This is a genomic window from Verrucomicrobiales bacterium (genome assembly GCA_016793885.1).
Classification (GTDB): Bacteria; Verrucomicrobiota; Verrucomicrobiia; order Limisphaerales; family UBA11320; genus UBA11320.
In genome coordinates this window covers 1-46,370 of the sequence record JAEUHE010000226.1, presented here as the reverse complement: position 1 = coordinate 46,370, position 46,370 = coordinate 1, and the positions used below count along the sequence as shown (strand labels likewise).

At 59.8% G+C, this 46,370-nt stretch carries 34 protein-coding genes; 22 read left to right on the top strand and 12 right to left on the bottom strand.

The genetic code is table 11. The features are described 5' to 3' along the window. The first annotated feature begins 325 nt into the window (after positions 1 to 325). The 5 genes from JNN07_24780 to JNN07_24760 all read left to right on the top strand — a co-directional run bounded on the left by JNN07_24780 (position 326) and on the right by JNN07_24760 (position 5,077). Positions 326 to 1,495 (top strand): LptF/LptG family permease, encoded by a 1,170-nt coding sequence (locus JNN07_24780; GenBank protein ID MBL9170971.1) that lies wholly within the window; start codon positions 326 to 328, stop codon positions 1,493 to 1,495. A 363-nt stretch (positions 1,496 to 1,858) separates the two neighbouring features. Further along, positions 1,859 to 2,197, top strand: coding sequence for a hypothetical protein (locus tag JNN07_24775; protein MBL9170970.1), 339 nt, complete (start codon positions 1,859 to 1,861; stop codon positions 2,195 to 2,197). Between the two features lie 265 nt (positions 2,198 to 2,462). After that, positions 2,463 to 3,263, top strand: a complete 801-nt coding sequence (locus JNN07_24770) for an ABC transporter ATP-binding protein (GenBank protein MBL9170969.1) — start codon at positions 2,463 to 2,465, stop codon at positions 3,261 to 3,263. After that, complete coding sequence (locus tag JNN07_24765; GenBank protein ID MBL9170968.1) at positions 3,230 to 4,006, top strand: ABC transporter permease subunit; 777 nt, start codon at positions 3,230 to 3,232, stop codon at positions 4,004 to 4,006. The genes JNN07_24770 and JNN07_24765 overlap by 34 nt, the downstream gene beginning before the upstream one ends. A gap of 18 nt (positions 4,007 to 4,024) precedes the next feature. Continuing rightward, entirely contained in the window at positions 4,025 to 5,077 is a 1,053-nt protein-coding gene (locus JNN07_24760) for a tetratricopeptide repeat protein (protein ID MBL9170967.1), read from the top strand. Between the two features lie 129 nt (positions 5,078 to 5,206). Here the strand turns inward: JNN07_24760 and JNN07_24755 are convergent, their stop codons facing one another. The 8 genes from JNN07_24755 to JNN07_24720 form a co-directional block, all read right to left on the bottom strand. After that, entirely contained in the window at positions 5,207 to 11,776 is a 6,570-nt protein-coding gene (locus JNN07_24755) for a choice-of-anchor M domain-containing protein (protein MBL9170966.1), read from the bottom strand. Positions 11,777 to 11,827: 51 nt separating this feature from the next. Next, the gene (locus JNN07_24750) at positions 11,828 to 12,574 is read right to left on the bottom strand and encodes a hypothetical protein (protein ID MBL9170965.1); all 747 of its coding nucleotides are present in this window, start codon (positions 12,572 to 12,574) and stop codon (positions 11,828 to 11,830) included. Beyond that, the gene (locus JNN07_24745) at positions 12,571 to 13,410 is read right to left on the bottom strand and encodes a hypothetical protein (GenBank protein ID MBL9170964.1); all 840 of its coding nucleotides are present in this window, start codon (positions 13,408 to 13,410) and stop codon (positions 12,571 to 12,573) included. The genes JNN07_24750 and JNN07_24745 overlap by 4 nt, the downstream gene beginning before the upstream one ends. 7 nt (positions 13,411 to 13,417) lie before the next feature. Beyond that, the gene (locus JNN07_24740; GenBank protein MBL9170963.1) at positions 13,418 to 14,266 is read right to left on the bottom strand and encodes a choice-of-anchor M domain-containing protein; all 849 of its coding nucleotides are present in this window, start codon (positions 14,264 to 14,266) and stop codon (positions 13,418 to 13,420) included. A 38-nt stretch (positions 14,267 to 14,304) separates the two neighbouring features. Continuing rightward, positions 14,305 to 15,357, bottom strand: a complete 1,053-nt coding sequence (locus JNN07_24735) for a hypothetical protein (protein MBL9170962.1) — start codon at positions 15,355 to 15,357, stop codon at positions 14,305 to 14,307. Positions 15,358 to 15,385: 28 nt separating this feature from the next. Beyond that, positions 15,386 to 16,639 carry a GTP-binding protein gene (locus tag JNN07_24730; protein MBL9170961.1) on the bottom strand — a complete coding sequence of 418 codons (1,254 nt, stop codon included), beginning with the start codon at positions 16,637 to 16,639 and terminating at the stop codon, positions 15,386 to 15,388. A 213-nt stretch (positions 16,640 to 16,852) separates the two neighbouring features. After that, positions 16,853 to 17,338 (bottom strand): hypothetical protein, encoded by a 486-nt coding sequence (locus JNN07_24725; GenBank protein ID MBL9170960.1) that lies wholly within the window; start codon positions 17,336 to 17,338, stop codon positions 16,853 to 16,855. A 71-nt stretch (positions 17,339 to 17,409) separates the two neighbouring features. Beyond that, positions 17,410 to 18,792 (bottom strand): hypothetical protein, encoded by a 1,383-nt coding sequence (locus JNN07_24720; GenBank protein ID MBL9170959.1) that lies wholly within the window; start codon positions 18,790 to 18,792, stop codon positions 17,410 to 17,412. 212 nt (positions 18,793 to 19,004) lie between these two features. Here JNN07_24720 and JNN07_24715 point away from each other — a divergent pair, with 212 nt between their 5' ends. From JNN07_24715 to JNN07_24660, 12 genes are all read left to right on the top strand, one after another. Then, positions 19,005 to 19,361 (top strand): hypothetical protein, encoded by a 357-nt coding sequence (locus JNN07_24715; protein ID MBL9170958.1) that lies wholly within the window; start codon positions 19,005 to 19,007, stop codon positions 19,359 to 19,361. A 342-nt stretch (positions 19,362 to 19,703) separates the two neighbouring features. Further along, on the top strand, positions 19,704 to 21,053 hold the full coding sequence (locus JNN07_24710; GenBank protein MBL9170957.1) for a GTP-binding protein: 1,350 nt from the start codon (positions 19,704 to 19,706) through the stop codon (positions 21,051 to 21,053). 29 nt (positions 21,054 to 21,082) lie between these two features. Next, complete coding sequence (locus tag JNN07_24705; GenBank protein ID MBL9170956.1) at positions 21,083 to 22,051, top strand: hypothetical protein; 969 nt, start codon at positions 21,083 to 21,085, stop codon at positions 22,049 to 22,051. Position 22,052: 1 nt separating this feature from the next. After that, positions 22,053 to 23,939, top strand: a complete 1,887-nt coding sequence (locus JNN07_24700) for a protease modulator HflK (GenBank protein ID MBL9170955.1) — start codon at positions 22,053 to 22,055, stop codon at positions 23,937 to 23,939. A 24-nt stretch (positions 23,940 to 23,963) separates the two neighbouring features. Beyond that, a complete protein-coding gene (locus tag JNN07_24695) occupies positions 23,964 to 24,902 on the top strand; it encodes a protease modulator HflC (protein ID MBL9170954.1) in 939 nt (312 codons plus the stop codon). Further along, complete coding sequence (locus JNN07_24690; protein ID MBL9170953.1) at positions 24,899 to 26,011, top strand: protease modulator HflK; 1,113 nt, start codon at positions 24,899 to 24,901, stop codon at positions 26,009 to 26,011. Before JNN07_24695 ends, JNN07_24690 begins: the two co-directional genes overlap by 4 nt. 25 nt (positions 26,012 to 26,036) lie before the next feature. Continuing rightward, entirely contained in the window at positions 26,037 to 28,028 is a 1,992-nt protein-coding gene (locus tag JNN07_24685) for a cation-translocating P-type ATPase (GenBank protein ID MBL9170952.1), read from the top strand. Between the two features lie 3 nt (positions 28,029 to 28,031). Next, complete coding sequence (locus tag JNN07_24680; protein MBL9170951.1) at positions 28,032 to 29,282, top strand: ATP-binding cassette domain-containing protein; 1,251 nt, start codon at positions 28,032 to 28,034, stop codon at positions 29,280 to 29,282. 2 nt (positions 29,283 to 29,284) lie between these two features. Further along, positions 29,285 to 30,661 (top strand): ABC transporter permease, encoded by a 1,377-nt coding sequence (locus JNN07_24675; protein ID MBL9170950.1) that lies wholly within the window; start codon positions 29,285 to 29,287, stop codon positions 30,659 to 30,661. Continuing rightward, positions 30,658 to 32,085: a hypothetical protein gene (locus JNN07_24670; protein MBL9170949.1), complete on the top strand. Its 1,428-nt coding sequence runs from the start codon at positions 30,658 to 30,660 to the stop codon at positions 32,083 to 32,085. Before JNN07_24675 ends, JNN07_24670 begins: the two co-directional genes overlap by 4 nt. 100 nt (positions 32,086 to 32,185) lie before the next feature. Next, complete coding sequence (locus JNN07_24665; protein ID MBL9170948.1) at positions 32,186 to 32,587, top strand: transcriptional repressor; 402 nt, start codon at positions 32,186 to 32,188, stop codon at positions 32,585 to 32,587. Beyond that, the gene (locus tag JNN07_24660) at positions 32,584 to 32,991 is read left to right on the top strand and encodes a hypothetical protein (protein MBL9170947.1); all 408 of its coding nucleotides are present in this window, start codon (positions 32,584 to 32,586) and stop codon (positions 32,989 to 32,991) included. The genes JNN07_24665 and JNN07_24660 overlap by 4 nt, the downstream gene beginning before the upstream one ends. A gap of 15 nt (positions 32,992 to 33,006) precedes the next feature. On the opposite strand, the gene JNN07_24655 is transcribed toward JNN07_24660, so the two are convergent. From JNN07_24655 to JNN07_24640, 4 genes are all read right to left on the bottom strand, one after another. After that, on the bottom strand, positions 33,007 to 33,702 hold the full coding sequence (locus tag JNN07_24655) for an LUD domain-containing protein (GenBank protein MBL9170946.1): 696 nt from the start codon (positions 33,700 to 33,702) through the stop codon (positions 33,007 to 33,009). After that, positions 33,699 to 35,093: an iron-sulfur cluster-binding protein gene (locus tag JNN07_24650; GenBank protein ID MBL9170945.1), complete on the bottom strand. Its 1,395-nt coding sequence runs from the start codon at positions 35,091 to 35,093 to the stop codon at positions 33,699 to 33,701. Before JNN07_24650 ends, JNN07_24655 begins: the two co-directional genes overlap by 4 nt. After that, positions 35,090 to 35,806: a (Fe-S)-binding protein gene (locus JNN07_24645; GenBank protein MBL9170944.1), complete on the bottom strand. Its 717-nt coding sequence runs from the start codon at positions 35,804 to 35,806 to the stop codon at positions 35,090 to 35,092. Before JNN07_24645 ends, JNN07_24650 begins: the two co-directional genes overlap by 4 nt. Before the next feature lie 449 nt (positions 35,807 to 36,255). Continuing rightward, positions 36,256 to 37,479, bottom strand: coding sequence for a hypothetical protein (locus tag JNN07_24640; GenBank protein MBL9170943.1), 1,224 nt, complete (start codon positions 37,477 to 37,479; stop codon positions 36,256 to 36,258). 151 nt (positions 37,480 to 37,630) lie between these two features. Here JNN07_24640 and JNN07_24635 point away from each other — a divergent pair, with 151 nt between their 5' ends. The 5 genes from JNN07_24635 (at position 37,631) to JNN07_24615 (ending at position 46,000) form a co-directional block, all read left to right on the top strand. Continuing rightward, the gene (locus JNN07_24635; GenBank protein MBL9170942.1) at positions 37,631 to 38,626 is read left to right on the top strand and encodes an aldo/keto reductase; all 996 of its coding nucleotides are present in this window, start codon (positions 37,631 to 37,633) and stop codon (positions 38,624 to 38,626) included. A 488-nt stretch (positions 38,627 to 39,114) separates the two neighbouring features. Next, entirely contained in the window at positions 39,115 to 42,243 is a 3,129-nt protein-coding gene (locus JNN07_24630; protein ID MBL9170941.1) for a PSD1 domain-containing protein, read from the top strand. A 56-nt stretch (positions 42,244 to 42,299) separates the two neighbouring features. Then, positions 42,300 to 43,760 carry a DUF1501 domain-containing protein gene (locus JNN07_24625; GenBank protein MBL9170940.1) on the top strand — a complete coding sequence of 487 codons (1,461 nt, stop codon included), beginning with the start codon at positions 42,300 to 42,302 and terminating at the stop codon, positions 43,758 to 43,760. Positions 43,761 to 44,155: 395 nt separating this feature from the next. Then, positions 44,156 to 45,046, top strand: coding sequence for a TIM barrel protein (locus JNN07_24620; GenBank protein ID MBL9170939.1), 891 nt, complete (start codon positions 44,156 to 44,158; stop codon positions 45,044 to 45,046). A 9-nt stretch (positions 45,047 to 45,055) separates the two neighbouring features. Beyond that, on the top strand, positions 45,056 to 46,000 hold the full coding sequence (locus tag JNN07_24615; protein MBL9170938.1) for a sugar phosphate isomerase/epimerase: 945 nt from the start codon (positions 45,056 to 45,058) through the stop codon (positions 45,998 to 46,000). Positions 46,001 to 46,370 lie beyond the last annotated feature (370 nt).

Below are 46,370 nucleotides of genomic sequence, written 5' to 3'. Positions count from 1 at the left end.
GAAAAACTCCAGGAATGAGCTGGCAAATTTGGCGAAAGATGGCGAAGTTCGCCTTGGCTGGCTTGTTTTGTGTTTTCATCTCTGCCGTGTGGCAGAGCTACAAAATAATGCCAGCCTTTCTTTTCCTGTGGGATGCTAGTGGATTACGATTACGATTACGAGAGGACGGGGACAGGCAAACGCTCACCCGCTCCCCACTCCCCACTCCCCACTCCCCACTCTCCACTCTCCACTCTCCACTCTCCACTCGCTAACCTCCCAACATCGAGCTTGCCTCGGTCGCATCCGATTCTGAGACTGCAGGGGTGAATTTGATCGAACATCCATGAAGACTCTGCACTGGTACCTGCTGCGCCAGGTTCTGGCGACCCTGGCCATGACGGTGCTGATCTTTACGTTCATTCTTCTCTTGGGAGAATCCCTGAAGGAGATGCTCGCGTTGCTGGTCAACGGCCAGGTCAGCATGTTCACGCTGCTGCACGCCATAGCGCTGCTGTTGCCCTTCGTGCTGGTGTTCGCGCTACCCATGGGCTTGCTCACCGCCATGCTCTTGGTCTTTGGAAGGTTTAGCGCCGATCAGGAACTCACCGCCGCGCGGGCCTGCGGGGTAAGCCTGGTGTCCCTCATCTTTCCTATACTGGGTCTGAGCGTCGTTTGCGCCGGGGTCTGCGCCGCGATCAACATGGAATTCGCCCCGCAGTGCCGCAATGCGTACAAGAGCCTGCTCCTGAAGATCGGCACCGACCAGGCCACGTCGTGGTTGTCCGAACGTACCTTCATTCGGGATTTCCCTGGATGTATCCTCTACGCGGGCAAGGTCGACGGCCTGAAGCTCGAAGATGTGCTGTTCTATCAACTGGATGCCGAGGGCAAAAAGAAGAACTACCTGCGTGCAAGCCAGGGCAACATCGAAATCGATCGCACCAACCGCACTGTCAGCCTGACGCTGTTCAACGGTTGGGAGCTGATCTCGGATAGTGGACCTGAGCCTGCCTGGCACTCGTTTGCTGAACTTCAGGTACCCACTATCAACATCCCCTCCGGCTTCTCCGATAAGCCCCGAATCAGCAACATGAGTTCCCGCCAGCTGTGGCAGGAACTTCGAGACCTAGAAAACCGCCTCCAGACCGTACCGGGCGTCGGAAAGCTTACCTCCCAGGAACTGCAGCAACAACTCAAGGCCTCCTCCACCGCGACCAACGCCCTTACGGAACCCATCAAGCTTCAGATTCATAAACAGGCTTCCTTCTCCTTCGCCTGCGTCGGATTCGCTCTCGTCGGGATCCCCCTGGGCATTCGGGCGCACCGACGGGAAACCAGCGTGGGATTCGCCCTATCGCTGCTTATCGTGCTCGCCTACTACAGCTTCTTCATCCTGGCCCAAACCCTCGAGACCCGGCCCGATCTCTATCCCCACCTCATCGTCTGGATCCCCAACTTCCTGTTTCAAGGCCTCGGAATCGTGCTGCTTCGCCGCGCCAATACCGGGGTGTAGCCTTCACCTTTACCTCCGAAAACGGGGGCCACAAGTTGGGCAATACCACATTTTCTCAACTGGGAATTAGGGGCCCGAACCCGCAGGGTTCATAGAAATAAGCCGGGGGTGCCACTGCGCTACAGGCCCCGGCTGATCTCTTTGAGCCCTGCGGGTTCTCGGCCGCGGATACAGACACTCCCCCTCAGGGTAATGAGGGTCTTCCTTCCAAGTCTTTGCGGATCCGCGTTGTCCGCGAAATCCGTGGTCAGTCCATTTCCTGGTTTAGGTTTACCCCCCTTCAGCCTGGCTCCGAATTTGCTTAGCTGACTGAAGAGAACTCCGCCTGCTGCGGAAGCAGCAGAAAGTGTCCCCTCTTAGGATATGAGTGCCTCAATCGACGACAGTCGGAATGAGCGAAAGGCGACGTGGAGGAGCTGCTTCGGAGCAGCTCTCGCCTTGATTCTTGTGCTCGCGTTGTCGTGTGCGGCAAGCCCACAGCTTCACCATTGGCTCCACGGTGACGAGGCCGCCGACTCAGACCACCACTGTCTGGTGCTCACGCTGCAGCTGGGCAAAATAGAAATGGCGGACACGGCAGCCGTCGAGGTCGTTCGTCCCGAAAGAAACCGTGTTGATTTCACGCCGAATGGCTTCTCAGCCATTTCCTGCGGTCGGATTCACCCCTTGCCGTCCGAACGTGGCCCTCCCTCCTCAACCTGACGGAACCGTCGCGCTGACTCAATAAACAGCGGAACTGTCGGCGGCTCAGCACCATTCGCCGAGTGGGAACCAGGGGCGTCCAGCCCGACTCAGGCAACACCGGTCAGGACATCCCGCACGATTGCCCAGTCAAGTATTGCTGATCCGGACCGATCTCTAGTCAGGCCGACTCGCACAGGCGCCCAGCCGGCAACCACGACAAATCAGGACCCCCACGACAGAAAGTTGATAAGACACAGTTCGAAAGATGTAGAGAGAAAGACCTATGACCCAGAATACTGAACCCATTCTTAGAACGGAGAAACTCCGCGTGGAGTTCACTTCACGCGAACTCAAAGAAGGGAAAAAAGTCGCGCTGGAAGGGTTGGACCTGGCGGTGTACGCCGGCGAGGTTTTTGGATTCCTCGGGCCTAACGGAGCTGGCAAGACGACCACGATGAATGTGCTGCTCGGTTTCACCAACGCCACCAGCGGATCGGCCTATCTCTTCGGCCAGGATGTCCGCACGCCGATCGCCCGCCAGCGTATCGGATATCTCCCCGAACTGACTTACTACTACAAGTTTTTAACCGCGGAGGAACTGCTGCGTTTCTACAGTCGCATCTTTAAGCTGAGCCGTTCCGAACGGGATAATCGCATAGACCAGGTCCTAAAGCTCGTTGAGTTGGATCAAGCGCGGAAGCGCCCCATCCGAACCTATTCCAAAGGGATGCAGCAACGCGTCGGGATTGCGCAGGCCCTGATCAACAACCCCGATCTGTTGATCCTCGATGAGCCGACGAGTGGCTTGGACCCCATCGGCCGCATGGAGGTCCGTCAGCTCATCCAACGCTTGAAGAGCGAAGGCAAGACGGTGTTTTTTTCGTCCCACGAACTCGGCGAGGTCGAAACGGTCTGCGACCGGGTCGCCATCCTCTCCAAAGGCCAACTCAAGGCCGCTGGAAATGTACAAAGCCTCATCGCGTCCAATGAAACCAGCTTGGAACAAGCCTTCCTAAGAATTATCGGAGCAAATCTCAACCCCTCTCTCACATGCACACCATCCTCGCAATTGCTGGCGTCGTAATTCTCGAGATGATCCGACGCAAGGACGTCTATGTCCTGCTGTTCCTGACCGGGCTGATCACTCTGTTGCTGGCTTCAGTGGACCTGTTTGGTGACCCGAAGATCGTGCGGTATCTTCGTGAGATATGTCTCACACTGATTTGGATCAGCTCCATCATTATCTCCATCACCACGGCGGCGCGTCAAATCCCGTCCGAAAAGGAGAGCCGCACCTTGTTCCCCCTGCTGGCCAAGCCCGTGACCCGGGGCCAGGTCATTCTGGGAAAGTTCTTCGGCTGCTGGGCGGCCTGCGGCATTTCACTCACGGCCTTCTACGCATTTTTCTGCCTGGTTAACGGAGCCAGGGACGGAACCTGGCCGTTGGCGAACTACTTCCAGGCTTACTGGCTTCACTGCGTCTTCTGTGGAATCGTGGTGGCACTCACCCTGTTCGGATCGGTGTTCTTCACCGCGGTTTCCTCGAATTCCACGATCATGTTCGTCGCCGTCACAACCGTGCTGATCTTGGGTCGGCACCTCCACAAAGTGGCGGTAAAGACCGGCGGCGTGGCTGGAAACGTTCTGGACTTCATGTACTTCGCGGTCCCCCACCTCGAATGGTACGATGTGAGGGATCTCATCGTGCACAGCTGGCCGGTCATCAACTGGGGAGTCATACTGACCGACACTCTCTACGGAGCGGCCTACGGAAGCCTGTTCCTGGTGCTGGCTTGGCTCAGGTTCCGTCGTATGCCCCTTAACTAAACTGAACTAGGGACGATTATGAAACCCTCCCAGCCGACAACAACTTCCGACCGTGACAGTTCCCGAGGCGTGGCCGGAGCCTCCATTCTCTTTTCGGGAGCAGTGTGCTTGGCGAGTCTGGTGCACCCACACCACGAGGAACTCCAGAAGATGAACCCTCATCGGGACGACCCGCTTACCGGCGTCCTGGGCGAAGGGAGAAAGCTCTTCGCCAATCACTTCTACATCAAGGCGGATGCCTACTTTCACAGCGGCTTCTACCCTACCATCTTTGACAATAGGCAGTCGCATCAAACACCGCATATTGCCGAAGATGCCGGGGTACAGGAAGGCAAGAACACCGGGGACGAAGAGGACTTCCTGGGCGAGGCCAGCGGCTGGATTGACAAGCACAGTCGGAAACATTTCCCCTCCGTCCACACCCACCTTGGAGAAGATAGCCCCGGCGCGGCTCAGAACCACCAAGCCCACAATCACGATCATGACCATGACCATGATCATGACCATCAACATGACCACCATGAAAAGGATTCCGAAGCCGACTCGAGCGGGACGGAAAGGGAAATTTTGCCCTGGCTCAAGCTCAGCTCCCGGCTGGATCCGAATCTCATCGAGACCTACACTGTGGGCGCGTATTGGCTGAGGCGGATCAACAAGCATCGAGAAGCGGAGATCTTTCTCCGCGAGGGCATGCAGGCGAATCCCGAGAGTGCGGAAATTCTGTTCGAACTGGGACGCTGCCGTTTCGATGCGAACGACCCAGCGCGGGCACGCAATATTTGGGAGCATAGCTGGAAGCTCTGGCAAAAGCAGGAAAGCGGCAAGGATCCGGAGGTGCAGAACCGGTTTCTCTCCTCTCAGATTTTGTTGAATCTCGCCCGGCTCGAATCGAAGGAGAACAACCGCGAACGAAGTTTGTACTGGCTGAACACCGCACTACCTTTGGCGATCAGCCCGGACCAGATCAAACAGCGCATCGCGGATGTCGAAGCAGGGCGCCCATTCGAGGCCGATAGACCTCACGCCTCGGCCGCCGAGCACCCGCCCGAGGCGACCTCACAGCTAAAATAGCGGCTCCACCAGAATCGTTGGTCCCAACAAGGTGTCAATGGCTCCGGAAAGGATGAGCATGGCCGCTGTGAGTGAGATTCTCCACAACCCGCCTGCGCGTTGGCAGCGCAGGCGGGTCTAATCGGAATCTCAGTCCCGGACCCCGGCGTTGACGCGGAAGAAAGCGCGCCCGCCACCGGCAGGCACGCTGATTTCTTTCAGACGTCCGGTGCCGAGGAAGGCGGCGCCTTCATCGGTCCACGGGCCAGTGACGGCTGGGGCAGACTCAAGGTGATAGGTCAGGCCGTCTTGCGTGACGAAGCTGATCGTGACGTTGCCGCCGCTCCGAGCGATGGCCAGCCGGCTCTCGATGCCGATGACCTCGAAGCAGTACTCGACCTCCCGGCTCTCGATCAACCGGCTGCCCGCCACCAGGGTGCCGCTCGCTTGGAATTTCACCCGATACAAGCCGGGCGCGGTGAAGGACCAGTTGAAGTCCTCGTGGCTGCGGGCGAGGATGGACTTCACGTCGGCGGCCGTAATGCCGTCTCCGCTGTTCATGTGGACCTGCGGGACACCGAAGCCGTCGATACTGTAGAGCGCGAAATGCCCAGGACCTTCGACCCCCTTCAGGGTGAAGCGCAGTTCGTCGTTCACGAAGAGGCCCTTCTCAATCTCCTCAGCCGCGAGGCCGAGGAAGAGCAGTTTGGGATTCTCGACGCCAGGCAGCACCCACACGGGCGTCCCCACCGGGCCGAGAAACGCAAACGCCGTGTTTGTTGGAACCACCCTCTGCGTCAGCGGCGGCAGGTTGAGCACGGCCGCGTCCGGTGAATACTCGGTGTCCGTGTCCTCCGCGTGGACCTCGAACGCAAACGCGCCGCCTTCAAAAACCAGCCCGATGTCGGTATGGCCCCTCTTCAGGCGCGTGGCGGGCTTGAGCAGAACGGAACGCGAGGAGCCATCGGACAGGCGTGTGGCGCCGCCGGCGATCCAGCCGGGTTCGTTTACTCCGTAGGCCACCGTCACTTCGAGGCCGGTTCCAAAGGGTATCAACGTGTTCAGATCACGCATCCCGGTGGCGGACGTCCACACCCAACCGTGCGTGGGGTCGCCGCCGGGGACAAGATTTCCCCAACCGGTCACGACATCGTTGGTACTGATGCCAAAGGCGTAGGTATTGTCGCCACCCAGCGAACCAAGGTCGATCATGCCCGCGCCCTGTTCCCAAAGAAAGGCGTGTTGAACTCCGCTCGTGGTCCGGGAACGGCCCACGACCTTGCCCGCCTCACTGACGGCGAAAGCGCGGCTGTTGTTGCCGCCGAGCGTACCGAGATCATCGGTCGCCACGTTCAACGGCCCGGTGCCGACATGACGGAACGCGCGCGTCTCCCCGTTGCTCAACTGCGCCCAGCCGACAATGACGCCGGAGTTATTGATGCCTTCCGCGCCGCTGGAACTTCCTCCGAAGGTGCCGAGGTCAATCGTTGGGGCGTTCGTGAAGGATAGGAACGCCCGCATGGAGGAGTCGGGCAGATCAAGCGTGCCAACCGTGGTTCCATTGTCGTCCACATCCTGGGCCGATCCGTTCTGGGCACCGAGAATCAGGGGGATGGGCTCGAAGAGGAGGTTAGTGCCGAGGCGATAGGGGACATAGGGTTCAAAATCGCCGGCTGGAGTCGTCGTGGTGCCCACTATCCAACCCGTTTCACTGATGGCATCGGCGCCGGCCGTCCGGCCACCGAACAAACCAAGGTTCTTAAGGTGTCCGTCCTCCCAGAGGAAAATGGGATGGTCAATGTTGTTCGACAGGCTGGAGCCTCCCACCACCACGCCAGCGTTGTTCACATCGATCGCCGTGTTGAATTCCGTGCCGCCAAACGTCCCGAGGTCGATCACCTTATAGACGAAGCTGTCATCCGGTTGCGGAGGCTGGGACAGGCGAGGCGCAGGCACAGTGAAGGTGTAGTACACCACGTCGCTCTGTACCTCCTGATTCCCAGCGACCAACCTCCCTCGCACCTGGAAACCGATGCGATACGTGCCAGGCGCACTGAAAGCCCAGTTCAGATCCGTGTGTCCGCCCGCAAAGACCTGGAAGAAATCCGCCGCCCGAATGCCGTCGGCACTGTTCATGTGCACAACTGGATTTCCGAATCCATCCACCGAATACACTGCAAAATCACCCGCGCCCTGGACGCTGACCAGTTCCATGCGCAGCATGTCGCCGACGAACACGCCAGCCTCGATCTCCTCCGCTGCGAAGCCGAGGAAGAGCAGTCTCTCGTCCTCCACCGCCGGCAGAACCCAGGTCGAGTACCCTGGCTGCCCGAGAAAACTAAAGGCCGCCGTATCCGGAATCGGCTGCTCCGCAGGTTCCCCCACACACAGCACCGCGCCGCCCGGCGCATATTCCGTGTCCGTCTCCTCGTCGTGAATGTGCAGGTCAAACGCACCCTCCTCGAAGGCGATGCCGATGTCCGTGTGTCCGCTCGACAACTTGACCGCCGGACGTGCGATGAAGCCAAGGCGACTGCCGCCCGCGTCCGCGTATTCTCCGACGACCTGGCCCAGATCATTCAGACCGAACACTTCGACCTCAACCGCCCCAGGCGGGCTGAAGACGACTGTATCGCCGTTGGCCCGCCGGAAGAAGCCAGCCGTGTTGGTGAACCCGTTGTTCACCGTACCGGCAATCTCGCCCAGGTTGTTGATATCGCCCGGCAATGTGTGTTCCCAGCCCGCTACCGTGAAGACATTCGTCATGTCGCCCGCAAAGATCACGCCTTGCAGTGTAAAGCTCTCGTTCCATTTCCAACCGGTCATGTCCCCGGCCTCATTCATGCCCCGCGTAACCGTGCCCACCGGCGAACCCACAAAAAGATTGGTCGTCAGTGTGCCATTGGTAGCTCGGCGAAACGACCGGATGAAGAACGGATCCTCGAACCAGTAGCCGTTGACCTGCCCCGCGTCGTTGATACGCCAGGCATAGGTGAACGTCTGGTCCGGACCGTCGATGGTGGTGATGGCGCCATTCGTCTCACGGATGAACCCGTGCTGGATCTCCGGATTCGTGGCGTTGCGGTAAAACCCGGCCACCCGGCCAAAGCTGTCGATTCCTCCGGGGAACGTGGCCGTCGTCCCGGTCACATTGAACACGGTTCGTTGGCTGCCCTCCTGAATGAACCCCTGACTGATGCCGCTGCTGTCCTTGTATCGTCCAACCAGCGTGCCGTCATTGCGAATGTCAGAGAGCAACGTCTCCGTGCCGCCATCGATGTCCACGGTCTCGAACGTGAATGCAGGCATCGGCCGACGCCCGCTCATACCTGGCGGAACAATGTAGGGCTGCATCCCCGATGGAAGATCGATCGCGAAGTAAATCGTTTCAACTCCGCTCTCAATGTAGGGATCCTTACCAGATTCGTAGACCCCGTTTCCATTCGCGTCGCGATAGCCGGATACGATGATATCAGCTTCGTAGATGCCGGGCTTCGTGAAGGCGAAGTTGAAATGTTGATGGCTCCCTTCGAGGATGGCGAGCGTGTCCTTCGAGGAAATTCCGTCAGAAGTGGCCCACCAGACCACGGGACTGCCCAAAGGCGAGACGGTATAAACCGAGAGATGGGCTCCTTCCGGGGCGCGCACTCCGGCAAGTCGCACATGGACCCATGGACCGCTGGCATTCACACGGGGATCGGAGTTGAAATAGGCCGCAGCAGTGCCGCCCGGAATGCCTTCGCCGCCGACGCCGAGCTCCGGGAGAGTGGGAATGGCACCATTGTCTGGCCACACGTAGAGGGGTTGCCCCGCTCCGACCCCAAGGAAATCGAATTGCGAACTGCTGCCTCGAGCGGATAACCCCTCTGCCCCCCCGTAAATCAAAACCTCCTGAGGGTCATGGACGCCGAAGTTGTCGCTGTCGATCACCACGTTCCACCTGTTCGACTCGTAACCAACCGCGATATCGCCGTGGCCCGATGGATAGAAAGTCGTGATGGTCCGCGCTGGCCCGCGCAGTAATGTGAAAACCTCGCCGCCTTCGAACCCGCTCCCGAGCGCTACGCCATTGGCGTCGGTCAGACTTGCCTCGGGAAGAAGGGTCAGTCCGATGGTGCCGCTTCCCGAACCGGTACGCACGCGGACCGAGTAGATGGCCCCGCTTCCGGACACTTCGCTTACCGTCGCTCCGGTGATGGCACTCGATGCCACAATGCCTAAATCTGCCGTGTCAAAACCGTCCACCGGCTCATTGAACGTGATGACGAAGGAGACTTCATCAGCATCGGTCGGCGTCGCTCCCGAACGCTGCAAGGACGCCACAAAGGGTGCAGAACCTGAGACCACCACCTTTCTCCAGGTCTCGGGGGTGAGGCTAAGATTCGCCGCACCTTCGTATGGATCGAGAATTGTTCCACCGTTCAGCCGAACGGCACTGGAAACCAGGGCCACGCCATCAGCGTCCGCATCGGATTCAGTGATCGTGTAGCGGAAGGTCAGTGAAGGTGTTCCGGAACCCGCGAGATAGTCGACCGTGATCAGCTGGGTCCCGACCTGAAGATCAATTTGGGGCGTGCCACTGACCACGACGGGAAAGCCGAAATACAACGTGGTATCCAGATACTGGCCGAGCAGATACTTGCCGTCCGCCGGAGGCACCACGACGTTGGCGCTAGAACCGCGCTGATTCTTGAACAGAAAAACCTGCCCACCAGAGAAACTCGCTGCGGCGATATCCTTGTCGCCGTCGCCATCGAAGTCCGCCGATGTCAACATACTGACCTGCCCAAGCGATTTCGAAATGAGCAACGGGGCGCCGAAGACGCCGTTCCGCTGATTGGCGCTCCAGTAGAAGTCTGGCGCATTGCTATAAGTGGCGACTGCCACGTCGAGATCACCATCCGCGTCATAGTCATCCACGGTGACCGCATATGGACCAGACACATTGAAGGGAAGAACCTGGCGCGGGCCGAAGGCGGCGCCGCCCTGATTTCGATACCACGACACCTCCTCGGCAACATACTCGAGCGAGACAATATCCAGAAGGCCGTCCCCATCCAAGTCGATGACGCGATCCACTCCTCCTCCGTCCCCAGCCGCCATTGTCTGTTTCGGTCCTAGCACGCCGCCGCCTTGGTTCAGATACCAAACTATCATGTCGTTGCGATAGTCACCTAGGATCAGGTCGCGAAGCCCATCGCCGTTGATGTCGCGGACGAACACGCCGCCAATCCCGCCAAAGCCGGAAACAAGAACGGTGCCGGCCGCGAACCCGTTGGTGAGTCCGCGATACAGGATCACGTCCGAGCCGCCGTCGGGTGCTGCGAGAACATCCACTCGTCCGTCATCATCGAGGTCGGCGATTTCCAACCACGGCCCAATATTGTTGGTGTCGAGCACGTGCTTGCTGAACGCTCCGGAACCGCTGTTCTCGTACCACGCGAGCGTACCCGAATACATGCCGCCCAAGGCATCCATGTCACCGTCGCCGTCCAGGTCTCCAGCCTTGCTGAACCAAACACTGTCCGCCGCACCGTCGATCACCTGTTCGTCGCCAAACGCACCGCCTCCGAGGTTGGAATACCAACTAATCCGATTGGCACCGTAGGCACCGGCCAGCACGTCCAGATCACCGTCCCCATCCAAGTCAGCCGGTGAAAGACTCGAGACGCCGCTGAGCGCGCCGCCAACAGCCAACGGCAGGGAGAATGGAACCAGGTAACCGGTAGCCGCGAACGGCGTTGCTACAAACGGGGTCGTCGTGTTGGAATTGGTAACATCGGCGTAGGAGCCAGAAATCTGACCGGCGTTGTTGATGACCCGACCGGTTCCAGGCAGCACCGGATACTCGAAGGAGAAGTCCGCCCGCATTACCCAAGTCCTGGAAACATTGGCTAGATCCCGATAGGTGCCGAGCACCAGGCCGTTGTCGCTGATGGAAAAGGCGATCCCCGAGGCGAGGCCGCCCGGAGGATTGAGCGGGACAATCTGCGAGTACACCCCATTGCGGAGCAAGTACGGCCGGTTGACCGCGTCCTCCAGCTGATAGTGCCCAACGATGTCCCCGGCGTCATTGATCCCGTAGGCACGGGTCAACACAGCGCCGGGAAAGTGGATCTCGGCGGAGACACCGTTGGTGTGAACGAAGCCTCGGATTAACCCGAAGGCGGTGAGGTCGCTGCGCGTTTCGCCGACGAGATGCCCGAGATTGTTAATTTCGGAAATCGACGTGCTGGCGACTCCTGGATAGTCAAAGGGCTCGATGGTGCCGTCAGCCCGCCGAATGAAGCCACGCGTCTGGTTGGCCGGAGCGCCATTGGTTCTATAACGTCCGACCAAGTCCCCCGCGTCATTCAGGCCCTGGGCAACCAGCCCGGGATTGCTCGTGGCGACATTGACATGGGTGATCTCCACGTAGTTCCCGAAAAAGTTGTCGGCAAAGAGATACGAACGAATTAGGCTGGTGGTGGCTACGCGACCCCGATTGTCCATCGCATTGGCAAACCCACCAGTTTGAGCCGGGTTACCCACTTTGACATAGGAATAATCCGTCGCGCGGGTCGACGGGACGAACGTGGCGCACAACAACAGCAGCAGGCACAGCCAGGGGCGGCGCGCGTTGACTAAGGTCCGAGTCAGGATGGACTGAGGAAACGAGGGATTCTCGGAGCCCATCCTAGGGAGTCCACGCTGGGAGGTTTGCTGATCTCGATACTTCATATCTGATTTGGGTGGTTGGGTTATGGATTCAGTTGAGTAAAATAGGGGTCGTCAGTTGTCGGGAAAGGAGCGGACACGGAAGTAGCGATGGCCGGAGGTCACGTCGACACTCAGCAGCGCTGGCGTTCCGCTGCCGGAAAGTGGGCTACCTTGGGCGGCCCACGGTCCGGTTGGGCTGGTGGCGCTTTGAAGCTCGTAAGCCAATCCTTCAAGGGTTTCAAACGAGACCATGCCGCCGTCGGTTGAGAGCCGTAACTCCAAACGGGTGGGCAGGACCGGGGCAAGGGTCACCGTGTATTCGGGTGACGAAAGAAGTCCAGCCGTGCCCGTGTCGACGAGTCGAAAGACGACCCTGCGCTTACCGATAAACCCCTCCCCCACCACCGTGCTGTCAATGAAGAGGATAGGATGGTTGTGGAGGTTTCCCGTGGCACCAACACGCAGTCGCTCCCCAGCATCGTCGGCAAACACAGCCGCCGGCGCGGTGAACGACCGCAACGACAGCCCGGCATCGATCGCCACCACCTCGAGAAACACATTGGCCCCGCTCGAGAGCGGTTGGAGAAGGGTTACCGGATCCGCTTCCACGACTCCGTCAAAGCCCAAGCCCGTGCTGGACCAACCGCGGAACGGGCCAGACGACACCGGAGACAGAAAGAGTGTGCGGACGGGAACGTTCATCGCCACCAAAGTCCTCGTTGCCGTCTGTCCAATGAGAATGTCCCCCGCATGCTGCGCGCTGGCGGAGACGAGGCTGACGAGGGCCCACAGCGACAGAATCGGAATTAGGCGTTTCATGGGGATCTCACTCGGAAGAAGCTATTCCTGGCGTCCGCGATCAGCGGTTGTTCGTGACGACCGCCGTTACCGGCAAACGCCGGGCCATACTCCCTCCACGGCCCACCAGGCGTGGGCGCGGAGACAAATTGATTCGTGAGACCCTCTAGCGTGAACAGCGATAGTGAAAGTATGCCATTCGTCCCGTGCTCCAACGTCAGTCGCATTTCCTGCGCCGCACGAAATTGGTCCACGGCGGCCGTGAACGCCGTTGGCGACAAACCATTGTTGAACACAAGATGCACGGGCGGCGCAGAGGCGTACTGCGGGGAGCGCAATGTCAGTGGGAAGCTGTAGGCACCAAGTGCGGGCGGAAGTCCGTTCGTCGCACGCAAGGTAAACACAAAGTGGGTATGGATGCTGCCGCGGGTGCCCGTCTCAGCGATCCGGTAGCCAGGCACAAACGCCTGATCGCGACGAATGGTCACCAGGTTCGCTGGGCCGAACGGTCCTGGCTCAATAAACTCCATGACCTCGGTGAAGACGTTCGTCGATGCCCAGGTGTCCCCATTCCAGAGCTGAAGCGGCCCAGTGATATCGAACTCGATGGAGTCTTGAAACTTGAAGCCGCTGCCGGCGAAGCCTGGGTTGTCCGTAGCCCACACGGTACCATCACCCCGCACGTCGTTCTCACGAAGATCTCCAGTATGGAGAACCGCACCGACACGCAAGCCACTTTGTGTGTGGGTAATGACAATGTCGGAATGGGCGGCGGAGAGCATCCCCCCATCGAGAGCAAGCCCCACCGACAGCGAGATGGCCATCAAGACGCGCTGAGTCAGCTTCATAAGGTTCATGGGAAGTCTACGGGACTAGGATGGCGGCTCGGAACAGGGTCATAGGAGGGGTGCGGTCAATCGATGCAATCGGAACTCGTGGTTGGACGGGAGTGACCTCGCTCAGCAGATTCCACTCGAATCCGTTCACGCTGGTTTCAATCCTCAAGGGAAGCCCAGGGGTCGTTTCCACAACAATGGCGGCGGGATGGTCCGTGGAAGCCGAGATCAACTCGAAGCGCGGGCCCGGGGGAGGTTGAACATCGAACCATATCCAACCTGTGCTCTTCACCTCCGCGACTTGGCCTGAACGCAAGGAGCCCTTCGCCTCAAACTGCACCGCATATCTGCCGGGATGACTGAAGAGCCAATTGACGTGGCGGTGCGTTCCCGGCCCCACCGAGAGAATCTGAACATCATTGCTTCCCAAGCCATCTCGGGTGTTCCAAGCCGGAGTCACCCGACCAAACGGATCCGTTGAGTAGGTGGCCATGTGGCCTGGGCCCTCGACCGCCAGCAATCGCAGTTGGATGGAATTGTTGACGAAGATTCCCCGGGAGATGCCCTCCGCCGAAAAACCAAGAAACGGCAGGCCCAACACGGGCGACTCGGGAATCAGCCAAACGTGACCACCCGCGGCCCCATACAGCGAGTGCGGATCGGAAACCGCCGGGATCTTGACCAAGCTCCAGTAGGGCACCAAAACCGGATTCTCTTCGAGTTTGAGGCGTCCGTAATTGAGATCGTAGATGGAAAAGCTCCATCCCGCGGCTGGGTCATAGTTCACCTCCAAATCGAGGTGATAGAACCCATGGCCGCGTCCGGCTCCCAACAGGCAGAGCAACCAAGCAACGCATAGAGCACGAAACGCAGCCATGGGGTCAAAAGTTCAAAGGGGAGTCGTGTCGGCGCACCTTAGTTTCCCTCGAGCTTTCTCAGGCGGAAGAATTGGCCCGGTTCATCGGCCGGTAGCACTAGCGATGCGCTGCCGGTCTGGGCTGCGCCTTCGCCAGCGCCCACGGAATCCACGTTCATCGCCTGGGTAACCGCCGTCCAGGGGCCGTCCGGCGTTGGAGCGGATTCCAGGACATAGCCAACAGTAACCGCCGGAGCTTGAACCCGCACCGTCCGCTCAATACTCACGCTCGGGGCTCCGACCACACGAAAGTCAAAGAAAGAGATTCCCGACTCCGGCACTCGAACGGTTCCCTCGCCGCCGCTGATATCGACAAAGCGGAACGCGGCCGTGTAAGGCCCAGTCGCCGCCGACGCCTCGGCCCAGAAAACCGGCTGAAAGTCGAAATCGTTCGCATCACCCAGCACCACCCGGTCGCCCGGGTTCGTCACGACGTCCATTTGATTCCCAAGCCCGATGTGCAGTCCCGGGCTAAGCCAAACCAGCTCAAAGGCCAGAGTGGATGCCGGGATCGGTTTGGAGTAGACCGCGTTGTCGAAGTTGCCGAAGTTTGGAAAGCGGTTGAACAGCATATGCCATTCGGGAGATCCGTAACCAAACTCATTCGTTGCGGTGGCGGTGCGCTCGTATCGAAGCGACTGAACCGAACGGAACCTCATAGTGCTGTAATTCTCTGGGGTGGTGGCACTCACCAACTTCCCCGCCCAGACTCCCTTCCCAGGAACCAGGGTCAACGGGGCTTGCCGAGTGGCCACTTCGGGAATTCGAGCGTTCGAATTGGTCGGCACAATGGTGAGGTCGTTGGTCGGCCCCGAGTAAGAAAAGCTGCCCAGATTGTGGAAGTGATTAGCCAGCCGGTTTTCCGCGGAAGGATGCGGAAAAAAAAGAGTGATGTGTCCACGGTTCGGATTGGGCAGGCCGCGATAAATCGCCGGAGCGAACACCCCAGGGAGATCGTCATAGCCGATGTAGTAGCCAGAGATGTCGGCGCGGGCCGAGTTAAAGGTCATCGCCAAAGCAGCGGCGACAATCAGAGTTTTTACGTTTGTCATTGGGTTTGGGTATCGTTGTTTGTCTGTGTCAGGAATTGCTCTCGGTCTTTTTCTCGTTCACGGGCTCGAGTTGTTTCCATTGGGGGAACGGGTCAGGAAACTTGTCCCAGGAGGCCGTGCCACGTTCCATTTCCGAGTCGGTAAGCAGACAGGTGTCGAGGGCGGAGCGCATCCGCTTCTCCTCGAGTTGCTGGCCGATAAAGACCAGTTCCTGGCGGCGATCGCCGTGCGGCTTTACGGAGAATCGCTTGATTTCGGCGAGCGAGACTTTGTCGGTCGGCCAGTATTTCTTGTGCACCGCGGCCCACCAGAATCCCGCGCATTGATGAACACCGGTGCCGCCGGCCTGTTGCCATAGCCCAGCTTGGTCCATTCGCGTCGCTAGCCAGAAGTGACCTTTGCTGCGCAGCAGGCCGGGCCAGGTTTGGTGAATGAACTTCCAAAATCGACGGGGATGAAAAGGTCGCCGCGCGCGATAGACGAAGCTGCCAATGCCGTATTCTTCAGTCTCAGGCTGTTCCTCGCCGCGCATGACCTTCATCCAACCTGGCGCCTGCTGAGCAGCGCCAAAATCGAACCGCTTGGTGTCGAGCACCTCCTGAAGAGGAACTTGACCCTGTTCCGACTCGACGATCCGGGCGCGGGGGTTGAGCTTGGCCAGGATCGCGCGCAGGGACTTTCGTGCTGCGGCGGTTACCAGATCGGTCTTGTTGATGACTATGACGTCGCAGAACTCGACTTGATCGATAAGGAGATCCGTCACAGTGCGCTCGTCATCGGCGTTGAGGGCTGCGCGACGCTTCTTCAGCGAGTCGGACTGCTTAAAATCGCGCAGGAAGTTCTTCGCATCGACCACGGTGACCATGGTGTCGAGGCGGGCGATCTTACTGAGGGTTTTGCCGTCAGTGTCCGTGAAGGTGAACGTCTCCGCCACAGGCAGAGGCTCGCTGATGCCGGTTGATTCGATGAGCAAGTAGTCGAACTTGCGCGCCTTCGCGAGCTTGGCGACCTCTTTGAGCAAGTCCTCCCGCAAAGTGCAACAAATGCAGCCGTTCTGCATCTCGACGAGCTTTTCTTCGGTGCGGGAGAGCTTGGCACCACCATTGGCAATGAGTGCCCCGTCGATGTTGACCTCACTCATATCGTTGACGATTACCGCGACCCGGAGTCCCTCTCTATTGTGGAGGACGTGATTCAGCAGGGTCGTTTTGCCCGCGCCGAGAAACCCGGACAGCACCGTGACGGGTAGTAAGCGAGACTTGGAAATAGACTTTTTGCGCATAGGATTTGCTATATTTCAGGCCCTTACGCCAACCGTAGACACACGAACTCAGCGAGGGGACAGCACTCAACAACCGTCCGGATGCAAACCACCGGACGAACAACGATCAAGGTGACTAAGATTCCGAAGGAGATTTAAGGAGGGGGGAGAACAGACACTTCGCTAGGGACACAGCGGGCGGGAAATCCGCAGGCAGGATCAAGCGATGCAGGGTCAGCTCACCCGATAGGAAAGTGGAGGACCGCAGCTAAAGGGAAGAAGGTGAAGCAGGCCGCTTGGTGAAGTCTCCAAGCAAGGCAGAGGCAACAGCAACTCAACGACCTCAAAGGATGGCAGTTCACACCAGGCGGTGAACAAAGCCATCTGACCCAGGGCGAACAACTGGACCGCGCAGCCAGCGTCTTCGTCATCCGATGAAGAACCACAAGGAGCCCCGGAGCCAAAAGTTGCCGAATGAGCGGTGGCGGCAGCCTCCGCATGGGCATGGCCGCAACCGCTGTGACCCACGTGCGCCCGCGCCCATAGATCCTGGGAAGTGACTCCCCGACCGGCGGAGGGGATGGGATGCCCATGAAACCTTCGATGCGCATCCGCATCCTGCGAGAGCCACAACAGCAGCACCAGAGCGGCCAACTGCAACAGAGCCGCAAAAGCCACCCCAGGGTGACGATCCAGCGAGTTGAGTTGGCACGACTTCATTTGCAAATCGTTTGCACTACATCAAACCTCCGCTCAGGTGACAAGCTATTTCGATTTTTTTTGTAGTTGAGCTAATTCCTAATCGCTCGGAAGTAGCGCTGGAGTTTTCCCTGAGTGGAATAGAGTCGTGAGATCTTGTTTCCACCGCCGGTGACGACCGCCTCCACCGTGCTCCACTCCACGAGGTCGGCTGAGCCTTCGATGCGATAGCTCACCCCACGCGCTGCAAAGAACTCGAATTCGACGGCGGTGCGGATCACAGCGGAGCCATCAGGCGTGCTATCGGCGGTGGTAGGGTTAAAGCCCGCAGTCACTTCCACCCCATCGTTAAACCCATCCCCGTCGGTGTCAGCGACGGATGGATTCGTGCCCGTGTCGGCGTTGTCCACAAAGGATCCCGTGTTCGTTTCCACCCCGTCCCCCAGGCCATCATTGTCGGAGTCCGCCTTCAGAGCATTGGTGCCGGTGTCCCCCACGCCCACATAAACCCCGGTACCCGTTTCCACTCCATCGAGCAGCCCATCGCCGTCGGTATCAGGGACATTCGCTTTGGTGCCTCGATTGGACTCAGCCAGGTTGCTCAATCCATCACTGTCCAAGTCCAGGGCCGCGTCGTTGACCTCAGGATTAAGCCCGTTGGCAGCTTCATAGCCATTCGGCATGCCGTCGCCATCCGTGTCGTCCGCCGCACTGACCACTTCCACTTGAACGCTGTCAAAATCCCCGAAGGTGTTCTCAGGCGCACCGTTGATGTCGGAACGCTGCTGAAACAAGGCCACCGTAAAGCTGTCGCCATAGGCCTCTAAAGGAAGATTCGGATTGAAGGCATCGAACAACGTGACGGCCAACGGTTCCCCGGAGGAGGAGAGTGTCGTTAAACTCGTCCCATCCGCCGTGATCTCCAGAACGAAGGTCCGGAAGGCCTCAGCCCCGCCGTTCGGATCATTGGGCGGAAAGTGCACGAAGGCGGCCCGCTTGTTCGCGCTTCCTTCGCTATCGACGTAGAAATCACCCCAATCCGGGGCGCTGGGCCGATTGGCCCCAGCGGAAGCCTGGGTGAAGTTCCCCGATGAGCCGAGAATAGAAACACCAGCCGAGGCATCGGAAGCGCCCCCCTCCCCTGCCCCCGTCTGATTCAAGGGACGCAGACGGGCGCTCACCCGCACCAGAGTCACGCCCGACAACGGAAATGTAGTGGCAGTTTGAATTCCAACAATTTCCTCGGCCCCGCCCGCAGCTGAGCCCATACGAAGTGATTTCCCATCGTTCCCCAGGCCAACGATCCCCAGCGAAAGCTCGGGCGCGCCGGCTCCATGAGGCTGCCATTGCTCACCGATGGAGAAACTCGTGAAGGAGTCTTCAAAAACGACCGCCGCCTGCGTCGCAGACGAAATACCCAGAAACAGAGAGGCAGCCACCCAGGCAGCCGACCGCGTGACAATGAGTTGAGTCATAAGAATTCTCGATTGGATTGTGATTGAACGACCGCTCCCCCCGCACCGATTCGACGATCACTCCTCCTCAGGAAGAACGTCGGCACGGAACCGGAAGGGAATGCACCGACCTTACAAAGTATCCCCGCGCTGACCAGCGGAAAGCGGGCGTCATTTGCTTCTGGCCTTGACAGAACCAAACCCCTAAGTTTAATTGCTAACGATTTGCAATTATGACATCGCAACCCAAACCACCTTCTGCACTGATGCGGATCGGCGGCTGGACCCAGCTTTTCCTGCTGGGAGCGATGCTTTGGTTAGCTTCGGATCACGAGGCGCATTCCCGTCTGCATTCGCACGGCGGGGATCATGCCCACTGTGCCGGCGACGGCCATGCGCAGGATAGCGACGAGCCTGAGGGCTGCGTGATCGATCTTTTTGCGCACGGCAAGCTCTCCTTGGATGCGCACAACCCGAGCCGATACAGCATCACCCTGTCGGAGGCACTAGTCGCACGGCCAGCAGAGCTTCCATTTCACTACCCACCTCCCTCATATCTCAGTCCCTTCACCTGCGGTCCCCCCTGCTGACGGTTATCCTCGACGATTTACTCCTAATCTACACCCGCAGAGGTCATGAACCTCAGGTCGTGGTCCTGGAGCCCTCCCATTCAGAAGTCAGTTCCCTAATCAGCGGCAGCGCAGCTAGCGAGAGTTATTCGTTTGGATGACAAATCAGTGCCTGGGGCGTGTTGTGTTCACGTTCCTTCCCGCACTGAACCGAGCCCCGCCCGTCGCACCAGCGTGGGCGGGGCTCCCCCAGACCAAGACGCGCTCGAATCGCCATGAAAATCGAGATCCTCAGCAATCGGCCTCGCAAGACGACGCAACCCTAGCCATTACCTCAAAGATTTCTCCTCACTAAACCTTCCAATGCATCTCACAGACAAACGCATCCCGGTCACTGTGCTGACCGGCTTTCTAGGGTCCGGTAAAACCACCCTCCTCAACCGAATCCTCACCGAGCAGCACGGCCAGCGCATTGCCGTGATCGAGAATGAATTTGGAGAAATCGGCATCGACAACGAGCTGGTCATCAATGCGGACGAGGAGATCTTCGAGATGAACAATGGATGCATCTGCTGCACTGTGCGCGGCGACCTCATCCGCATTCTGAACAACCTCGTTAAGCGCAAGAACCAGCTCGACCTCATTTTGATAGAAACCACCGGGCTCGCCGATCCGGCTCCGGTGGCGCAAACCTTCTTCGTCGATGAGGACGTGAAGGAAAAATTTCGCCTGGATGCGATCATCACCCTGGTGGACGCCAAACACGTGTGGCATCACATCGACTCAAGCAAGGAGTGTCCCGAGCAGATCGGCTTCGCAGATCGGATCATTCTCAACAAGACCGACCTGGTCTCCGAGGCCGACCTCGTGAAGGTTGAAAAGCGCATCCAGGCGATGAACTCGCAGGCCCGAGTGTTTCGCGCGCAAAATGCGAATGTGCCCCTCAAGGAGCTCCTCGCTTTATCGGCCTTCGATCTGAGCGAGAAGCTGTCCGTGTATCCGGATTTTCTGAAGCCCGAACTGCCCTACGAATGGGGTGGCATCTACTCCCTGAATGCAGGGATCCATACCATTCGCCTCCAGGCGGGCCCTGACCCATCCATGGGCTTGGCCCTCTTTGGGATTTCCGATGCAGGCTCCAACAGCTGGGAGCAAGCCAAGGAGTCGGCCGTTCATCCATTCAGCGCCCCCGCCGCGCAGCGGACATCCGGGGCCTCGTTCAAACCAAGTCCGCAGCTGAACGAGCTGCAACTGAACGAGAACGGCGGCACGTTTACCGTCGAAATCCCGTCTCCCGGTTCGTACGCGGTGTTTACCCAGCATGGCCCGGATGAGTTTGGCATGACACTCTCCAGCGGAGACCAGGTCCTCAGCCCTTCGGCGATGGAGTCCTTTGCCGGCCACCACACTCACGATGACTCCGTAACCTCGGTGGGCATCAGCGAGCCCTGCCCGGTGGCTCCTGACAAACTGAACGAATGGCTGGGGACCCTGCTTCGGGAGAAGGGGCAGGACATTTATCGGATGAAGGGCATCATCCATGTGCAGGGTCAGGACTGTCGCTTTGTGTTCCAAGGAGTTCACATGCTCTTCGATGGCCGGCTGGACCGCCCGTGGAAGCAGCAGGAACAGCGCTGCAATCAGATCGTGTTCATCGGGAAGAATCTGAACCGAGCCGAGCTGGAGAGTGGTTTTCGCAGCTGTTTGGCCTAAACGGAGACCATCGCTCTTCGCTCCCGCTCATGTCTCTCCGCCGCTATCTCATGGTTGCTGCCGGAACTGCGACCGACCTCTTGCGTCAGCCGATCAGCCTGATACTCCTCCTAGGCTCCCTGGGGTTCATGGGCCTCATTGCCAATGTCTACTACATCGGGTTTGGAGATGACGGGCGCTTGGTGAAGAATTCGATCCTCGCCCTCATTCTGCTCACGGGCCTGTTTAGTTCGGTGACGAGCGCGAGCAGCACCCTGGCCAAGGAAATCCGGGGAGGGACGGCTCTCGCCGTGCTGGCCAAGCCAGTCTCGCGATCCGGCTTTCTCTTGGCGAAATTCTCGGGCCTGGTGTTGGCGCTCGGTGCCCAAGTCGCAATTCAGCTCATCTCCGCGCTTACCGTCTCGAGGCTGGCGCCCTCGTCGCAACAAGAGTCCAACAGCCCCGAGTTTACCCTCTACTTTCTGGCGCTCCTCGCGGCCCCGATGGCGGGAGCGGCCGTCAACTACTTTGCTCAGCGTCACTTCATTAGCAGTTCAATCCTGGCCCTGGCAGTGTCTGCCACGGGCATCTTCTCCCTCACCAGCTTCATGTCGCCGGACGGCCAAACAGAAACCTTCTGGAATCGAACCGACTGGCGAATGCTCCAAGCGGGCGTCTTGATCTGGCTGGCCATCCTGGTCTTGGCAGCCGGCGCTCTGGCCTGCTCGACCAGGCTGGACACCTTGCCGACGCTGGGCCTCTGTCTCAGTATTTTCGTCTTCGGCCTGATGTCCGACTATCTGTTCGGGCGAGCGGCGCAACAGGGATCGACGCTGGCCAACCTCTGTTACAGCTTGGTGCCTAACTGGCAGCTGTTTTGGACCGGCGACGCCCTGGGCGCTGAGAAAACCATCCCCTGGAGTTATGTAGCGAAGACCTCAAGCTATGCCGCCGGGTGGGTGATCGGGCTGCTCTCGATTGGGGTATGGCTCTTCCAGGATCGTGACCTGACCCGCTGACATGAGTAACACCAACCCTTCCAAAATCATGGCAGCCGGAGCGGTAAGCCTTTTGCTCACCGGCGCCGCCGATATCGCGCTCTCGCTTCACAGTCACTCCGCCACCGGCCGAGTCGGGGCCTGCATGGCCGCCATCGGAGCCCTCGTCGCCTTGACGAACTGGATGCAACTCCGCCTCCAGGAACGTGAGAAACGGGAACGGCGGGAGTTTGAATCGGTTCAGCACCAAAAAGCTGGAAGCGCGCTGTTCAGTGAAACTCAGCAAACCTTCCGAGCCGAGCAAGCTCGGGCCAGCTTTGATCGCTGGATCGCACCCCTTCTCACCCTCCTGATTGGCCTGACCCAGATTGGGCTGTGCCTCTGGCTGTGGCGCCTGCGATCGTCCTTTAAGCCACTGCTCGCCGACCGCGTCGGGCTGGCTCTGGCAGTCTTTGGCCTTCTCAGCCTGATTCTCTTCCTATTCGGAAAGTATGCCCTCATCAAAGCCCGCTATGAGGGAATTCGCTCATTGAAGCCGGTGGCGAACTTCGTGCTCTTGCTCGCCTTCTTGAACGGCCTAAGCGCTGTCGCTGCCGGCTGCCACTGGGCTGGAATTCCCCAAGCGGATGGGCTCTTAGCCACCGGTTTCATCGGACTGCTCGGACTGCTCGGCCTCGAGACCGGCATTCACCTGGTGCTCGGCTTCTATCGCCCCCGATCCCAACGATCGGAGGCTCCTCCCGTTTACGAAAGCCGGCTTCTCGGTCTGCTGACCGAACCCGAAACTCTCTTTCATACTGCCGCTCAATCGCTCGACTATCAGTTTGGGTTCAAGGTCTCCGAGACCTGGTTCTACCGATACCTCGAGCAGCGATTGGTCGGCTTGGTGGCTCTCCAGCTGGCGGTGGTCTGGATCTCGACCACCTTGGTGATGATTGAACCGCATCAGGAAGGGGTGCGTGAACGGTTCGGCCAGGTAAACACTCAGCAAACCACCCTCGGACCGGGACTCCATTTCAAGCTCCCCTGGCCGATCGACCACATCGAGATCCGTCCCACGCGCCAACTCCAGCAGATCAATCTGGGGTTCCTGCCTGACCCGGAGCTGCAGAAGGAAAAGACGCTCCTGTGGACGCGAAGCCACTACAAGGAAGAGTTCAACCTCTTGGTGGCAACTCAGGACGAAATCCCCGTGTCGTCGTCCTCTTCCCAGGAACAATCCGTCCCCGTGAACCTCATCACCGTCAGCATCCCGATGCAGTTTCAGGTGACCAACCTGCTGCAGTGGGCTTACCGCCATGCGAACGGCGTCCAGCTGCTGGAGTCGCTGGCCACCCGGGAAGTGGTCAGATACCTGGTCACGGTGGATGTTCATCACCTCATGTCCTACGGACGACTGGAGGCGGCGGAGTCGCTCCGACGTTCCATCCAAGCGGAAGCAGAACGTCACCAGTTGGGAGTGGAGATTCTCTTCCTGGGACTCCAGGACATCCATCCGCCAGTGGAGGTCGTGAGCGCTTATGAAGGGGTGATCGGAGCCACCCAGGAGCGCGAGACCAAGATTCTCAAGGCTCAGGGTTACCAGGCGGAGCACGTGCCCATGGCTCGCGCCGAGGCGTTCAAGAAGGTCGAATCAGCCCAGGGTGAGCGACGTTCACAGATCCTCTCCTCGGCCGCGAAATCCGAGCGGTTCCGTCATCAGCTGGCGGCTTGGAACGCTTCACCCGATGTCTATGCCCGACATGCCTATCATGAGACCTTCCATCGGGCCACCGAGGGAGCGCGAAAGTTCGTGCTCATGACCACCAACTTGCACGAGCACTATTGGCTCAACTTTGAGGACAAGCTCCGGCCAGATCTTCTGGACGTAACGGTCCCGCCCAGCCGAAAGCCCAGCGAACGCAACTAAGACGCCCCCCCCATCACTCCACCCATGAAGAGGAACCTAATCACCACCCTGGCCGGCCTGTTGCTCGGCCTGTTTTTTATCACGTTACTGACGCTGTTCCAGTTGCGGGAGTCCGAGATAGGGGTTGTAACCACCTTTGGGCGCTTTAGCAGGTCCTTGTCGGATCCAGGCCTCTATGCGCGCTGGCCATGGCCGGTCCAGAGGATCTATCGGTTCGATAAACGCATCCAGAATTTCGAGAGAAAGTTCGAGCAGACGACGACTGCGGACGGCCGCAGCCTCATCATCAGCGCGTTCCTGGGCTATCGCATCAGCAACCCACGCCTGTTTCTCGAACGTTTCGCGGGCGGCGATCTAACCAGCGCCGAACTCAACCTCGAAGGGCTGCTCCGAGATACAAAGAATGGGGTGATCGGCCGCCACGCCTTCAGCGACCTCATCTCGACAAACCGGGCGCGGGTCAAGCTGCGAGACATCGAGCAGGAAATGTTGACCCTCATCCAACCCAAGGCGGAGTCCAACTATGGGATCACCATCGAGCTGCTAGGAATCAAGCAGCTGGGGCTGCCTGAAAGCATCACCAGCAAGGTGTTCGAACGCATGAAAGCCGAGCGCCAACGGCTGGTGAAGCAGTTCCAGAGCGAGGGGGAGGCCGAAGCGATTCGCATTCAAGCCGACGCGGACCGGATTCGACAGGAAATCCTCTCCCAGGCCGAGGCGCAAGCGATGGTAATCCGCGGCCAAGGCGAAGCCGAGGCGGCTAAATCATATGCGATCTTCGAGCAGAACCCCGAACTCGCGGTGTTCCTCATCCAACTGAACGCGCTGTCGGCCTCGCTCAAGGATCGATCCACGCTGGTGCTCGATCCGCAGACGCCGCCTTTCAATCTGCTCAAGGGACACCTTCCCGAGAAACCGGCCTCCGCTGGGAAGAGCCCGAACTCTACGTCCGATCGGCCATGAACCAATCTCCCTCCTCACCACCTCGGCCAGGAGCCCCGCAGGGACCCAAGCCCGATCCTGCGCGGCCGCTGGAGCAGGAGCTCGGCTCCCAAGCGCTGAATGAAGCGCTCAAGAGCGGCTTCCGGGTCATTCACTGGCTCATGATCCTCGTTCTGATCAGCGCCCTGTTCTCAGGGATCGTCACAATCCAGCCCAATGAGGTGGCGGTCATCCTGCGCTTTGGGAAGGCCGTTGAGACGCGCGGCGACCGGCTTCTGCAACCCGGGTTGCACTTCGCTTTCCCCTACCCCATCGACGAAATTGTTCGCATTCCGGTGGGACTCAGCCAAACGGTTCAGTCCACCATCGGCTGGTACGCCACTACGCCGGAGCTGGAGGCCAAGAATCAGGAACCGCCAGCTCGCGACGCCCTGACACCGGGAGCGGACGGTTACCTCATCACCTCCGATGGCAACATCCTTCACTGTCGGGCAACCCTGAAGTACCGCATCACCGATCCCGTCCGGCACGCGTTCCGATTCCGGGAAATGAAGTCGATCCTGCAAAACGCTCTCAATAACGCTCTCCTTCATGGAGCCAGTGAGTTCACGGCCGATGCCGCACTCTACCGCCGCAAGATCGAGTTTAAGGAGGCGGTGATCGAACATCTCTCGGAACGAATCCGCAGCCAGGAACTGGGCATCACTCTCGATCCTCTGGATATTCAGGTCGCGGCCCCGCTCAGCGTCCGCCCCGCATTCGAAGCGGTGCTTGCCGCCGAGCAGGAGCGGAGCCAACGAATCAACGAGGCGCAGGCCGATGCGGGCCAGACCATCCTGAAATCCGCGGGGGAATCGAACGCCGTCCATAGCGCCAGCCTGGCGGCCAGCAATCAAATGGTGCTCGCCGTCGCGGCCGAGGCTCAGTTCTTCAGCGCCCAGCGGCATCACTTCGAAGCCAATCCGAAACTGGTCAGTCAACGGCTGATCACGGAGACCCTGGAGCGGGTCTTCACCAATGCGCAGGACAAATTCATTCTCCCGGCGGGACACCCGGGGGTTGCCCGCGAGCTTCGCCTTCAGCTGAACCGCGAACCGGTGCGACTGACGACCAAGGAACCACAGCTTTGATCACAACCCTCCATCTCTCTGCCGCATGCAAGTCACATCGTTGACAAGTCGCACTCAGGACTGCGCAGCTCCAGCCGAGGCCCCTTCCCCGGGAGAGTCCTCCCTGCGACTCCAGCAGACGCTCGTGGGGATGGTCTTCATTCTGAACGCGGCGCTCGCTGAAACGTTCTTCACCCAAGGCGCGCTGGTCGCCGGTCTCAGCGGAGCCATCGGGGCGATTCTCCTGGGTGGCCCCATCGTTTGGACTTCCATCAAGGACCTGCGCCGCGGGCAGGTGAGCATCAACGAATTGGTCAGTCTGGCGGTCATTGCCTCCTTCGCCACCGGCGACTACAAGACCGCCGGCATCGTGTCGTTCTTCATGCTCATCGGAGAGATCATCGAGACCCGGACCGCCGCAGGGGCTCGCGCCTCGATCGAATCCCTCATAAAGCTGACGCCCACGCGGGCACGGCGACTCGGCCCCGCAGGCGAGGAAGAAATCGCGACGAGCGACCTCAAAATCGGGGATCAAATCCGGGTTCGCCCCGGCGACAACATCGCTGCCGATGGCCGAGTGGTCAAAGGAAGCGGCTCGGTCAACCAGGCCAGTATCACGGGTGAATCGCTGCCGGTGGACAAGAAGGTCGACGACGAGGTCTTCGCCGGCACCACCAACCTCAACGGCGTGCTCGAGATTGAGGTCACTCGCGCCGGCGAGGACACCACGCTGGGAAAGGTCCGCGACCTGATCTTGTCCGCGGAGCAGACCAAGCTCCCGATCATGCGGCTCATGGACCAATACATGGGCTACTACACTCCCCTGGTTCTTACCCTGGGAGCCTTGGTCTGGATGTTCACTCGCGACCTCAACCGCGTGATCTCAGTCCTCGTCGTCTCCTGTCCCTGCGCCTTTATCCTCGCCACCCCCAGCGCGATGGTTGCGGCCCTGTCGGCGGCAGCCCGCCTCGGCATCCTGGTGAAGAACATCGGGGATCTCGAATTGGCGGCACGGCTCAGCGCCTTTGTTTTCGACAAAACCGGAACCCTGACAACCGGGTGTCTCGAAGTCAGCCGCCTCATGCCCAAAGCGGGGGTCAGCCCCGCCGAACTCCTCCAACTCGCCGCTTCGGCAGAACGCTACAGCAACCATCCGACGGCGAAGGCCGTGTTGCGGCTCGCCAACGAAACCGAAATCCCCCTGCTGGAGCCGCAGGAATTCTCCGAGGTCGCAGGACGCGGCATCGAGGCGGTTGTGGGAACCGCCAAGGTTCTGGTGGGCCGGGCCTCCTGGCTGGCGGAGCGGCAGGTCCAAGGAGAACTCGCCAACTCGGTGGACGTCCAGGAAGCCGAAGGCTTCAGCCTCATCTTCGTCAGTCGGAACGGGGAGAGCATCGGGTGGATCGGCCTTCGCGATCAGACTCGTCCCGAGGCGACGGAGGCACTTGCCGAATTGAGGGCCGCCGGAATCCAACGCATCGCCATGGTCACCGGTGACCGTCGACCGGTGGCGGAACGCGTGGGTAAAGAGATCCGCTGCGAGGAAATCTCCGCCGACTGCCTGCCACAGAACAAGGTGGAGTTCGTTCGCTCCGTCAAGGCCCAGGGATATCGGGTGGCGGTCATCGGGGACGGGGTGAATGATGCGCCTGCCTTGGCATCCGGGGACATCGGCATAGCCATGGGCGCCGCCGGAAGCGAGGTTGCCATCCACAGCGCCACCATCGCGCTCATGAATAACGATCTACGAAGGATCCCCTTTCTGGTCCGGTTGTCGCGGAGCACACTCTCGGTGATCAACCAGAATTTCCTCATCGGAATGGTCTTCATCCTGGGCGGATTGATCATGGCGGCCGTCGGCTATCTGAATCCCATCGTCGCCGCAATCCTTCACAATGCGGGCTCCCTGCTCGTCGTCTTCAACAGCGCCCGCTTGGTGCGGCACGGAGAGGAGATGCAGGCCCATGGGGCGCCACCGAACGCATCAAGCGACGTTCCGCCCACCTCCACCGTCGCCGCGGTTCCAATGCCTAACTAACAGATGCCCATGAAGCCGTCACGAAACCGTGCAGAACCCGCCGACGAGACTCAGGAGATTGTGGTCGCCGTGCGCGGCCTCACCAAGGTCTTCAATGATTTTTGGGGGAAGGAAAAGGCCGTGGCCATCAACGGTGTGGATTTTGAGATCCGCCGGGGGGAGGTCTTCGGCCTCCTCGGACCGAACGGATCCGGAAAATCGACGACCATCAAGATTCTGCTGGGACTGCTACAGCCCACTCGAGGATTCGTGGAAGTGCTGGGCCGCTCCCCCACCGATGTCCCCGTCAAGGAGCGCGTTGGCTATCTGCCCGAGGAGGCCTATTTGTATCCCTTTTTGGACGCGACCGAAACGCTCGAGTTCTTCGGCAATCTCTTCTCAATCCCCACGTCGGAACGGGTGCGCCGAACCGAGCAACTGCTCGAGATGGTCGGACTCAGTGGAGCCAAACGCCGCCGGGCAGGCGAATTCTCGAAAGGCATGCAGCGTCGGCTGGGGTTGGCTCAGGCGCTGGTGAACGACCCGGATCTAGTGATTCTCGACGAACCGACCGCCGGACTTGATCCCACCGGATGCCGGGAGGTCAAGGACCTGATCCGTTCCCTGGCTGCGCGCGGGAAGACCGTGATCCTGAGCAGCCATCTGCTGGCCGACGTCGAGGATGTGTGCAACCGAGTGGTCATCTACTATGGCGGGAGGATCCAAGCCGCGGGAGTGATGAAGGAACTCCTAGCCACACCGGATGTGCTTCGCCTGACCACTCCTGCTCTCTCACGCGAACTCATGGCGGAGGTGCTGAGCCTCCTGCGCCGGGAGATCCAGCCGGATCGAATCCAGGTGGAGGTGCCCACCAAGAACTTGGAGACCTACTTTCTGGAGGTCGTGCAGCGAGCCCGAGAATCGGCTCAAGAGACATCGGGTGCTTCCAGCGGCAACCGGGTCGCGGACTATCTCGCGGCACCTAACCCGCCAGCCCACTCACGAGACCGCATTCTTGAGCGGCTGTCGTCAGCTCCAATCCCGGCATCCACCGAACCCGCTCCCGCCCTGGAATCCGCCCCGTTGCCGGCGGCAGCGCTCCAGCGGCTGGAGAATCTGACGCAGGTCAAGGAGGACCAGGTAGCCCCGACACAGCCGGAGTCGCCCACGTCCAACCCTTCCGCAGCGACGAACAACGCTCAGCAGCTCAACCAGGCCAACACGAAGCTGTCTCGACTGCTCAAACCATCGGACCAGCCCAAACCGGGAACGTGACCATGCGAAAGATCCGATTTATCGCCAGGTTAACACTCAAGGCGGCGAGCCGTTCGCGGAGCATCATGGCTTCCGCCGGCACGGTGCTGGCCTGCACCTGCGGCCTGCCGTGGCTGATCAAGCACAACGGGACCGCCCCCATGTTCGCTCAGGTGCATCTCACCTATGGACTGCTGCTGCTGGCCATTCTGCTCAGCGCCACCGCCCTGCTCATGGCCTGCGGAAGCCTGAGCCAGGACATCGAAACCGGCCGTATCCAACTGGTGGCGGTCAAGCCGGTCTCGCGCTGGAAAATCTGGGCCGGCAAATGGGTCGGGATCATGATGATCAATGCCGGACTTCTGATCGCCGGCGCCGGTGCCTTGTATCTCCTCATTCAATGGAGAGCCCGCCAACTCGTGCCTGAAGAGCAGGTCCGATTGCACCAAAACGTGTTGATCGCCCGAGGGTCCGCCGAGGAGCCCCCGGTCGATCTCGAGAAGGATGTGGAACGACTCTTCCAACGGCGCCGCCAGCAACCCAATGTGGCGCAACTCGAACCGGACTTTGTCCGTGCTCAGATTCGCGATGAGATCCGAGCCCAACAAGAGACCGTCCCCGCCGGATTTCGGCGAGTCTGGAAGGTTCCCTTGAATGGCCGAGAAGGCCTGGTGCAATCCGGCCCGACCTCGATCCGGGTTCGATTTCACTCTGCCCGGCTGACGGAGCAGGCACCCATGGACACGGTGTGGATTGTTGGCGATCGAAATCATCCCGAGCACTGGAGGGGCATCCTCCCCCTGACACCCGGGGTCGCCCATGAGTTCCCGGTCTCGGCCAGGGCGATCAACCCGGATGGAACTCTGTCGATCGAGTGTGAGAATCGAAGCCAGAGCACCCTCCTATTCAGGCTCTCTGACCCGCTGGAATTGCTCTTCCCCGAAGGCGGATTCCTGCTCAATTACGTTCGCAGCGGGATCATTCTCTATTGCTGGTTGGGACTGCTGACCGCGGTCGGGCTCACGGCCTCTTCCTTCCTCGGTTTCCCCGTGGCGATTCTGCTCAGCCTGTGCTTTCTCGCGGTCGCGGTGTCCAGCGACACCTATGCCGAGGTGATTCGGGACGGGACGGTGTCGGGCGTCGATCACGAAACCGGAAAATCCAACCGCGACCTGTTAGACTGGATTCTGGTGCCGCTCTCCCAAGTGCTCCTGCTCATCGCCGAACCTGTGTCGCAACATTCCCCCATCGAGCCCATCAGCAATGGTCGCAGCATACCGTGGACGTCGGTAGGCGACGCGTTTGTTCGGCTCGACCTGATCAGCGGATTCCTGATCGCCGCCATCGGCTGTCTGGCTCTGCATCGTCGAGACCTATCCAAAACAGGAGGCGCGTCATGACTTGGACAAAAATAGGCCTGATCGTCCTCTCGCTGGCCAGTGTCCTGGGGGCGAGTCGCGTTCAAACATCTCTCAATGTGGATCGCGGATTGCTCGGACTCACTCGCTCCCAACCCCTGGAGAATGCTCCGCCCATCGTGGCCTTAACCACCGTCGCCCTGGGGAGTTTTCGTGGGCTCATCGCGAACTTCCTGTGGTCTCGAGCCGTCAAGGCCCAGGACGAGGGCAACTACTTCGAGATGGTTTCCCTTTCTGACTGGATCACCAAGCTCCAGCCGGATTTCGCCATGGTCTGGTGCCATCAAGCCTGGAACCTCACTTACAATATGCCCCGGCAGTTCTCCGATCCCAAGGACCGCTGGCTGTGGGTCCGAAGCGGCATCGAACTGCTTCGTGACCAAGGTCTGAAGTACAATCCCCGGGAACCGGAGATCTATCGGGAGCTGGGTTGGTTCTTTCAGGACAAACTGGGCAAATGGACCGACGAAGCCAGCATGGATTACAAGGCCTACTGGGCAGGGGAGATGACGAAGCTCCTCGGAACTCGGATCGATTGGAACACGCTGATAAACCCATCGACCCCTCAGGAGCAGGAGAGAGCCCGCCAGCTTCGCGACACCTACAAGCTGGATCCGGTCTGGATGCAACATGTCGACGGGCATTTCGGGCCCTTGGATTGGCGACTTCCCGAGGCACACGCGATTTACTGGGCCGATCTCGGGCTTAAGGACGCGCGCCAGGAAGAGCCCATTCGCCTCAGGCGAATCATCTGGCAGTCCATGCAAATCGCTTTCCAACGCGGACGACTCATCGAGAACCTTATCGAGCAGCGGTATGAGTATGGACCGAACCTGAACATGATGACCAATGTGGTTCGGACCTATGAGGAGATGAAACGCGCGGAGCCGGACAAGACCGATTACATCAACACCGGACTCCGAAATTTTCTGCTGGAATCCATCTACTACTTCTACACCCATAATCGCGCGACGGAGGCTGCTTACTGGATGTCCTACACCCGGGAACGATTCCCCGAGGCCATCCCGCGCGAGCAAGGTTTGGACGACTTCGTGGTCGCGATGGTGACCGCACAGGCCGGACGAGCAAACCCGAGTCGCACTCGGACCATCATTGAAGGACTCATCCAGAAGTACTACCTCAACCTGGCGCTCGGCGATGAGGATCAGGTCAACGGCTTCGCTTTGCTCTCGCGCCGAATCTGGGAGCACTACCAGGAACGGAACTCCAACGTCCCGCACTTGTTACTCCCCCCGCTCGAACAGATTGCCCAAAACGCCGTGAAGGACCTGGGCAGACCTGGATCCGCTATTAGCCCCCAGATGGCGAGCGAACTGAACCGGAGGGCCGCCACGGCCACCAATCAAACGGTCAACCCAGGCTCCACTCCTACCCCCAAACCCTAAAAGCCACACGATCATGATCGTCGAACGGGAAGCTGAGAGCATTCAATGGGCTCAGGAGACATGCCGGCAGGCGGGGCTAAGCGATACCCGACCACGTCGAATGATCTTACGTCTACTGGCATCTCACAAGATTCCGCTGACGCTAGATCAGATCGCAAGCTTGCTTCCCGGACGTTGCAATCAGGTGACTCTCTACCGTTCCCTGGGCGCTTTCGAGACCCTGGGTCTCGTTCGCAAAATCACACTTCGGTCTCGAACCACCTATTTCACACTGATCAGGCCTGGAGAAACTCCAACGTATCTGGTCTGCCGCAACTGCGAACAGATTTCGCTGCTTCCAGCCGTGGAGGAAATGTCGACTCTAACCAGGAAAATTTCCCAAGCTACCCAGTTCACTAGGCTACAACATGAGTTAGAGTTCTTCGGCATCTGTCCTCGGTGTCAACACCGCCAGCAGTGCTCTCCGGATCGCGCTCCACTTAAGGCCAAGCCTACCGTATGAAAAAGAAATCAGCCGCAGCAGGGATGATGGCCGCATGCCTCCTCGCAATGGTGGTCTGCTCTGAAGCCGAGTTGACGGATCTATCGCCACCGGCGTTTGGTTGGGTTCTCGACCAGAATACGCGAATTTCCCTGCAGGGACACTCGGGAGGATTCGGCACCAACCTGGTTCTCCATGGGGTCTTTCTCCTCGAAACCCCAGGTGGACCACTCGCGACGATCCACTTTGATGCGCTGGGAGGCCGAACTCACTACGTTGAATACAAACCGATGACCGGGGTAGAAGGTCCCTGGAGCGTGCTCAATATCATTATCCCCTGCTCAGGCTGCATTCATCATGTCACTCTGGATCCTACGCCGGTGTCGGGCAGTCCGGGTCGAATCTATCGGATCAGGGTCCTCTAAGTCTACAGGGCGAGGCTAGACCAGCAACACGGTCAGTTCCTTGGGCCCATGAGCGCCCAACACCAGGATGCGCTCGATGTCTCCGGTCCGGCTGGGGCCCGTCACCAAGGAGATGAAGCTGGGATAGTCCGATCCATACTTGCGGGCGATCAACTCGAACGCCGACGGAAGATCGGGCAGCAGTTGCTCTCGCCGAGCGATGACCAGATGATGGGGCGGCAGGACCGAGAGCGCCCTCCCACCCGCGCTGCGGGCGGTGATCAGCAAACTGCCGGTCTGCGCGATCAAAGCGTCGCACTCGGTGATCCCCACATCGCAGGCCTCCAACTCGTCGACGGAGTAGCCCGGCTTCACTTCCAAGGTGGGAAGCGCCAGAGCATCGCGGGCCGCGCTGGTGAGCGGGGTGTGATGAATGGCGATCCGCTTCCATCCGGCGGCATCCCGTAACGAACGGAGCTTCGGTGCTAGCTCATCCATTCCTGAAAGCACATGAAACGAGGTCTTCAGGTCGGCGCTCTGCGCACGGAACATGTCGATGTGCTCGTCCTGAGTCGGACCCACCTTGGGCAACCACTCGCGGGCATGCGTAGCGGCCGATCGAGGCACGCTCGGACCGTGGTGGTGGCCGACCTCCCCGTGACTTCCGGGAAAAGGCGCCCGAATCTTCAAGGCTTCCCGAATGCGCGCCAGGATGTTCTCTCGTTCGCTCATGATCGATTCCTCCAATACTCACGGAATGTTTGCGGCGCGATCCGAGGCAGTTCCCGCGTCTGCGTCCAGGGATGCAGCGGGTCGATCCGACTCCCCTTCACCAGACGGTGCAACGGCTGGAACAGCCGACCCAAGGTTCCAATCATTCGGAACACGAACGGAGAGTTCATAGACGCCGCAAATCCACGGAACGCAAGCCTCTCCCAAAAACCTGACTTCTCCTGAACCGCGTTGCGACGATTCTGGAGCAAATGATGATGCAGGTTGATCTTCACCGGACAGGTCTCGGTGCAAGCTCCGCACAACGAGGAGGCCTGCGAGAGATGCTTCCAGTCCTGCAGCCCACGCAAATGAGGGGTGATCACCGACCCAATCGGACCCGAGTAAGTGGTCCCGTAGGTATGCCCGCCCACGTTGCGATAGATCGGACAGACGTTCAAACAGGCCCCGCAGCGGATGCAGTGCAAGGCATCCCGTTGCTCCGCATCGGCCAGCAGCTCCGTCCGACGATTATCGAGCAGCACCACATGATATTCCTCAGGACCGTCCACTTCTCCGGGCTGACGCGGCCCGCCGTAAAATGAGTTGTAGCAAGTGATCGGTTGACCCGCCCCCGCAGTGGCCAGCATGGGCAGAAATAGCGCGAGATCAGCCAGTCGAGGCAACACCTTTTCGATGCCCAACAAGGAGATCATGGTTTTGGGCAAGGCGGCGGTGAGGCGCGCGTTGCCCTCGTTCTCCGTGATGGAGATCATGCCGGTCTCGGCGATGGCGAAATTGGCCCCTGTGATCCCGATGTCCGCGGCGATGTACTTCTTTCGCAGCGCTCGACGAGCGATCATGGTCAGCTCCTCCGGACTATCCGTCGGGGCGCTGCCCAACTCTTTTTCGAAGAGATCGCTGATCTCGCCACGCGTCAGATGCATGGCCGGAAAGACAATGTGATAGGGCGGCTCCTTCCGAAGCTGGACGATGAATTCCCCGAGGTCCGACTCCACGACCTCGTAGCCCTCCTTCTCCATCGCATCGTTGAGATGGATCTCTTCGGCCGTCATCGCCTTCGACTTGATGATGCAGCGCGCCTTCTTGGACCGAATGATCTCCAGGATAATGTCGCGAGCTTGGGTGGCCGTCGTGGCCCAGTGAACCTTGGTTCCGCGGGCTTCGAGTTTGGCCGTGAACTCCACCAGATGCTTGTCGAGCTGTTGAATGGCCTCCCACTTGGTTTCAGCTGCGATCTGACGGGCGGATTCCCAGTTTTGAAACGCCGACTTGCGACGGTCCCGCTGCACCTCGTATTTGCCCAGCGCCGTTTGGATCAAGCGGCGATGCCTTAGATCCTTGGTGATCCGACCCGCCTGCTCTTTAAATGCGGAAACCCAGTTATTCATGATTGCGCCAGGATCTCCGCCAAATGGATGGTCTTGAGCTTCTTTCCCTGCCGATCGAGCAACCCCTGAACATGCATCATGCAGCTGGAGTCGTTCGACACCAGATACTCGGCCCCGGTTTCGTCAGCCGAGGCACATTTTACGTCGCCCATCGCCGACGAGATCATGGGAAACTTGGCGGCGAAGGTACCGCCAAACCCGCAGCACGTTTCGGCCTCCTTCATTTCCACCAGCTTCAAATCCTTTACTTTGGACAGGAGTGCCCGGGCCGGAAGCTTCTTACCCAGTTCGCGCAGCCCATGACATCCGTCGTGAAACGTGACCGTGGCGGGGAAGCGGGCTCCCAGATCGGTGACGCCGAGCTTCGTGACCAGAAAGTCAGAGAACTCATAGCACTTATTGGCCAACTGCTGGGCGGCCTCCGCCTGGGGGGTCTTGGCGAAGAGCTCCGGATAGAAAACCTTGAGCATCGCTCCGCAAGAACCGGACGCGATCACCACAACCTCAGCGTCGCGAAGCTGCTCGAGCACCTTGCCGGCTACCGAACGCGCTTCATCCCAAAACCCGGAGTTGAACGCCGGTTGACCGCAACAGGTAACACTCTCATGGAATTTCACCTGATGGCCCAGTCGCTCCAAAATCTTGACCATGCTCACCCCTACCTGGGGATAGCACAGGTCAACAAAGCATGGCACAAACAAAGTCACGGTCATCGGAGAGAAGTATTACCAAATTCCCCGCGGGAGCCAGAGGAAAGGAGGGGGATCCCAGCTACGCTGGGAGGCCAAAGCGGCAGAGGGCTGCCGCACTCCATACAATCCCAACCCTCGCGAAGCATTTGGAGTGCTGTAGCCCTCTACAGCTTTTCGGACCCCCGGAGGGGGATCCCAGCTACGCTGGGGGGCCAAAGCGGCAGAGGTCTGCCGCACTCCATACAATCCCAGCCCTCGCGAAGCGTTTGGAGTGCTGTAGCCCTCTACAGCTTTTCGGGCACCCCCGGAGGGGGATCCCAGCTCCGCTGGGGGGACCAAAGCGGCAGAGGTCTGCCGCACTCCATAGGAATTCACCGTTTGTCGGAAGCTTGGTCGAATCCGATGCCGGGCTTCGATTACGATTACGATTACGATTACGACACCCGACACCTACCACCTCCCCCACCGCATCACCTCGCCCGCCTCGAGAAATAGAAATAAGGCCCCTCCCCCAGCACTTCGCGAAGCGCGCGCTCGGTTTCGGCATCAATACGTCGAAGAACCTCCGCCTGCTGATCTGGCGGTAGGTTGGCATTCTCCAGCACGCGATTCTTCTCCTGCTGTGCCAGCCGAAGGTATTCATAACCTTCAGCGGCCTTTTCCCTGGGGAGTTTAAATCGGCTGGCAGTGGCGTTTAGCTCGTGGAAGCGCTGGTCCTGTCCTCGCTGATACATCGAAAAGCGCTCCTCTCCCAGAGTTTCCTTAATCCCCTCTTCCAACTGCAGCAGGGCCTTGCCCCAGGCCTCGAGTGTCGCCTCGTCGCTGGGATCAATCTCATCCAAGGGCCAAGCTTCATCCACCGCTTTACGCAGCTGGTAGATCGAGCGAAACTCCTCCTCGCTGGCACCTAGTCCATAGAAGTCATGGCGCAGGGATTCGGCAGTGGACGACATCCATAAATCGTAGCGCTCCCGTTCTTCAGGGGTGAGGATCTGATTCAGCGAAGCGTCCTTTTCCGCCCGCAGCGCCCGCAGCCGCGCTCGATCCTCAGGTGTCAGCGGCGCTCCCGTATCCCAGGCCTGCTCACGAATCGAATGCTCCTGATCCTCCCATTTTTCAATCAACTGGCGCAGCTCCGACCGACGTTCCTCCGGCAAAAACCCGAGACGCCGCTCCAACTTGTCGACCTGCCCCTTTCCACGCTGCCGCTCCAAGGCCAAATCGACGCCCAACAGTTCGCGCAGAATCGCCGCCTTCTCGCGCTCCACCTCGCGCTGCTGCCGTTGCCAGGCTCGCTGGTCGTGATTGTTCGCCAGCTCGGAATCCTCCGATTCCCAAAAATTCACATCAGGCTTCAACGGAATTAGGGAACGCAACTTAGCCGAGTAGAGCTTGTCGATGTCCGCAATGATGAGATCGCGAATGGTCTGTTCTGGACATCCAATGGCACGCAAGCGTCGGATGTACTCCCGGTAATCAGAGACCTCCAACTCACCCCAATGAAACGCATTGGTAGCTGTCAGAGGGGGAACCTGCTGAACAAGGGTTTCGGGCTGGGATGCCACTTCCTGAACCGGCAGGACAACCGCCTCGGATTCCGGCAGCCGACTGCGCACCTGCCGCGGCCGGGCAAAATACCACAGCGCCGCTGCGTTCAGCAGCAGAAGCAGCGCAATGATCCGACCGAAACGCATTGGTGCCAACTTAGCGGAAGAGCCCCCGAGGATCAAAGCCTAAACCTCGCGAGGGGTTGCAGCGATTCTCTTATTGAAATAGGACTTACCCTCCTCTCACAATGCTCTGGAGAAGCCGACGGTTAACCGACCGACACCCGGCCTCCATGACATGAACTCTACCCATCCCAGCCAAGCCATCGAAATTCACCCGGGGACGCTCCTGCCCGGGCTCGGCCTTGGCACTTGGAAGATCCCCGGAACCGAAACGCCTCAAGTGGTCAACCAGGCCATTCAACTCGGTTACCGACACTTCGACTGCGCCTGTGACTACGGCAATGAGGCCGCGGTGGGAACCGGGCTACGCCAGGCGTTCACCAGCGGGCTGTGCCGCCGAGAAGATCTCTGGATCACCTCAAAGCTGTGGAATAACTACCACCATCCCAAGCATGTCCGCCTCGCCTGCGAACGTTCGCTGAAAGACCTCCAGGTTGACTACCTGGATCTCTATCACGTTCATTTTCCGATCGCGCTGGAGTTTGTGCCCTTCGACCTCCGCTATCCCCCCGGCTGGTTTCACGATCCCCAGGCAGCGAAGCCAGCCATGAAACCCACTCCGATCCCCATCGCCGACACCTGGGGAGCCATGGAAGCCCTCGTTCAGGCGGGAATGGTAAAACACATCGGCGTCTGCAACTTTGGCACGTCGCTTTTGCGGGACCTCCTATCCTACGCCCGGGTTCGCCCGTCCGTATTGCAAATCGAGCTGCATCCGTTCCTGACCCAGGAAAAATTGCTGCGCTACTGCCAGATGGAGCAGATCGCGGTGACGGCGTTCTCGCCACTCGGCGCTTTATCCTATTTCTCCCTCGGTATGGCTAAACCAGAAGAGTCGGTGCTGGCGCACCCGGTTGTTCAGGCGATCGCCACTCAACTCGGCCGCACGCCGGCTCAGGTTGTGCTCCGCTGGGGCTTCCAACGAGGCACCGCCGTGATTCCGAAAACCTCCACTCCCAGCCGGCTGAAAGAGAACCTCGGAGTCTTCGATTTTGAGCTGAGCACTGCGGACATGGCAGCAATCACCGGGTTGAACCGCAACCGCCGTTTCAACGATCCAGGCGACTTCTGTGAGCTGGCGTTCCATACGTTCTATCCCATTTACGAATAGCCCAGCCCGGTCGGAATGGACCGCGTATCACGCTAACCACGCGAGAAAGTGGAACCCGAAGTATGGCCCACGGAACACGCGGAAAACACGGATCAGGAGCCGGGGCCCTGAGGAGTTGAATCCATCCCATCCGAGCGATCCGCGAAATCCGTGGTCATGACCACCGTGTTCAGGTCGGTTCCCTCTTCGTGCCTTGGCTTCCTGTGAGACTATCGGGTTCGGCCGTCCCCTTCTTATCCGTGTGGTCTGTGTGATCCGCGGGCAACCACGTTCCCTTCTGGTTGGCTGCTGGGGCTCCCCTCGGCGGCCTCTGTGGGTTCTGTATGAAAAGTTCGGGGATTCTCAACCCGTTATTGGCAAAGAGTTGAGGCGGGGCGATTACGATTACGATTACGATTACGATTACGACACCTGACACCCAACACCCATCCCCTGGCAGCCTCCCCAACTCTTGCCAACCGCAGGAACGAAGGATCATACTCCATTCCATGCGCTCCTTGCTCCAGCCGCTTGCCCCTTCGTGGTCGGCGAATTTGTCTTTTCCCTCGGGTTCCGCCTTGCTGATGGCACTCGGCCTCACGTTCTCGTCCTTCAGTGTTCACGCCGCCTCCAGTGACTTGTTTCAAAAAAAGGTCGAGCCCATCCTCGTCAAGCGCTGCAGCGAGTGCCACGGGGCCGACCAACAGAAGGCCAAACTCCGACTCGACTCCGCGTCCGAAGCGCTCAAGGCCGGGAAATCAGGCAAACTGGCGATCGTCCCGGGAAACCCCGACCACAGCGAGATCATCCGTCGTGTCACCAGCACCGATCCGGATGAAATCATGCCCCCCAAGGGAGATCGCTTGTCGGCCGATGAAGTAGCCGCCCTCCGGGATTGGATCCAAGCTGGAGCCGTCTGGCCTGCGTGGGATCCCTCTTCTCATTGGTCCTTTCGTCCCTTAAAACGTCCACCAACGCCCGCGCCCACGCCCTCAGACTCCCAATGGATCCGGAATGAGGTCGATGCCTTTATCCTCGCCAAACTGCGAGAGCACCAACTACGCCCCTCCCCCGAGGCCGATCGTCGTACGATCGCGCGGCGGCTGGCGCTGGATCTGACCGGATTGCCTCCCTCACCCGAAGCGGTCGAGGCCTTCGTCGCCAACCCCGCCCCCCATGCTTACGAAGCCCTCGTCGATGAACTGCTCAATAGCCGGCACTACGGGGAGCACATCGCCCGCTGGTGGCTCGACTTGGCTCGCTATGCCGATTCGAACGGATACCAGGTGGATCTGGCGCGATCGAACTGGCCCTACCGCGATTGGGTGATCAACGCCTTCAACCAAAACCTGCCGTTCGATCAATTCACCATCGAACAGCTCGCCGGCGATCTGCTGCCCGGAGCGACCCTGGAGCAACGGATCGCCACCGGATTCAACCGTAACACCAAAATCAACGACGAAGGCGGCGGGGATGCGGAGGAATACCGCACCAAGGCGGTCAAGGACCGCGTCGCCACCACGGGCACGACCTGGCTAGGCCTGACCGTGATGTGCGCCGAATGTCACACCCATAAATACGATCCCATCTCCCAGGATGAGTATTACCGGCTGTATGCGTTCTTCAATAGCACGACCGATGGTGGCAACTACAGCGTCGAGCCAACCGTGGCCGTGCCGCCCCCACCGACAGGCACTCTGGTCGGCTACCTGCGCGATCGCCAAAAAAACGCGCAGCAGGAGATCGCCCGAGCCTCGGCCTCCCTGGCGGCGGAGCAGTCCGAATGGGAAACCCAAGCGAAGGGCACCGGACCCGTCTGGACTCCGCTCAACCTCATCAACCCGATCTCAACCGGAGGATCGAGCTATACGAATCTGCCGGACCAATCGCTCCTGGCCGTGGGGGTCAACCCCATCTACGACACCATTCTCGTAGAGGCCGAGACTGCAGCCACCGAGGTCACAGCCGTGCTGCTCGAGGTCTTGCCAGACCCCAGCCTGCCCAAAAACGGCCCAGGCCGATGGGGGGCCAGCGGCAATTTCATTCTGGATGAATTCACCATCAGCGCCGGCCCCAAGGGCAACACCAACGAGACGCTCAAGCCGGTCTCGATACGCAGCGCCACCGCCGACTGGGAGCAGCTGTACTACCGCGCCGAACATGCCGTGGATCGGAACCCTCGCACCGGCTGGGCGATCGGACCGCGCTTCGGCGAACCCCATTTCCTGATCGTCGAATTTAAAGAGCCTCTTCGTTTTCCCGACGGAGCCCGGCTCGGTTTCAAGTTCGATCACTACCACGGCAGCAGCCACACGATCGGCCGCATGCGAATCTCGGTCACTGCCCAACAATCCCCCGAGCTGCGCTGGCCGCTCCCGCCCGAAATCGCCGCCCAACTCAACATTCCCGCCACCGAAAGACCCCCTGCCGAGGCCGCCCGCGTTAAGGCCCACTATGCCAAGGTCTCCACACGGATGCGCCAACTGAACCGCGCGCTCTACGATCTTAATCAGAAGGAAACCGAACTGGCCAACACCCGGTTTACCTCCCTCGTGATGCAAGAGCGGTCGGAACCGCGCTCGACACATGTCCACCTGCGGGGAAATTTTCTCGAGAAAGGCAACACAGTCGGGCCCGGTGTCCCCGCCTTCCTGCCTCCCCTCGACACGAACCAGCCGCTGAACCGACTGGCTCTTGCCCGGTGGCTGGTCAATCCCACCAACCCCCTTCCAGCACGGGTGACGGTCAATCGGCTCTGGGAGCGCTTTTTCGGAACCGGCCTGGCGAAAACCAGCGAGGATGTCGGCCGACAAGGGGAAGCCCCGTCGCACCCCGAGCTGCTAGACTGGCTGGCCGCTGAATTCATCGCCAGCGGCTGGGACCTCAAGCGCTTGCAACGGACCCTGGTTCTCTCCGCCACCTACCGCCAAAGCGCGGCGGCCGACGCCGAGCGCTTGGAGAAGGATTTCTACAACCGCCTGATTTCGCGCGGCCCGCGGTTCCGCCTCGATGGAGAAAGCATTCGCGACGTCGCCCTCTCGGTCAGCGGACTGCTGAACTTCGAAACGGGCGGGCCAAGCGTCTATCCCGTTCAAATCCCCAATCTGTGGAAGGAAATCGGGTTCTTGCGACCCGAGATCGGAATGGATGAATGGCCGCTGAGCGTCGGCCCGAACCTGTATCGCCGCGGAGTCTACACATTCTGGCGCCGCGTTTGCACCTATCCAGCCTTCTCCACCTTCGATGCTCCCAGCCGTGATGTCTGCGTCTCGCGCCGGCCTCGCACCAACACCCCACTCCAAGCCCTGGCCGGCCTCAACGAGACGGTTCTGGTTGAATCGGCTCGCGCCCTTGCTCAACGGCTCATGACGCACGGCGCCGGAGACCCCGCCGAGCGGGTCCGGCTCGGCTTCCAGCTCTGTGTCTCCCGCCCGCCAACCGCTGCCGAAACCCGGAGGCTGGTGGACTTTTTCGAACAGCAACGCTCCGGCTTCGCCAAGGATCTCGCGGCCGCCCAGGCTTTGCTGTCCGTGGGGAACGCGCCACGCCCCTCAGGACTCGACACGGCCCAACTCGCGGCCTGGACGATGGTCGCCAACGTGCTCCTGAACCTCGATGAAACCTTGACCAAGGGCTGACCCACATTCTCGCGCCTGCCACCCACCACCAGCACACCACACGCTCTTTCCAACGTATGAATCCTGAGTTCAACCCCGGCTATTTGGATCACCTTCGGTCCGTCACGCGCCGACGATTCTTTCAACAGTGCGGAACCGGCATCGGTTCGCTGGCCTTGGGCTCCCTGCTCAACGAGCGGCTGCTGGCCGCTCCGGCTGCCGGGCCGGCCGATGTTGCCAGCGCTCTCGGGACCCACTTCGCCCCCAAGGCGAAGAACATCATCTATTTGTTTCAATCCGGTGGTCCATCCCACTTGGATCTGTTCGATCACAAACCAGAGCTGACCAAACGCAACGGACAAAAGATGCCCGAGGAGATGCTGAAGAACGTTCGGCTGGCTCAGATTGGCAAGGATGCCACGGTCCTCGGCCCGCAGTACCAATTCAAGCAGCACGGCCGATCCGGAGTCTGGCTCTCAGAACTGCTGCCCCACCTCTCCACTATCGTGGATGATGTCTGTTTCGTACAAGGTTTTTACAGCGAGGCCTTCAACCACGATCCGGCGACCCTGTTCATGAACACCGGAGCCCAGCTGGCTGGACGCCCGGCCATGGGCTCCTGGTTCAGCTACGGACTGGGAAGCGAGAATAGGGACCTTCCCGCCTACGTGGTGCTGATGACCGGAGTCGGCCAACCCCTCACCGTCAGCGCGTGGGGAAGCGGCTTCCTCCCCACCACGCACCAAGGCGTTCAACTGCGTTCCCAGGGAGATCCGGTGTTGTTCGTCAGCAATCCCCCGGGGGTCACATCCGCCCGCCGCCGACAATCCCTCGATGCCCTGCGCGATCTCAATCAGATGCGTTTCGACGTTCTCAAGGATCCGGAGATCCAGACCCGAATCTCCGCCTACGAACTCGCCTACCAGATGCAAACCAGCGTCCCCGATGTGATGGACATCTCCCACGAATCGGCCGAGATCCAAGAGCGCTACGCCACGACGCCCGGACGCGCCTCCTTCGCCAACAACTGCCTGCTGGCCCGACGGCTGGTCGAGCGCGGCGTGCGCTTCGTGCAACTGTATCACCGGGGATGGGACCATCACGGCGGAGCCGACGGCAACCTGGTCTATGATCTCAAAAAACGCTGCACCGAAACCGACCAGCCGGCCGTAGCCCTCATCAAGGATCTCAAGGAGCGAGGTCTACTCGATACCACCCTGGTGGTCTGGGGTGGGGAATTCGGCCGGACCCCTATGATGCAAGGCAATCTCAAGGTCGACCAAGTGGGTCGGGACCATCACCCGCACGGTTACACCATCTGGATGGCGGGCGGTGGGATCAAGCCCGGCACGGTCTACGGGAAAACCGACGATTTCGGATTCTTCGCCACCGAGAACAAGGTTCATGTGCATGACCTGCACGCGACCATCCTGCACCTCTTTGGCCTCGACCATACCCGGCTCACCTATCGGTTCCAGGGCCGCGATTTCCGCCTGACCGATGTCCACGGCGAAGTGGTCAAAGGCATTCTGAGCTGAGATGTGTCCCAGCGAACACACAGAACACACGGATCAAGAGCCCGACTCCCGACGAGATAAACTCTTTTCCATCCGAGCAATCCGGCAAATCCGTGGTTACCACTCCGGTTTCCGGGGTTTTTCCCCCTTTGTGCCTTTGTGGCTTCGTTTGAGGAAGTCGGGGTCGGCCGTCCCCTTTCGAATCCGTGTGGTCTGTGTGATCCGCGGGCAACCAGGTTATTTTTTGGCTGTCAGTTCGGCCTCCCCTCCGTGTGTTCCGCGTGCTGCGTGGGCGACACCTCGGGTTATTCCCCAGCCGTCCAGTAGGATTGCGGTGCTGTCACCCCCGTTTACCGTTTGACTGAATCCTCGGGCGCGCTTTAGCGTCAGAACGATCACAGCAACCCGGTCTATATATGAGCCTTCGCATCAACCGCCGTTCCGCCCTCAAAGCCTCCACCGCCTTAATCACCGCCGCCGCCGCGGGTCTCAGTGTCCGACTGGATGCAGCCGAGGAGGCCAGCGGGGCCATGAAGGGCCGGATCCACCATAGCGTCTGCAAGTGGTGTTACGGGAACATCTCACTGGAAGACCTTTGCAAAGCCGCCAAAGGGATCGGCCTCAGTTCGATCGAACTGCTCCAACCCTCCGATTTCGCCCTCCTGAAGAAATATGGTCTGACCTGCGCCATGGTCAGCAACCCCACAGTCAAAGGCCTGGGCGGAATCACCAAAGCTTTCAACCGCGTGGAGAACCACGATCTCCTCGTGGAAGCCTACCGCGGGCACATCGATGCCGTATCCAACGCCGGACTGGAGAATCTGATCTGTTTCAGCGGCAACCGCGCCGGATTGGATGATGAGAAAGGGATCGAGAACTGCGCCGTGGGTTTGAAAAGGCTGATGAGCTACGCCGAGGAGAAGAAAGTCACGCTGGTGATGGAGCTCCTCAACAGCAAGGTCGACCACAAGGACTATCAGTGCGATCACACCGCCTGGGGCGTCGAGTTGTGCAAGCGGATCGGCTCGGAGCGGTTCAAGTTGCTCTACGACATTTACCACATGCAGATCATGGAGGGTGATGTCATCCGCACCATCCGGCAGAGCCAGAAGTACATCGCGCATTACCACACCGGCGGAGTTCCCGGCCGAAACGAAATCGACGATTCTCAAGAGCTGTTTTACCCGGCCATTATGAAGGCGATCGCCGAAACCGGCTTTAAAGGCCACGTGGCACAAGAATTCATTCCCAAGCGCCCGGATGCGCTCGCCTCCCTCAAACAAGGCGTCACCATCTGCGACGTGTAAAGGGCTTCCATGACTCACCCCATCTCTCGCCGATCGTTCGGTCGTTCCGCTCTCCTCGGCTCCGTTGCCGGCAGTGCTCTGCTGTCCATGGGCGGCGGTTCCCTGTCCGCACTGGAACCCTTTGCGCACACCAAAACACCCCGCCTCCGCCTCGGGCTCGCGGCCTACTCGTTTCGAGACCATTTCACCCCGGGGGAGAAAAACCCGCCGCTCTCCACGCCCGACGCAAAGCCGCTCGACATGTTTGGCTTCGTCGACTATTGCGCGGAGCACGGCTGCGACGGCGCAGAGCTGACCAGCTATTACTTTCCGAAGGACCTTTCCCACGACTACTTGATGCGCCTGAAGCGACATGCGTTTCTGAGGGGAGTGGAGATCAGCGGAACCGCGGTCGGCAACACGTTCACCCACTCCGCAGGGGCAGAACGCACCAAGGAAGTTACCGCGGTTCGTCTGTGGATCGATCGAGCTGCCGCCCTCGGCGCGCCCCATATCCGCATCTTCGCCGGATCGATTCCCAAAGGCCTGTCTGCCGCCGAAGCCAAAAAGAATTGCATCGAAACAACTCGCGAGGTGGCCGCTTATGCGGGCGAAAAGGGGATATTCCTCGGAATTGAAAATCACGGCGGCATCGTGGCCGAGGCAGATCAGCTTTTGGATATCGTGCGCTCCGTCGACAGTCCGTGGGTCGGGATCAACCTGGACATCGGCAACTTCAACACCCAGGACCCTTACGCCGATCTGGAACGTTGCGCGCCGTACGCCGTGAACGTCCAGTTCAAGACCGATGTCCATCCCAAAGGCCAGAAGCCACACACCACCGACCTCCCCCGGGTCGTCAAGATGTTGCAACAGGCCAAGTATCAGGGCTACTTTACTCTGGAGTACGAATCCTCCCAGGATCCTTGGTCCGGCGTCCCACAGTGGCTACAGAAAATGCGGTCCAGCCTTTAAGGAGAAAAGGGCCATAGGGAAAGGGGAGAGGGTCGATTACGATTACGATTACAAAGGAATACTGAATCGCACACCCGTCCTGCGTAGCCGATCAAATCCCTCGTCACTCGTCACTCAGATGGCAAGCCCTGCGGGGTGCTCCCAACTAGGAATACTCTCTCCGGGGATCTGCGATCGCCCGGCTAATTTCTGGGAACCCCTGGGTCAAGTCCTGGTTTAAACTTGTCACTTACCCCGAAGGGGACGACGGGACGGTCGGCGACCGGGGTAGCGCCGACAGGAGACGGTCTGTGAGCACTAGCTCGCGGCTCCTGTCGTAGCGCATGGGGCCCCGGTCGTCGGGCGTCCCGCTTCCGGGGGGGACGATGGA

What these genes read in the sequence shown, in the direction of transcription:
- JNN07_24730 (MBL9170961.1), bottom strand. Translation starts at nt 16,639, where the DNA reads ATGCGCAAAAAGTCTATTTCCAAGTCTCGCTTACTACCCGTCACGGTG.
- JNN07_24670 (MBL9170949.1), top strand. Translation starts at nt 30,658, where the DNA reads ATGACTTGGACAAAAATAGGCCTGATCGTCCTCTCGCTGGCCAGTGTC.
- JNN07_24725 (MBL9170960.1), bottom strand. Translation starts at nt 17,338, where the DNA reads ATGAAGTCGTGCCAACTCAACTCGCTGGATCGTCACCCTGGGGTGGCT.
- JNN07_24630 (MBL9170941.1), top strand. Translation starts at nt 39,115, where the DNA reads ATGCGCTCCTTGCTCCAGCCGCTTGCCCCTTCGTGGTCGGCGAATTTG.
- JNN07_24695 (MBL9170954.1), top strand. Translation starts at nt 23,964, where the DNA reads ATGAAGAGGAACCTAATCACCACCCTGGCCGGCCTGTTGCTCGGCCTG.
- JNN07_24625 (MBL9170940.1), top strand. Translation starts at nt 42,300, where the DNA reads ATGAATCCTGAGTTCAACCCCGGCTATTTGGATCACCTTCGGTCCGTC.
- JNN07_24715 (MBL9170958.1), top strand. Translation starts at nt 19,005, where the DNA reads ATGACATCGCAACCCAAACCACCTTCTGCACTGATGCGGATCGGCGGC.
- JNN07_24745 (MBL9170964.1), bottom strand. Translation starts at nt 13,410, where the DNA reads ATGAACCTTATGAAGCTGACTCAGCGCGTCTTGATGGCCATCTCGCTG.
- JNN07_24755 (MBL9170966.1), bottom strand. Translation starts at nt 11,776, where the DNA reads ATGAAGTATCGAGATCAGCAAACCTCCCAGCGTGGACTCCCTAGGATG.
- JNN07_24770 (MBL9170969.1), top strand. Translation starts at nt 2,463, where the DNA reads ATGACCCAGAATACTGAACCCATTCTTAGAACGGAGAAACTCCGCGTG.
- JNN07_24675 (MBL9170950.1), top strand. Translation starts at nt 29,285, where the DNA reads ATGCGAAAGATCCGATTTATCGCCAGGTTAACACTCAAGGCGGCGAGC.
- JNN07_24680 (MBL9170951.1), top strand. Translation starts at nt 28,032, where the DNA reads ATGCCCATGAAGCCGTCACGAAACCGTGCAGAACCCGCCGACGAGACT.
- JNN07_24690 (MBL9170953.1), top strand. Translation starts at nt 24,899, where the DNA reads ATGAACCAATCTCCCTCCTCACCACCTCGGCCAGGAGCCCCGCAGGGA.
- JNN07_24645 (MBL9170944.1), bottom strand. Translation starts at nt 35,806, where the DNA reads ATGACCGTGACTTTGTTTGTGCCATGCTTTGTTGACCTGTGCTATCCC.
- JNN07_24710 (MBL9170957.1), top strand. Translation starts at nt 19,704, where the DNA reads ATGCATCTCACAGACAAACGCATCCCGGTCACTGTGCTGACCGGCTTT.
- JNN07_24765 (MBL9170968.1), top strand. Translation starts at nt 3,230, where the DNA reads ATGCACACCATCCTCGCAATTGCTGGCGTCGTAATTCTCGAGATGATC.
- JNN07_24705 (MBL9170956.1), top strand. Translation starts at nt 21,083, where the DNA reads ATGTCTCTCCGCCGCTATCTCATGGTTGCTGCCGGAACTGCGACCGAC.
- JNN07_24760 (MBL9170967.1), top strand. Translation starts at nt 4,025, where the DNA reads ATGAAACCCTCCCAGCCGACAACAACTTCCGACCGTGACAGTTCCCGA.
- JNN07_24740 (MBL9170963.1), bottom strand. Translation starts at nt 14,266, where the DNA reads ATGGCTGCGTTTCGTGCTCTATGCGTTGCTTGGTTGCTCTGCCTGTTG.
- JNN07_24685 (MBL9170952.1), top strand. Translation starts at nt 26,037, where the DNA reads ATGCAAGTCACATCGTTGACAAGTCGCACTCAGGACTGCGCAGCTCCA.
- JNN07_24735 (MBL9170962.1), bottom strand. Translation starts at nt 15,357, where the DNA reads ATGACAAACGTAAAAACTCTGATTGTCGCCGCTGCTTTGGCGATGACC.
- JNN07_24775 (MBL9170970.1), top strand. Translation starts at nt 1,859, where the DNA reads ATGAGTGCCTCAATCGACGACAGTCGGAATGAGCGAAAGGCGACGTGG.
- JNN07_24615 (MBL9170938.1), top strand. Translation starts at nt 45,056, where the DNA reads ATGACTCACCCCATCTCTCGCCGATCGTTCGGTCGTTCCGCTCTCCTC.
- JNN07_24720 (MBL9170959.1), bottom strand. Translation starts at nt 18,792, where the DNA reads ATGACTCAACTCATTGTCACGCGGTCGGCTGCCTGGGTGGCTGCCTCT.
- JNN07_24640 (MBL9170943.1), bottom strand. Translation starts at nt 37,479, where the DNA reads ATGCGTTTCGGTCGGATCATTGCGCTGCTTCTGCTGCTGAACGCAGCG.
- JNN07_24780 (MBL9170971.1), top strand. Translation starts at nt 326, where the DNA reads ATGAAGACTCTGCACTGGTACCTGCTGCGCCAGGTTCTGGCGACCCTG.
- JNN07_24635 (MBL9170942.1), top strand. Translation starts at nt 37,631, where the DNA reads ATGAACTCTACCCATCCCAGCCAAGCCATCGAAATTCACCCGGGGACG.
- JNN07_24700 (MBL9170955.1), top strand. Translation starts at nt 22,053, where the DNA reads ATGAGTAACACCAACCCTTCCAAAATCATGGCAGCCGGAGCGGTAAGC.
- JNN07_24650 (MBL9170945.1), bottom strand. Translation starts at nt 35,093, where the DNA reads ATGAATAACTGGGTTTCCGCATTTAAAGAGCAGGCGGGTCGGATCACC.
- JNN07_24665 (MBL9170948.1), top strand. Translation starts at nt 32,186, where the DNA reads ATGATCTTACGTCTACTGGCATCTCACAAGATTCCGCTGACGCTAGAT.
- JNN07_24620 (MBL9170939.1), top strand. Translation starts at nt 44,156, where the DNA reads ATGAGCCTTCGCATCAACCGCCGTTCCGCCCTCAAAGCCTCCACCGCC.
- JNN07_24655 (MBL9170946.1), bottom strand. Translation starts at nt 33,702, where the DNA reads ATGAGCGAACGAGAGAACATCCTGGCGCGCATTCGGGAAGCCTTGAAG.
- JNN07_24750 (MBL9170965.1), bottom strand. Translation starts at nt 12,574, where the DNA reads ATGAAACGCCTAATTCCGATTCTGTCGCTGTGGGCCCTCGTCAGCCTC.
- JNN07_24660 (MBL9170947.1), top strand. Translation starts at nt 32,584, where the DNA reads ATGAAAAAGAAATCAGCCGCAGCAGGGATGATGGCCGCATGCCTCCTC.